Annotated in this window: 44 protein-coding genes and 1 tRNA gene (2 of these 45 running past the window's edge); 23 read left to right on the forward strand and 22 right to left on the reverse strand. The window is 63.7% G+C overall.

From position 1 onward, the window contains the following. The 3 genes in view from cobN to bluB are tightly spaced (at most 3 nt apart) and all read left to right on the forward strand, a layout consistent with a single transcriptional unit that may run on beyond the window. Nucleotides 1-2,651: the 3' portion of a cobaltochelatase subunit CobN gene (gene cobN / locus QYC26_RS04675; protein WP_317514233.1), read on the forward strand. The gene continues 1,081 nt to the left of window position 1, outside the view; the window shows 2,651 of its 3,732 coding nt (coding positions 1,082-3,732); its start codon lies beyond the left edge, outside the window; it ends in the stop codon at nt 2,649-2,651. Nucleotides 2,652-2,654: 3 nt separating this feature from the next. Further along, nucleotides 2,655-3,257 carry a cob(I)yrinic acid a,c-diamide adenosyltransferase gene (gene cobO, locus QYC26_RS04680; protein WP_317514234.1) on the forward strand — a complete coding sequence of 201 codons (603 nt, stop codon included), beginning with the start codon at nt 2,655-2,657 and terminating at the stop codon, nt 3,255-3,257. 2 nt (nt 3,258-3,259) lie between these two features. Further along, the gene (gene bluB, locus QYC26_RS04685) at nt 3,260-3,907 is read left to right on the forward strand and encodes a 5,6-dimethylbenzimidazole synthase (protein WP_317514235.1); all 648 of its coding nucleotides are present in this window, start codon (nt 3,260-3,262) and stop codon (nt 3,905-3,907) included. Here bluB and QYC26_RS04690 read toward each other — a convergent pair. Further along, nucleotides 3,894-4,751 (reverse strand): ABC transporter substrate-binding protein, encoded by an 858-nt coding sequence (locus tag QYC26_RS04690; protein WP_317514236.1) that lies wholly within the window; start codon nt 4,749-4,751, stop codon nt 3,894-3,896. The two genes, bluB and QYC26_RS04690, sit on opposite strands and share 14 nt — an antisense overlap. Before the next feature lie 72 nt (nt 4,752-4,823). Between QYC26_RS04690 and QYC26_RS04695 the strand changes: the two genes are divergently transcribed. The 5 genes from QYC26_RS04695 to QYC26_RS04715 all read left to right on the forward strand — a co-directional run bounded on the left by QYC26_RS04695 (nt 4,824) and on the right by QYC26_RS04715 (nt 12,335). Then, nucleotides 4,824-5,834 carry an iron ABC transporter permease gene (locus QYC26_RS04695; RefSeq protein WP_317514237.1) on the forward strand — a complete coding sequence of 337 codons (1,011 nt, stop codon included), beginning with the start codon at nt 4,824-4,826 and terminating at the stop codon, nt 5,832-5,834. Nucleotides 5,835-5,907: 73 nt separating this feature from the next. After that, nucleotides 5,908-6,327: an OsmC family protein gene (locus QYC26_RS04700; protein ID WP_317514238.1), complete on the forward strand. Its 420-nt coding sequence runs from the start codon at nt 5,908-5,910 to the stop codon at nt 6,325-6,327. A 297-nt stretch (nt 6,328-6,624) separates the two neighbouring features. Next, nucleotides 6,625-9,279 (forward strand): TonB-dependent receptor, encoded by a 2,655-nt coding sequence (locus QYC26_RS04705; protein ID WP_317514239.1) that lies wholly within the window; start codon nt 6,625-6,627, stop codon nt 9,277-9,279. Between the two features lie 86 nt (nt 9,280-9,365). Continuing rightward, nucleotides 9,366-10,907, forward strand: coding sequence for an alkaline phosphatase D family protein (locus tag QYC26_RS04710; protein WP_317514240.1), 1,542 nt, complete (start codon nt 9,366-9,368; stop codon nt 10,905-10,907). 111 nt (nt 10,908-11,018) lie between these two features. Continuing rightward, the gene (locus QYC26_RS04715; protein ID WP_317514241.1) at nt 11,019-12,335 is read left to right on the forward strand and encodes an MFS transporter; all 1,317 of its coding nucleotides are present in this window, start codon (nt 11,019-11,021) and stop codon (nt 12,333-12,335) included. Nucleotides 12,336-12,342: 7 nt separating this feature from the next. On the opposite strand, the gene QYC26_RS04720 is transcribed toward QYC26_RS04715, so the two are convergent. Beyond that, entirely contained in the window at nt 12,343-13,836 is a 1,494-nt protein-coding gene (locus QYC26_RS04720; protein WP_317514242.1) for a DUF4403 family protein, read from the reverse strand. Nucleotides 13,837-14,012: 176 nt separating this feature from the next. Between QYC26_RS04720 and QYC26_RS04725 the strand changes: the two genes are divergently transcribed. After that, nucleotides 14,013-15,038 carry an NAD(P)-dependent alcohol dehydrogenase gene (locus QYC26_RS04725; RefSeq protein ID WP_317514243.1) on the forward strand — a complete coding sequence of 342 codons (1,026 nt, stop codon included), beginning with the start codon at nt 14,013-14,015 and terminating at the stop codon, nt 15,036-15,038. A 51-nt stretch (nt 15,039-15,089) separates the two neighbouring features. Here QYC26_RS04725 and QYC26_RS04730 read toward each other — a convergent pair whose 3' ends face one another. From QYC26_RS04730 to QYC26_RS04755, 6 genes are all read right to left on the reverse strand, one after another. After that, nucleotides 15,090-15,299 (reverse strand): hypothetical protein, encoded by a 210-nt coding sequence (locus QYC26_RS04730; RefSeq protein WP_317514244.1) that lies wholly within the window; start codon nt 15,297-15,299, stop codon nt 15,090-15,092. A gap of 5 nt (nt 15,300-15,304) precedes the next feature. Further along, complete coding sequence (locus QYC26_RS04735; protein ID WP_317514245.1) at nt 15,305-19,537, reverse strand: translocation/assembly module TamB domain-containing protein; 4,233 nt, start codon at nt 19,535-19,537, stop codon at nt 15,305-15,307. Beyond that, nucleotides 19,537-21,747: an autotransporter assembly complex protein TamA gene (locus QYC26_RS04740; RefSeq protein WP_317514246.1), complete on the reverse strand. Its 2,211-nt coding sequence runs from the start codon at nt 21,745-21,747 to the stop codon at nt 19,537-19,539. The genes QYC26_RS04735 and QYC26_RS04740 overlap by 1 nt, the downstream gene beginning before the upstream one ends. A 203-nt stretch (nt 21,748-21,950) precedes the next feature. Then, nucleotides 21,951-23,741 (reverse strand): acyl-CoA dehydrogenase C-terminal domain-containing protein, encoded by a 1,791-nt coding sequence (locus tag QYC26_RS04745; protein WP_317514247.1) that lies wholly within the window; start codon nt 23,739-23,741, stop codon nt 21,951-21,953. A 50-nt stretch (nt 23,742-23,791) separates the two neighbouring features. After that, a complete protein-coding gene (locus QYC26_RS04750; RefSeq protein ID WP_317514248.1) occupies nt 23,792-26,116 on the reverse strand; it encodes a 3-hydroxyacyl-CoA dehydrogenase/enoyl-CoA hydratase family protein in 2,325 nt (774 codons plus the stop codon). Further along, complete coding sequence (locus QYC26_RS04755) at nt 26,113-27,249, reverse strand: thiolase family protein (RefSeq protein ID WP_317514249.1); 1,137 nt, start codon at nt 27,247-27,249, stop codon at nt 26,113-26,115. The genes QYC26_RS04750 and QYC26_RS04755 overlap by 4 nt, the downstream gene beginning before the upstream one ends. A 186-nt stretch (nt 27,250-27,435) precedes the next feature. Here QYC26_RS04755 and QYC26_RS04760 point away from each other — a divergent pair, with 186 nt between their 5' ends. The 5 genes from QYC26_RS04760 (at nt 27,436) to QYC26_RS04780 (ending at nt 32,494) form a co-directional block, all read left to right on the forward strand. Further along, entirely contained in the window at nt 27,436-27,840 is a 405-nt protein-coding gene (locus QYC26_RS04760) for a DUF2147 domain-containing protein (protein ID WP_411197643.1), read from the forward strand. A 39-nt stretch (nt 27,841-27,879) separates the two neighbouring features. Continuing rightward, the gene (locus QYC26_RS04765; protein WP_317514251.1) at nt 27,880-29,178 is read left to right on the forward strand and encodes an OmpP1/FadL family transporter; all 1,299 of its coding nucleotides are present in this window, start codon (nt 27,880-27,882) and stop codon (nt 29,176-29,178) included. Further along, nucleotides 29,178-30,860: a long-chain fatty acid--CoA ligase gene (locus tag QYC26_RS04770; RefSeq protein WP_317514252.1), complete on the forward strand. Its 1,683-nt coding sequence runs from the start codon at nt 29,178-29,180 to the stop codon at nt 30,858-30,860. The genes QYC26_RS04765 and QYC26_RS04770 overlap by 1 nt, the downstream gene beginning before the upstream one ends. A gap of 79 nt (nt 30,861-30,939) precedes the next feature. Further along, nucleotides 30,940-31,338: a MerR family DNA-binding transcriptional regulator gene (locus QYC26_RS04775; protein WP_317514253.1), complete on the forward strand. Its 399-nt coding sequence runs from the start codon at nt 30,940-30,942 to the stop codon at nt 31,336-31,338. An 88-nt stretch (nt 31,339-31,426) separates the two neighbouring features. Next, a complete protein-coding gene (locus QYC26_RS04780) occupies nt 31,427-32,494 on the forward strand; it encodes an AraC family transcriptional regulator (protein ID WP_317514254.1) in 1,068 nt (355 codons plus the stop codon). Here the strand turns inward: QYC26_RS04780 and QYC26_RS04785 are convergent. The 5 genes from QYC26_RS04785 to QYC26_RS04805 are packed head-to-tail and all read right to left on the reverse strand — an operon-like array spanning nt 32,491 to nt 37,387. Beyond that, complete coding sequence (locus QYC26_RS04785) at nt 32,491-33,588, reverse strand: alcohol dehydrogenase catalytic domain-containing protein (protein ID WP_411197644.1); 1,098 nt, start codon at nt 33,586-33,588, stop codon at nt 32,491-32,493. The genes QYC26_RS04780 and QYC26_RS04785 overlap by 4 nt on opposite strands. A 2-nt stretch (nt 33,589-33,590) precedes the next feature. Next, complete coding sequence (locus QYC26_RS04790) at nt 33,591-34,451, reverse strand: sugar phosphate isomerase/epimerase (protein WP_317514256.1); 861 nt, start codon at nt 34,449-34,451, stop codon at nt 33,591-33,593. Then, on the reverse strand, nt 34,438-34,815 hold the full coding sequence (locus tag QYC26_RS04795) for a nuclear transport factor 2 family protein (RefSeq protein WP_317514257.1): 378 nt from the start codon (nt 34,813-34,815) through the stop codon (nt 34,438-34,440). The genes QYC26_RS04790 and QYC26_RS04795 overlap by 14 nt, the downstream gene beginning before the upstream one ends. Beyond that, nucleotides 34,815-36,443 carry a choline dehydrogenase gene (locus QYC26_RS04800; protein ID WP_317514258.1) on the reverse strand — a complete coding sequence of 543 codons (1,629 nt, stop codon included), beginning with the start codon at nt 36,441-36,443 and terminating at the stop codon, nt 34,815-34,817. The genes QYC26_RS04795 and QYC26_RS04800 overlap by 1 nt, the downstream gene beginning before the upstream one ends. Beyond that, entirely contained in the window at nt 36,440-37,387 is a 948-nt protein-coding gene (locus QYC26_RS04805; RefSeq protein WP_317514259.1) for an aldo/keto reductase, read from the reverse strand. The genes QYC26_RS04800 and QYC26_RS04805 overlap by 4 nt, the downstream gene beginning before the upstream one ends. Before the next feature lie 248 nt (nt 37,388-37,635). On the opposite strand from QYC26_RS04805, the gene QYC26_RS04810 reads away from it, so the two are divergent. After that, nucleotides 37,636-38,445, forward strand: coding sequence for a class I SAM-dependent methyltransferase (locus tag QYC26_RS04810; protein WP_317514260.1), 810 nt, complete (start codon nt 37,636-37,638; stop codon nt 38,443-38,445). A gap of 81 nt (nt 38,446-38,526) precedes the next feature. Continuing rightward, entirely contained in the window at nt 38,527-39,357 is an 831-nt protein-coding gene (locus tag QYC26_RS04815) for a universal stress protein (RefSeq protein ID WP_317514261.1), read from the forward strand. Here the strand turns inward: QYC26_RS04815 and QYC26_RS04820 are convergent. Both QYC26_RS04820 and QYC26_RS04825 read right to left on the reverse strand, forming a co-directional pair. Further along, a complete protein-coding gene (locus QYC26_RS04820) occupies nt 39,354-41,864 on the reverse strand; it encodes an ABC transporter permease (RefSeq protein ID WP_317514262.1) in 2,511 nt (836 codons plus the stop codon). The two genes, QYC26_RS04815 and QYC26_RS04820, sit on opposite strands and share 4 nt — an antisense overlap. Then, complete coding sequence (locus QYC26_RS04825; protein ID WP_317514263.1) at nt 41,861-42,562, reverse strand: ABC transporter ATP-binding protein; 702 nt, start codon at nt 42,560-42,562, stop codon at nt 41,861-41,863. The genes QYC26_RS04820 and QYC26_RS04825 overlap by 4 nt, the downstream gene beginning before the upstream one ends. Between QYC26_RS04825 and QYC26_RS04830 the strand changes: the two genes are divergently transcribed. Beyond that, nucleotides 42,561-43,280, forward strand: a complete 720-nt coding sequence (locus QYC26_RS04830) for an arylesterase (RefSeq protein ID WP_317514264.1) — start codon at nt 42,561-42,563, stop codon at nt 43,278-43,280. The two genes, QYC26_RS04825 and QYC26_RS04830, sit on opposite strands and share 2 nt — an antisense overlap. A 21-nt stretch (nt 43,281-43,301) precedes the next feature. On the opposite strand, the gene QYC26_RS04835 is transcribed toward QYC26_RS04830, so the two are convergent. The 3 genes from QYC26_RS04835 to QYC26_RS04845 all read right to left on the reverse strand — a co-directional run bounded on the left by QYC26_RS04835 (nt 43,302) and on the right by QYC26_RS04845 (nt 46,604). Next, entirely contained in the window at nt 43,302-43,709 is a 408-nt protein-coding gene (locus QYC26_RS04835; RefSeq protein WP_317514265.1) for a VOC family protein, read from the reverse strand. A 131-nt stretch (nt 43,710-43,840) separates the two neighbouring features. Continuing rightward, a complete protein-coding gene (locus tag QYC26_RS04840) occupies nt 43,841-44,875 on the reverse strand; it encodes an SDR family oxidoreductase (protein ID WP_317514266.1) in 1,035 nt (344 codons plus the stop codon). 40 nt (nt 44,876-44,915) lie between these two features. Further along, nucleotides 44,916-46,604, reverse strand: coding sequence for an alginate export family protein (locus tag QYC26_RS04845; RefSeq protein WP_317514267.1), 1,689 nt, complete (start codon nt 46,602-46,604; stop codon nt 44,916-44,918). Between the two features lie 309 nt (nt 46,605-46,913). On the opposite strand from QYC26_RS04845, the gene QYC26_RS04850 reads away from it, so the two are divergent. Further along, complete coding sequence (locus tag QYC26_RS04850) at nt 46,914-47,231, forward strand: 2Fe-2S iron-sulfur cluster-binding protein (RefSeq protein WP_317514268.1); 318 nt, start codon at nt 46,914-46,916, stop codon at nt 47,229-47,231. An 83-nt stretch (nt 47,232-47,314) separates the two neighbouring features. Here the strand turns inward: QYC26_RS04850 and QYC26_RS04855 are convergent, their stop codons facing one another. Continuing rightward, on the reverse strand, nt 47,315-48,064 hold the full coding sequence (locus QYC26_RS04855) for a hypothetical protein (RefSeq protein ID WP_317514269.1): 750 nt from the start codon (nt 48,062-48,064) through the stop codon (nt 47,315-47,317). Nucleotides 48,065-48,080: 16 nt separating this feature from the next. Continuing rightward, the gene (gene rlmB, locus QYC26_RS04860; RefSeq protein WP_317514270.1) at nt 48,081-48,821 is read right to left on the reverse strand and encodes a 23S rRNA (guanosine(2251)-2'-O)-methyltransferase RlmB; all 741 of its coding nucleotides are present in this window, start codon (nt 48,819-48,821) and stop codon (nt 48,081-48,083) included. A 197-nt stretch (nt 48,822-49,018) separates the two neighbouring features. Here rlmB and QYC26_RS04865 point away from each other — a divergent pair. After that, nucleotides 49,019-49,104 (forward strand) — tRNA-Tyr (locus QYC26_RS04865). Between the two features lie 377 nt (nt 49,105-49,481). On the opposite strand, the gene QYC26_RS04870 is transcribed toward QYC26_RS04865, so the two are convergent. Next, on the reverse strand, nt 49,482-50,159 hold the full coding sequence (locus QYC26_RS04870) for a hypothetical protein (RefSeq protein ID WP_317514271.1): 678 nt from the start codon (nt 50,157-50,159) through the stop codon (nt 49,482-49,484). Nucleotides 50,160-50,229: 70 nt separating this feature from the next. Further along, the gene (locus tag QYC26_RS04875; RefSeq protein ID WP_317514272.1) at nt 50,230-51,471 is read right to left on the reverse strand and encodes a TetR/AcrR family transcriptional regulator; all 1,242 of its coding nucleotides are present in this window, start codon (nt 51,469-51,471) and stop codon (nt 50,230-50,232) included. A 186-nt stretch (nt 51,472-51,657) separates the two neighbouring features. On the opposite strand from QYC26_RS04875, the gene QYC26_RS04880 reads away from it, so the two are divergent. The 4 genes from QYC26_RS04880 to QYC26_RS04895 all read left to right on the forward strand — a co-directional run. Continuing rightward, on the forward strand, nt 51,658-53,967 hold the full coding sequence (locus QYC26_RS04880) for an arylsulfatase (protein ID WP_317514273.1): 2,310 nt from the start codon (nt 51,658-51,660) through the stop codon (nt 53,965-53,967). 12 nt (nt 53,968-53,979) lie between these two features. Continuing rightward, nucleotides 53,980-54,738, forward strand: coding sequence for a glucose 1-dehydrogenase (locus QYC26_RS04885; protein ID WP_317514274.1), 759 nt, complete (start codon nt 53,980-53,982; stop codon nt 54,736-54,738). 139 nt (nt 54,739-54,877) lie between these two features. Further along, nucleotides 54,878-57,121, forward strand: coding sequence for a TonB-dependent receptor (locus tag QYC26_RS04890; protein WP_317514275.1), 2,244 nt, complete (start codon nt 54,878-54,880; stop codon nt 57,119-57,121). Between the two features lie 89 nt (nt 57,122-57,210). After that, nucleotides 57,211-57,671 carry the start of an arylsulfatase gene (locus tag QYC26_RS04895; protein WP_317514276.1) on the forward strand. The gene runs 1,849 nt beyond the window's last position, so 461 of the gene's 2,310 nt are visible here — the first part of the coding sequence; it begins with the start codon at nt 57,211-57,213; its stop codon lies off the right edge, out of view.

Consider the following 57,671-nt stretch of genomic DNA (forward strand, 5'->3'; position numbering starts at 1 on the left):
TTACCGCCAAACTGACGGCGAACTGGGCAAGGCTGCGGCGGACAGCGCCCGCGGCACGGCGCGTGGCCTTGGTGCTGGCGAATTACCCCAATCGCGACGGGCGAATCGCCAATGGTGTGGGGCTCGACACGCCCGCGAGCACGGCGGCGATACTCGCGGCGCTTGGCGATGCCGGTTATGACGTGGACGGGCACCCCGCCGATGCGGCAGCGCTGATGCGGCTGATCACCGACAGCGTGACCAACGACCTTGCCTCCCCCGACCGCGCGGGCGGCGCCTTTCTGCCGCTGGACAGTTACCGCGCGGCATTTGCCGAATTGCCCGAGACGGCGCGCACCGCGATCACCGCGCGCTGGGGGACGCCCGAGGACGATCCGCATGTGCGCGGCGACGGCTTTCGCCTCGGCATCCACTGCTTTGGGAATATCGCGATCGGGGTGCAGCCGGCGCGCGGCTATCATATCGATCCCAAGCAAAGCTATCACGACCCAGCCTTGCCCCCGCCGCACGCCTATCTGGCGTTTCACATCTGGCTGGAACGCGTGTTCGCCGCGCAGGCGGTGGTGCATGTCGGCAAGCACGGCAACCTCGAATGGCTGCCGGGCAAGGCGGTTTCGCTGTCGGACAGCTGCTTTCCCGAAATCTGCGCCGGGCCGGTGCCGCAGCTTTACCCCTTCATCGTCAACGACCCCGGCGAGGGCACGCAGGCCAAGCGGCGGATCGGCGCGGTCATCATCGATCACCTGACCCCGCCGCTGACGCGCGCCGAAAGCTATGGCCCGCTGAAACAGCTCGAGGCGCTGGTCGACGAATATTATCTGGCGGCGGGGATGGACCCGCGCCGGCTGGAACGGCTGAAGCGCGAGATACTCGATCTGGCGCATGGACAGGGTCTGGCGAGCGATGCCGGGGCCGAAGGCGATGGCGACGACGCGCTGGCAGCAATCGACAATTATCTGTGCGAGCTGAAGGAAATGCAGATCCGCGACGGGCTGCATATCTTTACCCAGTCCCCCGAAGGGCGGTTGCGGCGCGATCTGCTGGTGGCGCTGGCGCGCACCCCGCGCGGCTATGCGCATGACGGCGAAAAATCGCTGCTCCGCGCGCTGGCCGACGATCTGGCGCTGGGGTTCGACCCGCTCGACTGCCGGATGGGCGATGCGTGGACGGGGCCCCGCCCCGCCCTGTTGGCGGCGCTGACCGACGACCTCTGGCGCAACCACGGCGACACGGTGGAGCGGCTGGAAATGCTGGCGGCAGCACTGGTGGACGGCGGCGACGCCCCCGGCCCGGCGAGCTGCGCCGTTATGGCCGATATGCGCGAACGGCTGATGCCCAAGGTGGACGAGTGCGGCGGCGCCGAACGGGCCGCGCTTATCGCCGGGCTCGACGGTCGGTTCGTGCTGCCCGGCCCGTCGGGCGCGCCGACGCGCGGGCGGCCCGATGTGCTGCCGACGGGGCGCAATTTCTATTCGGTCGACACCCGCGCCATCCCCACCGCCACGGCATGGGATCTGGGGTTTCGATCGGCGCAGCTGCTGGTGGAGGATTATCTGCAGCGCGAGGGCGAATATCCACGCGCGATGGCGGTTTCGGCCTGGGGCACCGCGAATATGCGCACCGGCGGCGACGATATCGCGCAGGCGCTGGCGCTGATGGGCGTGCGGCCGCGCTGGGACTGGTCGTCGGGCCGGGTGACAGGGTTCGAGATCATGACGCTGGCCGAGCTCGGCCGCCCGCGCGTGGACGTGACCTTTCGTGTTTCGGGCTTTTTCCGTGACGCCTTTCCCGAGCAGATCGACCTGATCGACAGCGCCGCGCGCATGGTGATGGAGCTGGACGAGCCCGAGGAAGACAATCCCGCCGCCGCGCGCCGTCGCGCCGAAGCCACCGACATGGTTGCTGATGGAGCAAGCGAAGCGGAGGCGCTTCGCCGCGCGGGCACCCGCGTCTTCGGATCGAAGCCCGGCGCCTATGGCGCGGGGCTGCAGGCGATGATCGACGAGAAGCTGTGGCACAACCGCGCCGATCTGGCCGAGATCTATCTGGACTGGGGCGGCTATGCCTATGGCGGCGGGATCGAGGGCGACGGCGCGCGCGCGCTGTTCGCCGAACGACTGACACGCACCGACGCGATCGTCCAGAACCAGGACAATCGCGAGCACGACCTGCTCGACAGCGACGATTATTATCAGTTCGAAGGTGGGATCGCCGCCGCTGTCGAGCATCTGTCGGGCCGCAAGCCGCGCGCCTATCACAACGACCATAGCCGCCCCGAACGCCCCGTGATCCGCACGCTCGAAGACGAGATCGGCCGGGTGGTACGCGCCCGCGTGACCAACCCCAAATGGATCGCAGGGGTAATGCGCCACGGCTATAAGGGCGCGTTCGAGATCGCCGCGAGCGTCGATTATCTGTTCGGCTTTGCCGCGACGACCCAGGCGGTGCGCGACCATCATTTCGACGCCGTCCACGCCGCCTTTATCGAGGATGAGACGGTGCGCGCCTTCATGGCCGAAGCCAACCCCGCCGCGCTGCGCGAAACCGCCGCGCGCCTGAACGAGGCGCTGGAGCGCGGCCTGTGGAAACCCCGATCGAACAGCGCGGCCATGATGCTGGCCGCCATTGCCCACCCCGCAAAAGGAGCCTGAACCATGGAACGGACCGACGAACAGCACGCCGCGAAGATGAAGAAGAAGCAGGCCGCGCACGACAAGATCATGGCCAGCAAGACGGTGGAGAAAGATCTGCTGATCGTCCACACCGGCAAGGGCAAGGGCAAGACCACGGCGGCGCTTGGCATGGTGGTCCGCGCGATCGGACACGGCAAGAAGGTGGGTGTCGTCCAGTTCGTGAAGGGCGCGATGGCGACCGGCGAGAAGGCGGTGTTCGATGCCTTTCCCGACGCCGTCGAATTCAAGCCAATGGGCGAAGGCTTCACCTGGGACACGCAGGACCGCGCGCGCGATATCGCGGTGGCGCGCACCGCCTGGGACGAGGTGAAGCGGATGATCGCCGACCCCGCCTATCAGATGGTGCTGGCGGACGAGCTGAACATCATCCTGCGCTATGACTATCTGCCGCTGGACGAGGTGCTCACGGTGCTGACCGAGCGCCCGGCGGGCAAGCATGTGATCGTCACCGGCCGCAACGCGCCCGAGGCGCTCATCGAAGCGGCCGATCTGGTGACCGAGATGACGCTGGTAAAGCACCCCTTCCGTTCGGGCGTGAAGGCGCAGCCGGGAATCGAATTCTGACGATGACGCCCGGTGCGCCCCGTTTCGACACAGCGTTTCAGGAACAGCTGGACGCGCTGTTCGCCTGGCGGCGCGACGTGCGCCATTTTCGGACCGATCCGCTGGACGAGGCGGAGATCGCCCATCTGCTGGAAACCGCGCACCGGGCACCGTCAGTGGGCAATTCGCAGCCGTGGCGCTTTGTGCGCATCCGCACGCCCGCGCTACGCGAAGCGCTGGCCGCGCATGTCGATGCCGAAAGCGCGCGCGCGGGTGCGCGTTATGTCGAGGACGCGCGCCGGGCGGCCTATCATGCGCTGAAGCTGCACGGCCTGCGCGAGGCGCCGGAAATCATCGCGGTGTTCAGCGACGACGCAACGCCCGCCGGCCATGGGCTGGGCGCCGCGACCATGCCCGAGATGCGTGCTTATTCGACCGTGCTGGCCATCCACACCTTGTGGCTGGCCGCACGGGCACGCGGGCTGGCGCTGGGCTGGGTATCGATCGTCGACCCCGATCACATCAAGGCGTTGCTGGAGGGGCCACCGGCATGGCGGCTGATCGCGCTCTTGTGCATCGGCTATCCCGAGGTGCCTTCCGACACGCCCGAACTCGAAACCCGCGGCTGGCAGGCGCGCGGGAACTGGCGCGCCAATGTCAGCGTGCGTTGAGCTGGTGCGCGAGGCTTTGCGCGGCGCGGACATAAGCGGGGCCGCCACAGACCGTCCATGCCTGAGGCAAGCTGATCCGGGGGACGCGGGCGAGCGCCGGGTGGTGCAGCATTTCCGTCCCCTGATCGCTGACCCGCGCGGTCGCGCTTTCGACGATCAGATAATCGGGGCGGGCGGCGACAAGTTCCTCGATCGACAGCTGGCTGACCGCCGGGCGCTGCATCCTTGCCGCGAGATTGATGAGCCCCGCGCGCGTCATCAGATCGTCGACGAGCGTGCCCGTGCCGGTCAGGAAACCGCGCCGCTGATAATAGGCGGCAACCGTGCCGGGTTTGGCCCTGGGCAGCGCCGCAAGCTCGCGGTTCATGGCCGCGATCAACGCCTCGCCGCGCCGGGGATGGCCGACAGCCGCCGCCACCTCGCGGATCTGCGCGACGATATCGTCGTACTTCTCGGCCGAGCGGAGGCGCAGCGTGGGATAATCATGCGGCGCGATCGCCGCCATCAGCCCGGCCCGGCGCGACGCACTGCCGATCACCAGATCGGGGCGGATGGCGATCACCTCTTCGGCGGACTCGCCCAGAATCCGCAGGCCGCGCGCCTTGTCCGCCGCAGCCGACATTTCGGGATTTCCAGCATTGTGGGTGAGCCCCGCAATCTGATCGCGATCGGCCAGCGCGAGCAGATACTGATCGGCGCACAGGTTGAGCGACACGATTTTCTGCGGCCGCGCAGAGACCGGGGACGGCGATGATGCGGATACCCCGACAACGGCCCCCGTCGCGGCGAGGCCCAGCAGGGCAGTCAGCGCGAGCGCGCAGGAACGGAAGGTCAAGGCGGCCATAGCGGCCAACCCCTAGCAGCAAGCACCCGGGACACAAGCGTGACGGGCAGATCGATCGAATACGAGGTTGCAATGCAGTTTTCACAACGGCCTGCGCGCCGGATTTCCCTCCTCGCCAGCGGGTTGCTGGTGTTACTTGCCGCCGCCGCGATGGCATCGTTGCTCTACGGCCCCGTCCCCATCGGGATCGAGCGGACGCTGGCGAGCCTTGCCGGACGCGGCGACGATATTGCCGAGTCGATCGTCGTGGACCTGCGCCTGCCCCGCACGATCCTGGGCCTGGCCGTGGGCGCGATGCTGGGTGCGGCGGGCGCCGCGCTGCAGGGCTATCTGCGCAACCCGCTGGCCGAGCCATCGGTGCTGGGCGCATCGAACGCGGCGGCGCTGGGGGCGGTGATCGCGCTCTATTTCGGGCTGGCCGAATGGCATCCGGCCGCGCTGCCGCTGATGGCGATCGCGACCGGGCTGGGATCGCTCATCCTGCTCTTCGCGTTGACCGGGCGGGCGGAAAGCCCGCTCAGCCTGATCCTTGGCGGCATCGCGGTATCGACGCTGGCGGGGGCGGCGATCAGCCTTGCGCTCAACCTGTCGCCCAATCCCTTTGCGGCGATGGAGATCATGACCTGGCTGCTCGGATCGCTTGAGAATCGTTCGATCACCCATCTGTGGATCGCGCTGCCCTGCATCGGCATCGGGCTGGCGCTGCTTTTTGTCGATGGCCGGGCGCTTGATGCGCTGACTTTGGGCGACGACAGTGCACGCGCGCTGGGCAACGACCTGAAACGCACGCGGATGCGGCTGATGCTGGGCATCGCGATCGGGGTGGGCGGCGCGGTGGCGGTATCGGGCGCGATCGGCTTTGTCGGGTTGATCGTTCCGCATCTGATCCGCCCCTTTACCGACCGGCGGCCATCATCGCTGATCCTGCCATCGGCACTGGGCGGCGCGGCGCTGCTGACGCTGGCGGATGTGGGGGTGCGGATGATCCCATCGACCAACGAGCTGAAGCTGGGCGTCGTCACCGCGTTTCTGGGCGTTCCCGTGTTCTTCGCGCAACTGATCCGCGAAAGGCGGGTCTGGTGACCGGTTGACCCCGCAGGCAAAGCGCGGAAAAATGGCCTTCCAGACTATCGATCAGCAATCAAGAGGACGAGCAATGGCTGACGGCATCGAGGCGCGGGTTTCCGAAAGCGGCGAAAGCCCCTTTGCGGTGCGCATCGCGGTATGCGGCCATGAGCTTGTCGGCGACGAACCCACCGCCGATGGCGGCGCCGATCTTGGCCCCTCCCCCTATCAGCTGCTGACCTCGGCTCTCGGCGAATGCACGGTGATGACGGTGCGCTGGTTCGCGCGGCAGAAGGACTGGCCCGTCGAGCATATCGCGGCGCATGTGACCCATACGAAGATGGAGGTCGAAGGACGCTCCGGCCAGACCGATGTGTTCCACAAGACCGTGTTCATCAAGGGTGACAAGCTGACCCCCGAACAGCGCACAAGGCTGATCGACGTCGCCGCCAAATGCCCCGTCCAGCGCACGCTGGAAAGCGGATCGGTGATCGAAACCCACGCGGGCTGATCCGCCCCGTTACAAAATATTGCCGACAGATGATTTTGTACGGACAGGTTACATTTAACTGTCACATAAATAGGCCAATAGCCGCTCAAACATAACGGGCGGGCCAATGAACAGAATCATCGGCGATATCTCGACGTGGAACGCAAGTTCTCACGGCGATGCGTCGCACCCATTCAAGACAGATGCGACCTATAACGCGGCAGGTTTTCCGACCTGAACCCGCCCATGCGTGCAGGGCGCGCAGATTTTCTTTCGATCACTTCACAATCAGAAAATTCTCAACAGGGATTCACTTCCATGAATGCATTTGCACGTCCTGCGTATTTCGGGCGCAAGCACGCCGTGTCGATGATGGCGCTGCTGATCGGGCTTTCCTGCGCGCCAAGCGCGCTGGCGGCGGACACCGCTGACGCGGCCGCCCCGGCGGCGGACGGCGAGATCATCGTCACCGGATCGGCATATAAGAATGAGGAAGAAATCGCGGCGCGGCGCAACTCGCTGGTCGTGGTCGACACGCTGGCGCAGGACGATACCGGCGACCTGGCCGATCAGGCGCTGTCCGAAGCGCTGTCGCGCGTCGTGGGCGTCAGCACCATGCAGGTGCTCTATGCCGAGCAGGAAAGCCAATATGTCGCGGTGCGCGGGATCACCCCCGATCTCAACCATGTATCGGTCGACGGGATCAGCATGGTTTCGGTGGCGAACGGCGGATCGGCACAGCGCCGCGTCGATCTGGCGCTGATCCCGAGCCAGGCCGCGCGCCAGACCGAGGTTTACAAGACCTTCACCGCGGACCAGGAATCGGGCGCGATCGGCGGCATCATCAACATCGTGCCGCACAGCGCCTTTGCCAGCCGCAAGGGCAAGTTCTTCATCGACGCCTATGCCAATTACACCCCCTATAACGACGTGCCCGGCGGCAACAGCCGCAAGCCGTACAGCGATTCCAAATGGAGCGGCGGGGTAAAGGGCCTGTGGACCAAACGTTTCGGCGCCGACGAGCAGTTCGGCATCGTGCTGAGCGGCACCTATCAGCAGAAATCGTACGACGAGACCAAGTACAACCCGAACGGCCGCACCTATTACACCGATACCGGTGCGAGCACGACGCCCGACAACCCGAACTGGAACGGGCTGTACCCCGCGCCGCAGGCGTTTGTGAGCTACGACTATACCAATTTCGTCCGCAATTTCGGCGGGTCGGCGATGCTGGAATATCAGCCGTCGGACGCCTGGTACAGTTCGCTGATGCTGTTCGATTACAAGCAGATCGAATATCAGACGATGAACGCCGCGACGCTGCGCGCGTTTCGCAACATCACCGACCAGACCGACACCAGCGGCACGCTGAACGTGCCCGATATTCGCACCGAATATCAGTATGACCGGTTCGAGACCGAAAATCGCGGCGCGATCTTCAAGACCCGTCATGATTTCGACGATGCCTCGAACCTGGAATTCCGCGCGGGCTATAACCGTTCGATCTTCGACAACGACATGGACGAGGCGATCTATCAGGCCCAGCCGACCGATCTTTTCGTCACCTATGACGCATCGAGCGGCACCGACCTGTTCACGCTGAACAAGCCCGAACGGCTGACCGATGCCAATGCCTATAACCTGCTCTCCGCCCGCAACATGGTGACGCGTTCGAAGGCGCAGACCTATGAGTTCAAGCTGGATTTCACCAAGAACCTCGATGCGGACAGCATCGGTTTCGGCTACAAGGCGGGGGTCGGCGTGCGCAACATGAAGATGTCGCGCGACCGGACCTATACGGTGTTCACGTCGAACAAATCGGTGCTGGGCGACAATGCCTATAACCCCGATTATGCGCCCTGGCTGTTCAACCACAATGTGCTGTGGATCGATTACGACGCCTTTGCGGGCAATGTGCTCCCCAATCTGGCGGTGAACGGAAAATCCTCTGCCTCCAGTTCGGAAAGCGAGGATTACAGCTATGGCGAGACGATCAGCTATGCCTATCTGACGGGCAGCTTCGCGACCGAGCGGACACGCCTGATCGCCGGGCTTCGTTTCGACACGGCGGATTACAACGCGCTCGTCCCCTACACGGTCAACGACGTCTATCAGGACAGTTTCAACCGCTATCATGGCGATTATCAGTTCCTGCTGCCGTCGCTGAACCTGATCCACAAGTTCACCGAGGATTTTCGCCTGAAGGGTTCGTACAGCCGCACCGTCGGCCGGCCGGCGCCCGAGGACATCGCGCAGCCTGAAACGCGCAACGACACGAGCTTCACGATCACGCGCGGCAACCCAGATCTGAAGCCGCGCCTGTCCGACAATATCGACGCGAACCTCGAATATTATTTCAACAAGGGGCAGGGTTTCGTCAGCCTCGGCGCGTTCGCCAAGTTCATCAAGGACGATATCTACGAACTGAAGAACGAAGAGATCATCGACGGCATCAGCTACACGATCAGCACGCCGATGAACGCCAGCAAATCAAAGATGCACGGCATCGAGTTCCAATATGTGAACAACCGCCTGCCCGGCATGCCCGGTTTCCTGAAGGACAGGCTGGGCGCATCGTTCAACGTGACGCGCACCTGGGGCGAGATGGACTATCTGGTGAACGGCCAGAAGCTGAAGATCGATCGCCTGATGTTCCAGCGTGAATGGATGGGCAATGCGGCGCTGTTCTACCAACTGCCCAATGACGGCGAAATCCGCGTCGCCTATAATTACCAGAGCGACTATCTGGACGGCATTGGCGAGACGCCCTGGCTGAACCGTGGGCCGCAGGAACGCGGCCGCCTCGACATGTCGGCCCGGCTGCGCGTGGCCGATGACTGGATCGTCAAGCTGCAGGCCAAGAACATCCTCAACGAGAAGATGTACCTTGGCTATACCGAGGATCTCGGCATCCGCCGCGGCGCGATCAAGACCGGTCCATCCTTCTTCCTGAACATCATCTACAAGCCATGAGCGCGACGGGGCGGGCACGGGGCACCTCCCCTGCCCGCCCCGTTTGCGCCTGCGCGCTCCCCAGATCCATCCTTGAGGACTTCATCATGAAGCTTGATCGCCGCACGCTTATCCAATCGGCCGGCAGCCTTGTTCTTGCCGCGGGCCTTGCCCCCAGGATCGGCTGGGCGAAGTCGCTTGGCGGCTACCCCTTCACGCTGGGCGTCGCATCGGGCGATCCCTGGCCCGATGGCTTCGTCATCTGGACGCGGCTGGCGCCCCGCCCGCTCGACGAACATGGCGGAATGCCGATGGTGGCGGTGCCCGTCGGTTATGAGATCGCCGAGGACGAAAATTTCCGGAAGATCGTGCGCACCGGTGCCGATATTGCGCGGCCCGAGCTTGGCCATTCGGTGCATGTCGAACTGAGCGGGCTGAACCCGGCACGGCGTTACTGGTACCGTTTTTCGGCGGGCGGCGAGATGAGCGCGGCGGGCACCGTGCGCACCGCACCAGTGGCGGGCGCGCTGGCCGATCGGGTGCGGATCGGCGTGGCCGGGTGCCAGCATTATGAGGCCGGGCTCTACACCGCCTATCGCCATCTGAGCGACGAGAGCGATCTGGACGCGATCTTCCATTATGGCGACTATATCTACGAAGGTTCGGGCAATCCCGGAAAGAAGGGCCGGGTTCGCGCGCATGTGGGCGACGAGATCTACAGCATCGACGATTATCGCCGCCGCTACGCGCTCTACAAATCGGACGCCGACCTGCAGGCCGCGCACGCCGCCGCCGCCTTCCTCGTCTCCTATGACGACCATGAGGTCGACAATAACTGGGCGGGCGAGATCGATCAGGACGGGACACCGGCCGACGCATTCCTGCTCCGCCGCGCCGCCGCGATGCAGGCCTGGTACGAAAACCTGCCCGTCCGGCGCGCGCAGCTCCCTACAAATGGGCGCGTCCGGATGTTTCGTCGGCTCGATTATGGCCAGCTGCTGCGCGTCCATGTGCTCGACACGCGCCAATATCGTTCGGACCAGCTGTGCGATGCTGATGCCACGACGCACTGCCGCACGCCGGAAGATAGTGCCGATGAAACGATACTCGGCGCCGAACAGGAAGCGTGGCTGGGCGACGGGCTCGACACTAAAGCGCGGTGGAATCTGCTCGCGCAGCAGGTGATGGTGATGCCGATGGCCTATCCCGCATCGCGCAAGGCCGGTACGCGCAACGCCGACAGCTGGAGCGGATATCCCGAAGCCCGCAAGCGCCTTGTCCGCCAGATCACCGAGCGCAAGCTGACCAATGTCGTCGTCGCCACCGGCGATGTCCACCGCCACCATGCCGGCAATGTGCCCGTGAACGATGCCGCCCCCATGGGCGCCGCCGCAGCGGCAGAATTCGTGACGACATCGATCAGTTCGGACGGCGACGGCGCGGCGACGCCCGCCGGCTGGGAGAATATGGCGGCAACCAATCCGCATTGTTCGCTGTTTGACGGGCGGCGCGGATATCAGCTGTTCGACATCACCCCAAAGCGCTGGGAGACGCAGGTCCGCGTGATCGACCAGGTGAGTCGGCCGGACGGCGCGGTTTCGACCGTCCGCCGCTACACCGTTGAACCGGGCAAGGCCGGGATTGCCTGAGTGATGTGAAGGGCGGCGTGCACGGGTGCGCCGTCCCTTACCCCCTTGCACAAGCTGCTTGGCGGCACGGACGGTTCCAATGCATAGACCTTCTTCGCAAAGGAGAAGACCATGGCATCGCGTGCACCGGCCCTTGCCGCCGCATCGCCCGAAGCGGCGCAACGACACCGGCTGAAATCGATCATCGGCGGATCGACCGGCAATCTGGTCGAATGGTTCGACTGGTATGTCTATGCCGCGTTCACGCTGTATTTCGCGCCGCATTTCTTTCCGTCCGACAACCAGACCGCCCAGCTTTTGAGCGCGGCGGCGGTGTTTGCCGTGGGCTTTCTGATGCGCCCGATCGGCGCCTGGGTGATGGGCATCTATGCCGACCGCAAAGGCCGCAAGGCGGGGCTTACGCTTTCGGTGACGCTGATGTGCCTCGGCTCGCTGATCATCGCCTGCACGCCCGGATACGAGACGATCGGCATCGCCGCACCCGCGATGCTGGTGATCGCGCGGCTGATGCAGGGGCTGAGCGTGGGCGGCGAATATGGCGCAAGCGCCACCTATTTGTCGGAGATGGCGGGCAAGAGCCGGCGTGGTTTCTATTCCTCCTTTCAATATGTGACGCTGATTTCCGGGCAATTGCTCGCGATCCTCGTGCTGCTGGTGCTGCAATCGACGATGAGCGAGGCGGCGCTAGACGACTGGGGCTGGCGCATTCCCTTTGTGCTGGGGGCGGCGCTTGCGGTTGTCGTCTTCTATCTGCGGCGCGGGCTGGCCGAGACCGAGAGCTTTCACAACGCCAAGGCCGAGGGCGCGCCGCAATCAGGCTTTTTCCAGCTGATCCGCCACCACCCGACCGAAACCGCGGTGGTGATGCTCCTGACGGCGGGCGGCACGCTCGCCTTCTACGCCTATTCGATCTACATGCAGAAATTCCTCGTGAACACGAGCGGGTTCAGCCGCGAGGCGGCGAGCCAGATCAATGCCGTGACGCTTTTCATCTTCATGCTGCTGCAACCCGTGGCGGGCGCGCTTTCCGACCGGATCGGGCGCAAGCCGCTGATGGTGGCGTTCGGCATTGCGGGCGTTTTGTTCACCTATCCGATCTTCAGCACGCTGGAGACGACGCGCGATCCGGTGATCGCGGGGCTGCTGGTGATGGCCGCGCTCGTCATCGTCACCGGCTATACCTCGATCAACGCGGTGGTGAAGGCCGAGCTGTTTCCCGCACATATCCGCGCGCTCGGCGTGGCGCTGCCCTATGCGCTGGCGAACACGCTGTTCGGCGGCACCGCCGAATATGTCGCGCTGTCGTTCAAGGATGCCGGCATGGAACAGGGTTTCTACTGGTATGTGACCGCGATGATCGGCATCTCGCTGATCGTCTATCTGTGCATGCGCGATACCGCGCGGCACAGCCGGATCATCGAGGACTGAGCCGCCATCAGCGCGGACGATAGACGATGTGCGCGGTGCCCGTTGCCCGCACCGGCAGATACAGCCCCTGCCCATAAGCCGCGATCTCGCCGGTTTCATAATCGGCGAGATCGGTGCGGATGACGAAATCGCCCTCGCGCTTCACATCGATCGCGCGGCGGATCTTGCCGACAAGTTCTTCGAGATCCTTGGAGAAATTCTGGGTAAGCGCCATCGCGATCTGGGGCGCGACCCCTGGGCTGTTGCCGAGCGCGATCAATAGATCGCCGCCCACGCCGTTGGTATCGCCGGCGACCGTCAACGCCTCGAACCGCACCTCGGCCGATCCCGGCGCGTTGACGGGGCGCGCGGTGAGCCAGATCACTCCGCGCGTTTCGCCGATCTGCCCCGAATCTGGCTTGGCCGCCAGCGTGATTCCGACGGCGATCCGACGCGCGGTGGAACCATAGACCTCGACCTTTTCGAACCGCGCCGTGACGGGGCCGAAGCCCGGCACATCGAAGGACCGCTGCGCGCGTTTTTGCAGCGCGCGCATGATCACGGGTTCGAGCGTGGAATAGGCGCCGATGACCGGAATGAAGAAGCGCAACCGGCCATCGGTCTGCGCCTTTTCGAGCGGCGGCAGCGCTGTTGGCGCGGCGGCGGCGGGGCGCATCCCAACAAAGGTGGCGGTCCGCGCCTCGACACCGAGATCGAAGCGCAGCCGGCCACCCGCGAGACGATAGCCGCCATAACGCACCCGGCTGGGGGTGACACGCATCCAGACCGGCGGGTTGCGTTCGTTGAGCACCAGGGTGGTGAAACTCTGCCGCCAGATATCGGCCACCTGCGCGCGCAGATCGAGCTTGGCCAGTTCGCGCGGCAAATCCCGCTCCAATTGGCGGACGACGGGTGCGAGCTTTTCATCGGCCTTGTCGGCAAAGGTGATCCGCTGCCCCAGAAAATCGATGCCGGGCGGGTTCGTCCAGTCATAACTGAGGCGGACCGTACCGCGCGGGCGCCAGTCGGGTGCAATGTCGAGCAGGATGCGCGCCTGGACCATTGCCGCGCCGGTTGCGGTTTCGCCCTTGAGCACGCCGCCCACATCCCGCGCGCTGATCCGCGCACGAATGGGGATATCGGCGATGATCTCGCGGCCCCGCCCGTGCAAGCGGATGGCCCCGCGCGTGACCGTGCCGACCACGGTGCAACCAATAGGGGGCGTGACCTTCACGTCCTTTCCGAAAATCTTCACCTTTTGCGGCTGGATGCAGCGATCGAAATGACGATCGATTGTCCAGAGCGTGCGCGGCACCGCCCGTTCGACCGCGCGGGCGATCACCGCCTGATCGATATCGATGGGGGCGGCGACAAAGGACGTATCCTCAGGCAGCGGGGCGGCCTCGTCCGAGCGCGGCGGTACAACATCGGCCTTCTGTTCGGTGCAGGCAGTGAGGAGGAAGCCTGTCAGAGCGCATATGGTGGCGGCGCGGCGCGTATTTCGGGACTGAATCGCGACCATGCCCTCCCCCTCATCCCCAAATCATTTTTATTCCTAATGCCTTGTGGCTCAAAAGGGTTCCAATATCCATAAAACCGCTCTTCCTGTTTGCGGGGCTTGCGATCTCGATGATTTTGGCGCCAAATTGGCATGATGCATTCCGCGTGGGAATCACAGTCAGGAAATAGCGAGAAATCATGAAAGCCTATCAAATCGGAACCCAAAAAGGACTGGATTCTCTATCAATTACTGAAAGACCAGATCCAATACCCGGTCCGGGAGAGGTTGTGGTGAAGGTGGGTTCGGTCTGCCTCAACCACCGCGACATGCTCATTGTGTCCGGACAATATGGGCCAGCAAGATCCGAAGAACGCGTGCCCTGTTCGGATGGCGTGGGTGCGGTTGCGGCGGTGGGCGAAGGCGTGACCGGTCTTGCCCCCGGCGACCGCGTCAGCTGCGGCCATTTCACCAGCTGGATCGACGGCGCGTTCACCCCGGCCATATTCGGCGCGGACCTTGGCGTATCGCGCGATGGCTGGCTGAGCGAGAAGATCGTCGTCCCCGCCGCCGCGCTGACCCGCCTGAGCGACACGATCACCGACGATCAGGCCGCGACACTGGCCGCCGCCGGGCTGACCGCATGGCACTCGGTGGTCGAATTCGGCCAGGTCAAGGCCGGTGATCTGGTGCTGGCGCTGGGCACGGGCGGGGTTTCGATCTTTGCGCTGCAATTCGCCAAGATGATGGGCGCACGCGTGGCGATCACCTCGTCGAGCGACGAGAAGCTGGCCGAAGCACGCGCCATGGGCGCCGACATCACGATCAATTACCGCACCACCCCCGACTGGGCGGCCGAACTGCTGCAGCAGACCGGTCAGCGCGGCGCGGACATCATCATCGAAACCGGTGGGCAGGCCACGCTGGGACAGTCGATCGCGGCGGCGGCGGTGAACGGCCGGATCGTCATCATCGGCGCGCTGGCGGGGGCTGGCGACAAGGCCATTCCCAATTTCCCGACGATCCTTGGCAAGAACCTTGTGCTGCGCGGGATCACCGCCGGCAGCCAGGCGATGTATCGCCGCATGCTACGCGCGGTGGAGGCCAATGGCCTTACCCCCTGTATCGACCGGCGCTTTGCCTTTGACGACGCGCCCGCCGCCTATGCCTATCTGCAGACGGGCGGGCATCTGGGCAAGGTGATGATCGAGGTCAGCCAGAACTGAACCGGCGGCCTTTCGCTGGCACCGAACCGTGCCAGCGAAAGGCGCCGTGCGCTACATCCGGTTGTCGGCGCTTGCCACCGCATCTTCGCCGACCGCTTGTTCGGCCTCGTCCGCGCCGGCAAGCTGGTTACCCAGTTCCGCCTCAATCGCATTCGCCTCTGCCGCAAGATTGTCCGACTGCTGACGGAAACGCTCGTCGAAATCGGGCTGATTGCCGCACCCGGCAAGCATGAGCAGGAACGGCAACAGCCAGCGCGGCATGACCCTCAATAATCCTTGCGGTAGCGCAGGTTGACGCTCGACCCGCCAAAGCTGCCCATCTGGCTGAGCACCGACAGGGCGCGCGACAGACTTATTTCAAGCTGGGTCGCGGTATAGCCGCGCGCATCGGTGACAATTTCAACATAGATATCGTTGCTGATATATTGCCCCACGGCGAGCGCGGTCGAGCGGCCGGTGGTCTTGTCCTCCCCCAGAATGCGCAGGCGATCGATGCCGGTGGACGACTGGAGCGTGCTGAGCGGATTGAGCCCGCCCTTTCCGCCGCGCAGCGAATTGAGCGATGCGGCCAACTGCACCGCCTGAATGGCCGAGAGTTCGCCCACCGAATTGCCGAACAATATCCGCGCCATCAGTTCATCCTGCGGCAGAGCAGGCGTTGAGGTGAAGGCGATTTGCGGATCCTGCGCGACGCCGGTGATCGAGATGTTGATCGTCACATCCTCCACCTCGCCCGAGGCGACAATGCGGATCTGCGGATTGGTCATGTCGCCGCCGTCGAGCCGGATGCGTCCTTCCTGCAGGTCGAACGACCGGCCTGCAAAGCCAAGCGTGCCGCGCACCACATCGATGCTGCCGGTAATCGCAGGCGCGCCGCTGGTGCCTTGCAGATCGAGATTGGCCTTCCATTCGGAATTGAGGCCCATGCCAGTGACATAGATCTTGTTATCGGCGACGACCTTGAGATCGAGCCGCCAGTTCGACGGCAGGCTGCTGCTGGCCGGTTCCGGATCGCCGCTGATCCGTTCGCGGCCGAGTGCGGGCTTACGACGGACACCGCTTAGCGTGGCGACCTTGGCGCTGCCCTCACGCACGATGCGGTAATGCGTTTCGGGCAGGCTCAGCCGACCGCTGATGAGCGGCTGTTGGCCCGGGGCGTTGACCACGCGGATCTGGCCGGTGGCCTGCGCCGCAAGATCCTCTCCGCTGGCGAGCTGGGCATGATCCATTTCGATACCGAGCTGGATCGGGAACCCCTGTGCCGAGCTGAGCGACACGAAGCCGCTGGCGCTGATCGTCCCCTCGCCCGCACGCGCGGTGAGCGTTTCGACCTGGAGCTGGTCATTGGTGAAGCGCCCCTCCACCTTCATGCGCGTGAGGCGCGTGCCATAGGTGGCGTTTTCATAGGTGAGGTTGCTGGCGCGGACCACGCCGGTAAGCTGCGGCGCCTGAGCGCGCCCGCCGAAATCGGCGGCGATACCCACCGCGCCCTTCAGATTCTGGTCGGGAAGCGCGGCGAGCGAGAAAATCGTATCGGCGGGGCCGTTATAGCGCAGCCCGCCCGAAAGCGGCGCGGCGAGCAGACGCGTCGTCCAGCTGCCCGCGCCCGGCGGCAGCGGGGTGAGATCGACATGCAACCGCCCAATGGCCGCCCCGCGCCTGCGGATGACGCTGCGCAGATTGCCCCCCTCGGGCAGCAAGCGCCCGACGATATGGAGGTCGACCGGTTGCGAGACCGAGGCCAGGCTGGTGCGGGTGAAGTTTTCGATCTGCAGACGCGCATCGGCATTGGGGAAAGCGCTTGTGCTGCTCTGCGCGAAATCGAGGCTGCCGGTTGCCACGCCGCCAAGACCAAGGCCCGGCATGAAGGGGTTGGCGAGCGCCAGATTGACCGCGTTCAGGCGGCTTTGCAGGGCGATACCCGGACCATAGCTGCCGGCAAGCTGGATATCGCCCTGCCCGGTGTCGATCGTGCCGGGTTGCAGCGTATAGCCGTTCTTGCCGGGGATGATGCGAAGCGGCGCGCGCGTTGCCAGATCGATGCCGTTGAGGCGACCTTTCAGCGCAACACGCCAGAGATCGGGTTGCAGCATCGCATTGGCTGCCATGCGGAACGGATAGCGGCTGCGCCCTTCGGCGAGCAATTGCGCCTGCCCCTGCCCACCGCGATAATTGACCTTGGCGCGCGCACCGGCAATCGCAAGCTCGCCCATCTGTGCGCCCGCAAGCTGGACATCGGCCACGATCTGCGGCTTTTCATAAAGGATGATGTCGGCATTCACGAGCGCACGATCGGCCGAGAAACCGACATTGCCCGGCAAGCTGACCGCGCGGCCATTAGCGGTGATCAGCGCCCGCTGCACCCCCGATTGCGCGCTGAGCGCGACATTGCCGACAAGTCCTGCGCCATTGGCGTCGATCCGCCCGACAAAGGGGCCCGCGGCACTTTGCACGATGGTGCCGACAAGCCCAACCCCACCAAACTGCGTGCCGGGCCGAAGCGCCACGCGCAGCGGACCATTCCCCATGGTGACCAGCGCATTGGCATCGAAGGGACCGTAATCGCTGTCTCCCCGCCCGGTGACGGTATAGACGCCGTTATTGCCGACCAGCGTGGCGGCGACGTTGGACAGGCCGATCCCCATTCCAGGTCGCGCCGCCGCGATCCGGGCGACGGGCCGTTCGAGCGTGCCGGTGACGTCGACGCCAAGGGGCCCATATTGGTTGGAACTGCCGCGCGCGGTGAAACGGATCTGGCCATTGGCGTTATACTGACCACGCCCCTCGGTCAGCCGGAATGCGGGGGCCGCGACGTTCAGCCGGTCAATCGTCGCAACGCCGTTGCTGTCATAACCGACATTGGCGACGATCAGCGCATTACCGCCCAGAAAACCCTGCAGCCCATCATTGAGCAACCGGGTGGAGCGCGCGGTGACGCGGCCGCCAAGCTTGAAATAGCCATTGGCGCCGGTCTTCAGATCCATATCGGTCTGCAGGTTGAAGATGCCGACGCTTTCGACGCGGTAGCCATCGACCCGCCCCTGCAGCGCGCCGGTGTAGAGCGCTTTATTGAGATCGGCGACGATAACCGCTCTTGCATCGATGCGGTCAGACACCAAGCGCAGATTGTCCGATATCAGTCGGGCATTGGCATAGGCGAAATCGCCATCCAGCCGGACATTGGCAAGGAGCGGCGCGATGCCCGGATTGAGCCCGGTGATCCGCCGCACGCGCCCTTCGACCGGGATGCGCCATTCATTCTTCTTGAGCGCGGCATTGCCGGATACGGAAACGCCCTCAAGCAACGTCGTTCCGAATCCGATCTGACGGGCACTGAGCGCATAGGCGATCTGCGGCGCGGCAAAGGCGCCGTTAAGGGTGGCGGTGCCGGCAACATCCGCGCCGCGCAGATTTTCAGCGATCGCGCCGGGCCGCAACAACCGGAAATCGAGCCGGAGATCGCGCAGGCTGTTCCGGCCGAGATCGACAAGCCCGTTGGCCGCGAAGGTGAAATTGTCGTTCGATACACCGCCCTGCACATCGACGCGGCGATTGGCGGCGTTCGCGGTAAGATCGATGGCCGTGGCCGGTTCGAACAGCGTGCGGGCGGGGCCGGTGAGGAAGAGACCGGGCCGTACAGGCCCGCGCAGCGTGAAGCGACCATCACGCGCCACCAGCGCGACATTAGCGAGTTGTTCGCCGCCCAGCCGCCCCTGCAGCCGGCCGTTCCATGCCGCCCAATCGCCCTTGCCGGTCAGCACGACATCCATTGGCGCAGCAGTGCCGGTGAACCCCGCCACCAGCCCATCGGCTGGCGCGGCAACGCGCACGTCCAACCCCAGCCGGTTGGCATCGGGCACGGCATCGAGCCGCAGCACCATCCGGTCGCCCCCCGCAATGCCCGGCCCGGTAAAGGCGCGCGCATTGGCATGCACCTGCGCGCGGCGATCGGCGATGTGAACCGTACCGTCCAGCCCGACGAGATGCGCCTTGCCGGTGACCGGCGGATCGATGCGCAGCCGCCCGATTTCGAGCCGGTTCACATCGATATCGAGATCGGGGAGCAAGGGCGCGTCGCTGGGCGGGGTGGGTTTGAATTCGGGCAGACGGCGCAGATGCGCGGTGGGAACGATCAGCGTGCGAATATCAAGATGATTGCGGGCATAGGCAAAGGGGCGCCAGTCCACCGAGGCGCTGTCGGCGGTAAGGAATACCCCCTTGGGATCGCCGAGCGAGAGACCGCGCAGTTGCATCGCTCCGAAAAGCGATCCGTCGATCCGCTCGACGCCGATCGTCATCCCGTTTTCGAACGCAAGCGCAGAGACCTGTCGCGCGACGAAGCTGCGCCCATTGTCGGTGCCGAGCCATAGCAAAGCGCCGCCGATGGCGAGGACCAGTAGCCCGAGCAGTCCGGCCACCCCGATGAGGATGCTACGCCCCAAGGGACGAGTTGTAGGCTGCGGCGGAGCGGCTTCGGCCATGGGCGTGTCCTCTGCCATCAGAATGCCTGCCCGATCGAGATATAGACCGACACGCGCGATTCACCGGGCTTGCGGTTGATGGGCGTCGCGATGTCGAGCCGCATCGGGCCGAAATTGGTGTAGAAACGCCCGCCTATGCCGACGCCAAAGCGCCAGTCGGAAAATTGCGGCATGGAATCGGTATAGACCTGCCCGCCATCGATGAACCCGACGACGCCGTAATTGCCGAAGCGGTAGCGGACCTCCGCTGCGGTTTCGACCAGGCTGCGGCCACCGATCGGCCGCGCTTCGGGGTCCTTCGGCCCCAGTTCCTGATAGCCGAAACCGCGCACCGAGCCGCCGCCGCCGCCGTAAAAGCGCCGCGAGGGTGCGATCTGGGCCCGCTCGGCGCCCATGATCGTGCCGACCCGCGCGCGCCCGGCCAGAACGATATTTTCGGCGACCGGATAATAGCCCGTCGCCTCGAACAGCCCGCGCCCATAGATTTGCCCGCCGCTGCCGAGCGACCCTTCGGGCGAAATCTTGGCCGAAAGGCGAAAACCGCGCGTGGGATCGAGCAGCGAATCCGACGTATCCCAGGTCGCCTGCCCCGGCAGCGCGAGAACATAATAGGTGCGGCGGCGCCGTTCACCGGCGGCGAAGTCGTAGTCCTGCTCGTTGGTGCCGAGCAGTTCAAAGCCATAGCTATAGGTAAAGCGTTTCTGCCAGATCGGCGTGCTATCGTAGGAAATGCGCCCGGCAAGACGGCCGGTGAACGCCTCATAAGCGTCGAAATCGCTGTGCAGCGCGTTGAGGCTGAGTTCGACCGTCCGGTCGCGGCGGCCGGCATTGGACCGGCGGAAAGTGGCGCCCAGCCCCTGTTCCTGCGTGCCGGCGATGACCGTGGCGATCAGCGCGCCTTCGGGCGGGAACAGGTTTCGGTGGGTCCAGCCGCCTTCCACCTTGATCCCCTGCCCCGTGCCATAACCCGCCTGTGCGCCGATCGTGCGCGGCGGCCCGGCTTCCTGACGGACGAGGAGATTGGCATATTCGCTGCCCTCCGCCGCGGGCGTGCCGGTGGCCTCGGGCTCGATCGAGACCACCGAGAGCAAGCCGGTCGCCACCAGCGCCTGGCGGAGATCGTCGACCTTGCGGCTGTCGTAGAGATCACCCTTTTTGAAACGCGCGAGCCGGGTGATGTGATCGGGTTCGAACACCGGTTTCGCGCCGCCCGCGATCATGTCGCCAAAGCTGCTGCGTGGGCCTGTCTCAATCGGAAGCGTATAATCCCCCGTCCGCGCCGCTTCATCGAGCAGGATGTCGCGCTGGCCGATCTTGGTGAAAGGATAGCCGTTTTCGGGGAGCACCACCGCGATATTCGCCTCAGCCGCCTGAATGCGTTCGGCGACGATCGGTTCGCCGGTCTTGGGAACGAACGCGCCGGTTATCAGATCGGGCGGGGTGACGGCGGGGGCGGTGAAATCGATGGTACCCAGCGCATAGCGCGGACCGGGCGTGACCTGCAGGATCACGGTGATGGGATCGCTGCTATTCTGTTCGGGCAATTGCAGGCTGCCCTGAACGCGCGCGTCGAAAAAACCCTGCCCCGACAGGATATCGGTGAGCAGTTGCTGATCCTCCGCCATTCGCGCGTTGATCATCGCGCCATTGGCGGCGCGGCCCTTGCCATCGTGAAGCGCGGACAGCTCCTTGAACATGGCCAGCACATCACCGCCGGTGATGGGGGCGACGCCGCCCTTTTCGGAAATCCCATCAAGCCCATCGACGCGGTAGGTGTAGCGCGCCTCGGCGGCGCTGCTGTCGTCACCCTCGGTAAAGCGGCTGTCGTCGAACGGCTCGACATCGAAGGCGCCAAGCGGGGTCAACGGCGCATCGATCTCGGGATCGTTGACGGGCGGATCGGCGAGCAGTTCGGTGGCGGTGCCGTCCCGCGTGGCGGGCGTGGTGGCGGCGCCGCTCTGCGCATCCTGACGGCGGGACTGTTCCTCAAGCCGTTTCTGCTCGGCCTCCCAATCGGCAACGGAGCCCATGGGAGCATCGGGATTATCGTCGATCGGCGGGATGCTGGCGTCGAACTCTTCATCGGGGATGATCGGTTCATTGTCGAGCAGCGGTGCCTGAGCGGCTGGAGCAGGCGGCACCGTTGGTTGCGCCAGCGCCGCACTTGAAAGGCTGGCCGCGATCGCGCCTGTCGACAACGCCGTGCGAAAGCTGACCAAAGACCGCAAGCATCCCCCTTTTGACACCACATATTCCGCAGTCCGCACAGGGAATACGAAATTTCCGTTTTTGTCAGGCCATTTGACGGAACGACCCAAGGACGATTCCGTTGCATCGACCTATCGGGGTCAGACGTGCGGGTGGCAAGCCAAGGGGCTGTGAAGAAGGGTAAAATGCAAGAAGGGGCGCCCGCAAGCGCCCCTTTCACCGATCAGAAAGCGGCGTCGTCGAGCGCCATCATCGATTTCTTGCCCGCCTTGATCGCGAGGAAACAGGCGGTTGCCTGCGGCAGGATGCGATCGAAGAAGAAGGCGGCGGTCGTCAGTTTCGCCTGATAGAAGCCCGCATCCTCGGTGCCCGAGGCAAGCTTTGCCGCCGAGATCCTGGCCGCACGGGCAAAGCAGTAGCCCATGGCGACCAGGCCGATCAGCCGGAGATAATCGGTGGCGGCCGCGCCCGCCTCATCGGGGTCCTTCAGCCCGCGTTCGGCAATCTTGGCGGTCGACAGCTGCAGTGCGCCGAACGCCTTTTCGAGTGCCTCGATCATCGGTTTCAGACCAGCATCTTCCTTGTTCGCCTCGATAAATTCGGAGACGGGATGGAAGAAGCTGCGCAGCAGGCGGCCCATATTCGCGGGCAGCTTGCGGCCGACAAGATCGAGCGCCTGCACGCCGTTGGTGCCTTCATAGAGCATGGTGATACGCGCATCGCGGACATATTGCTCCACCCCGCTTTCGCGGATGAACCCATGACCACCATAGATCTGGACGGCATGGTTCGCGGTTTCGAAGCCGAGATCGGTGAACAGCGCCTTCACCACCGGGGTCATCAACGCGATGAAATCGGTCGCCTTCTGGCGCACCTCGGGATCATCGGCATGCCGTTCCGCATCGATCGCACGCGAGACCCACTGGCCGATCGCCCGGCAGCCTTCGTTGTTCGCGCGCATGATCATGAGCATGCGGCGGACATCGGGATGGACGATGATCGGATCGGCCGCGAGATCGGGACGCTTGGGCCCGGTCAGCGCGCGGCCCTGAATACGTTCGCGTGCATAATAGACCGCCGACTGATAGGCCGCCTCGCCGACGCCGAGCCCCTGAACACCCACCGAAACGCGTTCGGTGTTCATCATGGTGAACATGGCCTCCATGCCCTTGTTCGCCGTGCCGATGAGCCAGCCGACCGAATCCTCGAAATTCATCTGGCAGGTGGCGGAGGCCTTCAGCCCCATCTTATGCTCGATCGCGGCGCACGACACGCCATTGGGGGCGCCGGGATTGCCATCGGCGCCGGGCACGAATTTGGGCACGAGGAAAAGGCTGATCCCCTTCACCCCCTTGGGCGCATCGGGCAGACGCGCGAGAACGAGGTGGATGATGTTTTCGGTGAGATCATGCTCGCCCGCCGAAATGAAGATCTTGGAGCCGGTGATCCGGTAGCTGCCGTCATCCTGCGGCACCGCCTTGGTGCGCAGCATGCCGAGATCGGTGCCGCACTGCGGTTCGGTCAGGCACATGGTGCCCGACCACTCGCCGCTGACCATCTTGGGCAGATAGGCCTGTTTCAGATCCTCAGAGCCATGCCCCTTGATCGCGGTGGTCGCGCCGTGGGTGAGACCCGGATAGAGGCCGAAGGAGAGGTTGGCCGAACTGATCATTTCCTCGACCAGCTTGTTCACCGTTTCGGGCAGTCCCTGCCCACCCCATTCGGGCGCGGAGGCAAGCGCGGTCCAGCCGCCATCGCGAAACTTGGCGTAAGCCTCGGCAAAACCCGCCGGCGTGCGGACCACGCCGTTTTCGATATGGCAGCCCTCTTCATCGCCCGAACGGTTGATCGGGAGCAGCACGTCGCGGGCGAAGCGGCCCGCTTCCTCGAGAACGGCATCGGTAAGGTCGGGCGTGAATTCGGCGAGCGCGGGGATGGCGCCGAACACATCGCCTTCGTGAAGCTCGTTGAGCACAAAGCGCATCTCGCGCAGCGGAGCGGTATAGACTTGCATCGTCGTCGTCTTTCCTGTGGCCGGCGCCGCCATGGACCCCGGCAGATCGATCAGTTGCGGAGCGGCTTGCCGGTTTCGAGCATATGGTCGACCCGCGCCTGGGTGCGCGGATCGCGCACGCGGCCCATGAACGCCTTGCGTTCAAGCGCGAGCAGATCGCCCTCGGCGACGGTATCGACCAGATCGGCATCGCCGCCGGTGAGCACCTCTGCCAGCACATCGGCGACCACCTTGTCATAATCGGTGGCCATACCGCGCTTGTGGAAACCCTCGACCGCCATGTTCATCCCCGCGCGACCGGCAGCACCGGGTAGGCGGAAGCTGGGAGGTGCCGGCGGCTGATAGCCATCGACCAACGCCAGTGCCTTGGCCTTGGCATCGGCGAGCAGGCGATCGCGGTTCATGGTGATCCCGTCCTGCAGGCGGAGGAAGCCATATTCCTTCGCCTCGGCCGCCGATTTCGAGACGGTGGCGGTCGAGATCAGTTCGAACACCTTCGCCGCGGCGGGCATCGGCCCCTTGGGCATCATCGGATTGCTCTGCCAGCGGTGGAGCATCTCGCCACACCCGCCCCAGCCGGGGATCAGACCGACGCCGCATTCGACGAGGCCCACATAGCTTTCGGCATGCGCCTGAACGGCATCGCTGTGGAGCAGGATTTCGCAGCCGCCGCCAAGGGCAAGCCCGGCGGGTGCGCTGACGACGGGGAACGGCGCGTATTTCAGCCCCTTATACGCCATCTGGCCGCCGCCGATGAGCTTTTCGATCTCCCCCCAAGCGGCGATGTTCACCGCGAACATCGCAAGGCCGAGATTGGCGCCGGCGGAGAAATTGCTGGCTTCGTTATACACGACCAGCGCCTTGAACCGTTGCTGGACGACCGCGATTGACTGGCCGATCAGCTTGAGGATTTCGCCATCGATCGCGTTCATCTTGCTGGTGAATTCGAGACAGGCGACGCCGTCGCCAATGTCCCAGAGCGCGGCCGAGCCGTTGCGCAGAACCGGTTCGGCATTGCGCTTCACATCCTCGAGCAACAGCACGCCTTCGGCCTGCGGCACATCGTGATAGGCGCCGTCGAGCCCCAGATATTGGCGGCGACCGGCCTCGACACGGTAAAAGCTGCGATCCCCGGCAAGCGTGAGGATGGCGGGCACCGGGCGCCCTTCGGCGGCGAGGCGTTCGGCCAAGGCCTTTGCCCCGATCCGGTCGATCAGCTCGAACGGGCCGTGTTTCCAGTTATAGCCGAGCCGCATCGCGACATCGACCGCGACAACATCGTCGGCGGCTTCGGGCACAAGGCTGGCAGCATAGGCGAGCGTTTCGCCGAGAATGGCCCAGGCATAGGCGCCCGTCTTGCCCGGCGCCGCGATCAGCGCGGAAAGATCGCCCTTGCCGGCCGCGCCCGAAGGCCCGCGCGCCGCTACCTGCGCGCGATATTCACCGGTCTGCAGGTCAATCGCCTCACGGCGCTTTCCGAGATCGCGGTTGACGCGGTAGAAACCACCCTTGCCCTTGCGGCCGGTATAGCCGTCGGCGATCATCTTTTCGATGAGCGGGAAGGACCGTGCGATCTCTTGATAGCGATCGCCCTTGGGCAGCGTTGCGGTAAGGCTGGCCTGAAGATGCGGCATCAGATCGATTCCGACGAGATCGACCAACCCGAAAATGCCGGTCTTGGGAACGCCCATCGGCTTGCCCGCAATGGCATCGGCTTCCTCGACCGTCATGCCGAGATCGAACGCCGCGTTGAGCGCGGCCTGGATCCAGAAGGTACCGACACGGTTGGCGATGAAACCCGGCGTATCCTTGGCACGCACGATCGTCTTGCCGAGCGCACGGTCTGCGAAATCGGCGATGCGATCGACGAGCGCAGTATCGCTTTCGGGGCCGGAGACGATTTCGAGCAGGCGCATATAGCGCGGCGGATTGAAGAAATGGGTGATCAGGAAATCGCGGCGAAAGGCATCCGAGCGCCCCTCGGTCAACTGGCCGAGCGGGATGGTCGAGGTGTTCGACGACACCGCCGTTCCGGGCGTGCGCACCGTTTCCAACCGCGCGTAAAGCTGCTGCTTCAGATCGAGACGCTCGATGATCGCCTCGACCACCCAGTCGCAGTCGGCGACCTTGGCGAGATCATCTTCGATATTGCCGACCTCGACCAGACGCGCGGCGGCCTTCGACATGAAGGGCGCGGGTTCGGTCTTGAGCATTTTGGCAACCGCGCCCGCCGCCACGGCGTTGCGATCAGCCGCATCGCGGACGATGTCGAGCAGCAGCACGGGGATGCCGGCATTGGCGATCTGTGCGGCGATGCCCGCGCCCATCACGCCCGCGCCGATCACGCAGACCTTGCGGATATTGGGCTGGCTCATTCCGCGGCCTCCAGCAGGGTGGCGATGCCCTGTCCGCCACCGATGCACTGGGTGGCGAGCGCATATTTTCCGCCGTCGCGCTTGAGCAGCGCCGCGGCCTTACCGACGATGCGCGCGCCGGTGGCGCCCAGCGGATGGCCGATGGCGATCGCGCCGCCATCGATATTCACCTTCGCCTGATCGAGGCCAAGATCCTTGATGCAGGCCAGCGCCTGCGAGGCGAAGGCTTCGTTCAGTTCGATCACATCGATCTGGCCGGCATCGACCCCGCCGCGCGCCAGCGCCTTGCGGGTGGCCTCGACCGGGCCGATGCCCATGATTTCAGGCGCGCAGCCCGAAATGGCAACCGAACGGATGCGCGCGAGGATCGGCAGATTGTTGGCGCGCGCATAATCCTCGCTGGTGACGAGGACCGCGCTTGCCCCGTCGGTGAGCGGCGAGGCGGTGCCGGCGGTGACTGTGCCGTTCTGGTCGAAGGCAGGCTTCAGCCCGGCCAGCGCCTCGGCGGTGGTTTCGGGGCGGAGCGTGCCGTCCTTGTCGACCGTGCCCGCCTTGGTCGGGATCGCGACGATTTCAGCGTCGAGCTTGCCGGCGGCCTGCGCGGCGGCGGCCTTTTGCTGGCTGGAGACCGCAAACGCTTCCTGTTCGGCGCGGGTGATCTGATAGCGGCTGGCGAGGTTTTCGGCGGTATCGCCCATGCCGATATAGGCCTGGCTGCGGGCCGCGAGTGCGGGGTTGGGCAGCGGGTTGAAACCCTGCATCGGCACGCGGCTCATCGATTCGACGCCGGCGCAGATAAACGCCTCACCCGCGCCGAGCTGAATCTGGCCTGCAGCGATGTGCACCGAGCTCATCGACGAACCGCAGAAACGGTTCACCGTCATGCCGCCCACAGACAGGGGAAGATCGGCCAGAAGCCCGATCAGACGCGCGACGTTCAGCCCCTGCTCCCCTTCGGGAAAGGCGCAACCAAGAACAATGTCTTCAATATCTTGCGGCTTGACGCCGGTGCGCTCGATCAGCCCGCGAATGACCTGCGCGGCAAGATCATCGGGCCGCACCCGGGCAAGCGCGCCCTTGGTCGCCAGGTGGAAGGGGGAGCGGGCGTAACCCGCGATTACCACGTTGCGCATCTATCGAGTCTCTCCGTTTGACGGACCATTAGAGTAAATTTCTTCCCTAAGGGTGCTCAGATTTACCTATACGTCAATCAATTTTTATCGCATGATGCCTGCATCCCGACGCTGCCAGAGAATGGCGCAAGGCAACAGAGACCCGGAAAAACGGGCGTAATTCAACGTAGAAGAGGTTGCTGAATGATGCTTTTCCTGCTGGCCGCAATGGCCGCATCGGGCGATTCGCCTGCCGACGCCGCTATCGGCCTGTGGCAGACAGAGGTGCGCCACGGCCTTGTCGAAATTTCGCGGTGCGGACAGTCGCTGTGCGGCAAGATCGTCGATTCCGACGGGCTGAAGGCGAACCCCGCCCTGCTCGACACGAAGAACAAAGACCCCAAGCTGCGTGCCCGCCCGCTCAAAGACATGGTGATCCTGAAGGGCTTTTCGTGGCGCGGCAATGCGTGGTCGGGCGGAACGATCTACAACGCCGAAGATGGCGGGACGTACAATGCGACGATCACCATCGCCGATACCAAGCATCTGAAGCTCAAGGGCTGCGTCGTCTGGCCGCTGTGCAAGACGCAGACCTGGACCCGCCTGCGCTGACCCTTCCCTCCCCAGAACCATAATCCGGAGTTGCGATACATGAAAGTTGCGTCGAAAGTTGCGTTGTTCACCACGATCGCGGGTGCCGCGATGCTGATCCCCGGCATCGCCCATGCGGGTGGTTTCTATCTTCAGGAACAATCGGTCCGCGGCGCGGGCCGTGCCTTTTCGGGCGAAGTCGCCGATCAGGGCGCAGCATCGCTGTGGTGGAACCCGGCGGCAATTGGCGGCCTTGAAGGCGGCGATGCGCATATCGGTTTCAGCGCGATCCTGCCTAACGGCGATGTCGACAATTCGAGCACGGTGATCGTCCGCCCCGGCCAGCCAGCGGCCCCGATCGGCGGCGGCCAGCGTTCGAGCAACCCGATCGAAAAGGGCTATCTGCCGACGGGTGCGGTTGCCTATGGGCTTACGCCCGAAATTGCCGTCGGCCTTGCCATCTCCGCCCCCTACAGCTTCACCACCGATTATGCAGCCGACAGCTGGGTGCGCTACACCGCCGACAAGACCAAGCTGCGCACTTATGACATCCAGCCTTCCGTTGCGTGGAAGGTGGCGCCGGGCCTCAGCCTGGGCGCCGCGCTCAACATCGAATATGCCGACGCCATTTTCGGCAATTATCTGCCCAACCTTTCGGCGCTGCAGCCCGATGGCCATCAGAAGCTTTCCGGGGACGGCTGGGATCTCGGCTGGTCGGTCGGCGCGCAATATATGACCGGACCGGTCAGCATCGGTGCCAGCTACAAATCGGCGATCGAGCACACGCTCTCGGGCTCGATGGAAACGACCGGCCTGCTCGGTGCGCTGGCAGGACTCAACGGCACGGTAGAAACATCGGCGAAGTTCAGCACGCCGTGGCAGGCGACGGTGGGCGCGCGCGTGAAGGCCAATGACGCGCTGACGATCAACGGCCAGATTTCGCGTTTCGGCTGGAGCGAGTTCGACTCGATCGATCTGGGCGCGCCGCTCAACGTTTCGATCCCCGAGGATTACCGCAACACCTGGAGCTTTGCGGGCGGCGTCGATTATCAGATCTCGCCGAAATGGACGGTGCGCGGCGGTATCCAGCACGATCAGACCCCGACGCGTAACGGCCACCGCGATGCGCGCGTGCCCGACAGCAACCGCTGGAACTATGCGCTGGGCGCCAGCTATGCCCTGTCGCCCAACTTCACGGTCGACGCGGCCGCGAACTATATCGACTTCAAGGACGCATCGATCGATCGCACCACCGCCGCCTATGCGGGCAGCGCGGTGCAGACGCCGATCCTCGTCAACGGACAGCTCAACAACGCCAGCGCGGTCGTGCTGTCGGTCGGCGGCCGGATGCGCTTCTGATGTCGTCGGCGCCCGCGACCAGCCAGCAGCAGACCGGCCAGGCGGACGGGGGCAGCCCCCTCATCCGCCCCCGGCTTCTCACCGAATTGCTCGACAAGGCGGTGGCCGAACATCCCAAGCGCCCCGCGCTCGACTTCATGGGTCGGCGCTGGCGCTATGAGGAAGTGGGCGCACTGGTCGACCGGGCGGCGCGCGGATTGCAGGATCTGGGGCTGAAGCCGGGCGACCGCTTCGGCCTCTGTCTGCCCAACACCCCCTATTTCGTCATCCTCTATTTCGCGGTGCTGCGCGCGGGCGGCATCGTCGTCAATTTCAACCCGCTTTATGTCGAACGCGAACTGGACCACCAGATCAGGGATTCGGGCACGCGGATGATGGCGGTGCCCGACCTCAAGATGATCCATGAGAAGGTGGCGGCCGTTGCCGATACTACGGGCCTTGAAAAGATCATCGTATGCCCGATGACGGACATATTGCCGCCGGTGCAGTCCTGGGGCTTTCGCCTGTTCAAGCGCGCCGATCATGCGGTGGTGCCGCGCGACACCCGCCATGTGAATTTCCGCAAGCTCGTGGCGCTGGATGCGGCGCCCCGCCCGGTCCCGCAAAACCCCGATGATATCGCGGTGCTGCAATATACTGGCGGGACGACCGGGGTGCCCAAGGGCGCGATGCTGAGCCATGCCAATCTGGCCGCCAATAGCGCGCAGATGCTGGCGCATGTCGGTTCGCTGCGGCCGGTGCAGGAACGGACACTGGGCATCCTGCCGATGTTCCATGTGTTCGCACTGACGACCGTGCTCAACTATTCGATCGAGATCGCGGCGGAAATCGTCCTTCTGCCGCGTTTCGAGATGGATCAGGTGCTCGCCACCATCAAACGCACCCGGCCCACCCAGTTTTTCGGCGTGCCGACCATCTATGTCGCGTTCAACGGGCTGGCCGACGACAGGCTGCCTGACATGACCTCGATCCGCACCTGCATATCGGGCGGCGCACCGCTGCCGCTGGAAGTGCGCGAACTGTTCGAGCAGCGCACGCATGTGCGCGTTGTCGAGGGATATGGCCTGTCCGAAGCCTCCCCGATCATCGCGTGCAACCCGCTGTTCGAAGGCGAGGTGAAGGAAAATAGCTGCGGACCCCAATTCCCCGGCACCATCCTTGAAATCCGCGACCCGGCAGCGCCCGAGCATGTTCTGCCGCAGGGCGAACGCGGCGAGGTGTGTGTGCGCGGGCCACAGGTGATGCACGGATATTGGCAGCGCCCCGAGGACAGCGCCGCGGTTTTCGTGGACGGCGCGCTGCGTACCGGGGACATCGGCTATCTCGACGAGGACGGCTATCTGTTCCTCGTCGACCGGATCAAGGATGTGATCCTGTGCGGCGGCTATAATGTCTATCCGCGCATGATCGAGGATGCCGCCTATCATCACCCCGCCGTGAAAGAGGCGATCGCGATCGGCATTCCGGACAAATATCGCGGCCAATCGCCCAAGCTGTTCGTCGCGCTTCATGACGGGCAATCGGTTTCGCCCGACGAACTGCGCGCCTTTCTGGGCGAGCGGCTGAGCAAGATCGAAATCCCGCGAGAGATCGAGATGCGCGCCGCCCTGCCCCGCACGCTGATCGGCAAGCTATCCAAAAAGGAACTGATCGAGGAAGAAGCCCTGAATCGGCAGGGCTGAATACGACATGCAGAATGCTGGCGAGACGACGCGCCGACCTATAGAGCGCAGCCAGAACGGGTTGAGGGGAGGCAAGATCATGGCTGAGACGGCGGAGGCCGATTTTCAGGGCATACAGGAAGTATCGGCGCTGCTGGGCATTACCCCCCGCACGCTGCGCTTTTATGAGGACAAGGGCCTGATCACGCCGCAGCGCGTGGGCAAGACGCGTATCTATACCCGCCGCGAGATTGGCCGGATGCAGTTGATCCTGCGTGGCAAGAAGCTGGGCTTTTCGATCCGCGAAATTCAGGAATTCCTCGATCTTTATGACGCGGACCCGACGCAGATCGAACAGATGCGGCGATTGCTCGAGCGCGTTCGCACACGCCTTGCCGATCTGGAACAACAGAAACTGGCGCTCGACGAGACAATCGACGAACTGCGCCTGATCGAAAATCAGGCGAGCGCGCAGATCAGCCGGGTTGCCGGGGGCTAAACACCTGGCCACCCCGGCGGCTTTGCGCTGGACAGCCCCTGCCCATATGGCAAGGAAGATCAGTCTTCATGGCTGATCGGCGCACCCTATGCCCAAACATGTTTCCCATCCCGTTCCCCGGCCACCCTCGGCAGGGGTCGCGCGCGAGCTGTTGCTGAAGGTGCGCGAACTGGGGGGTGATGCGGCGGCCACCGCGCACCGTGCCGGAATTGGCGCCGCGGCCGAGGAGATGCTCAAGCCCGCGTGGAACGGCACCGTTTCGCCTGCGCAGTTCACCCGCCTGTACCGCGAATGCGTTGCGATGTTCGAGGCGCATGACAGCCGCCGCCAAGGCTGGCCGCCGATGACCAAGCGCGAAGTCGACATGCTCTGCTATTGCATCATCACCTGCGCCACGCTGGATGAGGCGATCGCGCGGGCGACCGATTTCTGCACGATGCTGGGCGCGCGGGCGGCAGAGCTCTCGGTGCAGATCAACGGCGAACAGGCGGCGTTCCGAATGCGCACCTTCCGCCGCAAGCGCGATGCAGCGGCCTTTCTGTCGGACCTGACCGGGCTATCGAGCTATCACCGGCTGTTCAGCTGGCTGATCGGCGAGGATATCGAGCTGTTGTCGGTCGAGGTCAGCTATCCGGAGCTGATCGAGGAGGAGGTGACCGGGCTGCTGATGCCGCATCCGATCAGCTATGGCCGTGCCGACAATCTGCTGCTGTTTCCCGCGCACTATCTGCACCGGCCGGTGGTGCGTAGTTATGGCGAGTTGATCGACTTTCTGAAGGACTTTCCCTTCGATCTCGAGACCACCCATTCGAAACAGATGCCGCTTTCGGAAAAGGTGCGGATCGCGATCGGTGGCGCCTTGGCGCGGCGCGCACCGCTGCCGACGCTGGAGACGCTGGCGCGCCAGTTTGGCATCAGCGGGGCGACGCTGAAACGGCGATTGGCGCAGGAAGGCACATCGATGCAGTTATTGAAAGAACGCTGCCGCCACGATCTGGCGCGCAAGCTGCTCGCCGATCCCGCGCTGGCCTTCGGCGAGATCGCGCATCGGCTGAGCTTCAGTGACGCGACCACCTTCAGCCGCGCGTTCAAGGGCTGGTCGGGCCAGTCGCCCTCCGCCTATCGCGACGCGATGGCGCCCGCTGAGGCCGGTTAGAAGCTGACGACCGTCCGCAGCGTTTCACCACGTGCCATGAGATCGAAGCCCTCATTGATCCGCTCGATCGGCAACCGGTGCGTGACAAGATCGTCGAGGTTGATCCGCCCTTCGGCATAAAGATCGAGCAGGCCGGGCAATTCGCTGCGCGTCCGCACATTGCCGAGGAAAGAGCCCTTGAGCGTGCGGCCCAGTTGCAGGTCGAACGGCACCACGGGCAGCTTTTCACCATCCCCCGGCACGCCGAGCACGGTACACACGCCCCAGCCAACACGCGCCGCAGCAAAGGCCGTTTCCATCAGCCCGACATGGCCGACGCATTCAAAGGTGAAATCCGCCCCGCCGCCGGTGAGCGCGCGCAGATGATCGAGCAGATCGCCCGCAATAGCAGCGGGATTGACGAAATGGGTGGCGCCGAAGCGCAGCGCGCGCGCTTCGCACGCCGGATTGATATCGACGCCGATGATCGTCGTCGCCCCGGCCAGCCGCGCGCCCTGCACGACGTTCAGCCCGATGCCGCCAAGCCCGAAGACGATGACGCTTGCGCCCGGCTCGACCCGCGCGGTGTGCAGCGCCGCGCCGATCCCTGTCGCCACCGCGCATCCGATGGTGCAGGCAATGTCGAAGGGCACATCTGGCCGGATCTTCGCGACATTATGTTCGGGCATCACGATGAAGTTGGCGAAGGTGCCGTTGTTCGAATAGGCGGCGACCGGGGTGCCATCCTCGAGCGAAAAGCGCGCGGGCGGCGTGGCCATGCCGGCGAAGAATTCGTCGCACAAATTGGTACGGCCCGACCGGCAGCTTCCGCAGGTGCCGCATTCGCCGATCGACAGCGGAACGACATGATCCCCGACGCGCACGCTTTCCACATCCGCGCCGCATTCGACGACCACCCCCGCCCCTTCATGCCCCAATATCACTGGGAAGGGATAAGGCGTCGAGGCCCCGGTCATGTGATGATAATCGGAATGGCACAGCCCGCTGGCCTTGATCTCGACCAGCACCTCACCGGGGCCGGGCGGGCGGAGCCGGACGGTCTCTACGCTGAGCGGCTTGCCGATGCCGTGGCACACGGCGGCGCGGACCGACAGGCTCATGCCACGACGCAATCGAACTGGGCACGCGCCGTATCGAAGCTGCGCCGGGCGACATCCCCGAGCGTCATGGCGCGGACTAGGTCGGACAGGATTTCTACGCCATAAGGGCCCTGATACCCCGCCTCGGTCATCCGGGCGATGAAGAGCGGCACATCAAGTTCCCCCTCCCCGCAGAATTTCCGGTGGCGCATCGTGTCTTCGTAAAGCGTGCCGCGCACTGCCCGATCGGCATCGTTGATCTCGGCACCGAGGATGAAGCGCGCGGGGATCTGCAATATCTCGTCATAATGTGCGCCCGAGCGTGCGACATGCCAGATATCGATGAGCAGACCGCCATTATCGGCATTGGCCTCCATCACCGGCGCAAGCGTCGTCTGCAGATCGGGCCAATCCGAAAAGGGCACCATTTCAAGCGCGACGAGCAGGCCATGGCACGCGGCCTCGCGGCAGAGCTCGCCGAAGCTGTCGACGATCTGTGCGTTGCTCCAGCCACCCTTACCAAAGGGCGGCATCGCCTTGAGGTGCCGCGCGCCGAGTTCGGCGCCGGTTTCGAAAAGCCGCTGACGCACCTTGTTCGAACGGGCGCGCGCCTCGCCCGTCGCAAACCAGTCGGACAGGTTCTCAAGCTCGATATGGCGCAAGCCCGCCTCAACGAGCAGGCGGCGCAGTTCGGCATAGCTGCCGGTTTCGAGCCAGCGGCGGACATCGCCGTGCCACAGGCCGATGCCGGTATAGCCGGCCGCGCCCGCCGCGGCGATCCGGTCTTCAAGCGAAAAGGGGCTGATGTTCTGCGCGGTATCGGCGCGCACATCGCCCGCAATCGTCCAGCATGTCGCAAGCAGTTCAGGCGCAGCCATCAACGTCGTCCAATCCCCAATATCCCTTGAGTTCCGTGATACGCCCCTGATCGTCGAAAGTGCAGGTATCGAGCGAATGGATGCGCGTGACCTGCCCCTCCCAATCGGTTTGGACGATGAAGGCGATCGCGGCAGCATTGCCATGCGACCCGCGGATCGGGGCGACGGGCGTGAGATGCGCCTTCATCGCCACCGCCTGATGAAACCAGTCGACAATTTCCTGCCCACGCTTGGGCGGCGTGCCGACGGGATCCTCGATCACGGCATCGGGCGCGAACAGCGCGATCACCGCCGGAGCATCGCCCTTGTTGATATTGTCGACATAGGCCTGCAGCGCGGCCTTCATCACCATCTGATCGGGCATCAGGCGGCGACCTGCCGTTGGCATTCGGCGCGCGGCAGCGGTGCCAGCCCCAGGATCATGTCGGATGCCTTTTCGGCGACCATGATGACGGGAATGTTGGTGTTGCCGCTCGGGATGGTCGGCATGACGGAGGCGTCGACCACGCGCAGCCCCGCGATACCATGGACACGAAGCTGATCGTCCACGACCGCCATCGGATCAGCCCCCATGCGCGCCGTGCCCACGCTGTGGTAATCGGCCTCTGCCTTGGCGCGGATGAACGCGTCGATATCGGCATCGGCGATCACACCAGCGCCCGGTGCAAGTTCATCGTCGCGGTAAGGATCGAATGCGCGCTGGCCGAACACCTCGCGCGCGATCTGCACCCCGCGACGCATCACATGCCGATCGCGTGGGCTCGACAGATAATTCTGGTCGATGATCGGCGCGGCGGACGGGTCGGCGGATGCCAGACGCAGCGTGCCTGTGCTTTCGGGACGCACGACGTTGATATGCGCGGCAAAACCATGCTCGGGCGTCAGATCCCGGCCGTTATTGCTGTAGAGCGCCATGACGAAATGGAATTTGAGATCGGGATCGGACAAAGCTTGGTCCGACTTGACGAAGGCGATCGCCTCCATGCCCGGATCCGCCAGCGGCCCTTTGCGGAACAGCATATATTGGCCGAGCGCCGCCGCGCCGCGCACCGGGCTGAAATATTTGAACATCGAGATCGGTTGGCGCGACCGGTATTTGACCGAGATCGCCAGATGATCCTGCAGATTCTGGCCCACCCCCGAAAGATCTTGGACGACGGGAATGCCATGTTCGGCCAGATGATCGGCGGGGCCGATGCCCGAGAGCATGAGTAATTGCGGGGAATTGATCGCCCCCGCAGAGAGGATCACTTCCTTATCTGCATGGACCTGATGCTCACGGCCGCCCTTGGCATAGGCGATACCGGTGGCGCGCTTGCCCGCGAACAGCAGGCGGAGCACCTGCGCGTCCGAAATGACGGTGAGGTTCGTGCGACCGAGCACCGGGCGCAGATAGGCAGACGACGTGCTGACACGGCGCCCCCGGCTGACGGTGACGTCGGTGGGACCGAAGCCCTCGCGCACCGCGCCGTTGCTGTCGTCATTATAGGGATAGCCCGCCTGCTGCCCCGCCTCGACAAAGGCGCGCGCCAGCGGATGCTTTACCATCGGGCGGCTGACATGGACCGGGCCATCGCTGCCGTGCCACTCATCAACGCCCGGTTCATAGGTTTCGGCGCAACGGAAATAGGGGAGCACATCGGCATAGGACCAGCCGCGGTTTCCCGATTGCGCCCAGCCGTCATAATCGCTGGCCGTGCCCCGGCAATAGACCATGCCGTTGATCGACGATCCGCCGCCCAGCACGCGCCCGCGCGGCAGGAACAACACGCGGTCATCCAAGTGCCGCTGCGGCGCCGAGGCATAATGCCACTGATGCGCGCCCGACAGCATGATCGGCAGCAACCCGCCCGGCGCGCGGATGAGCGGGCTGCGATCGCGCCCGCCCGCTTCGAGCAACAGCACGCGATTGGCCGGATCGGTCGAGAGCCGGTTGGCGAGCACACAGCCTGCCGATCCGCCCCCGACGATCACATAGTCAAAACGGCTCACGCCACCTCGGCGCGCTGACCGGTGATCCGGTCCACCTCCGCAAGATCCGCCGCGCTCAGCTTCCAGCCGGCGGCCTTGGCGTTGCTTTCCACCTGTTCGACACGGCTGGCGCCCGCGATGACGCTGGCGACGCCGGGCTGGGCCGCAAGCCAGGAAAAGGCGAGTTCGAGCAGGCTGTGTCCACGCTCTGCGGCAAAGGCTTCAAGCTGCGCGGCGACTTCCCACTTTGCCTGATCCTTGTAACCATCGAAAAAGGCGGGCGCGGTAGCGAGGCGCGCATCGGCAGGCGCGGGCTGGCCGGGCTTGTACTTGCCGGTGAGCACGCCATTGGCGAGCGGGAAATAGGGCAACAGGCCAAGCCCCTGCTCGGCGATGACCGGCGCCAGATCCTTTTCGAGATCGCGGGCGAGCAGGCTATATTCGTTCTGCGTCGTGGCGAACGGCGTGATGCCCGCGCTGGCCGCTGCCGCCTGCGCTTCGCGCAGCTGATCGGCCGACAAGTTGGAACAGCCGATCGCGCGCACCTTGCCCTGCGCGATCAGATCCTGAAGCGCGCGCAGCGTTTCATCGATCGGCGTATCGGGATTGGGGAAATGCAGCTGATAAAGATCGATCCAGTCGGTCTTGAGCCGCTTCAGGCTCGCTTCGGCGGCCTGCATCACATAGGCGCGCGCGCCGCGATGATCGGCCTCGATCGGATCCTGCGCGCTGCCGAACTTGGTGGCGACGACGAAATCCTTGCGGCGCCCTTCAAGCGCTTCGCCCAGAAACTCTTCGGACGGGCCATAGCTGATCGCGGTATCGATGAAGTTGATGCCGACCTCGGCTGCCTTGTCGATGATCGCACGCGTGCCGGCTATATCGGCCTTCCAGCCAAAATTATTGCCGCCCAGACCGACGGCCGACACGCGCAGATCCGATTTACCCAGCTGACGCAGTTCCACGACATTCTCTCCCGAAACGATATGTGGGGCGGGCTAGGCGCCCGTCCCCGGATTCAGCGGCGATTTTCCGTGCGAAACGCGCCGAATTGAATTGCATAACGGATCAAAATTGATGGCTGAACAGATCACGCATGCAATGTCGTATCTGGCGGCGGCGGCCATGCGGAGAAACCCCTGTGACATCCCCCGGCTATTCGGCCCGCCCCGCCGGGAGTAGCCTTGCTCCCCGCGGCAAGAGGAGGTCGGCGATGAATGCCAACAAGGCGCTCTGGGAAAAGGGCGATTTCACCCGCCTTGCCGCAACGATGCGCGAAAGCGGCGAGGAAGTGGTCGACTCGCTCGACCTCAAAGCGGGCATGGATGTGCTCGATCTGGGCTGCGGCGATGGGACGACCGCCCTGCCCGCCGCCAAGCGCGGCGCGCGCGTACGCGGTGTCGACATTGCGAGCAATCTGGTGGCCGCGGGCAATGCCCGCGCCCGGGAGGCGGGCCTGTCCAACCTCAGCTTTCACGAAGGCGATGCAGCGGATCTGGGCGCCCTTGCCGACGCGCAATTCGACCTGACGCTCAGCATGTTCGGCGCGATGTTCGCCCCGCGGCCGGACGATGTCGCCCGTGAGATGGTGCGCGTGACGCGGCCGGGTGGACGCATCGTCATGGGCAACTGGATACCGGGCGATCCGACGCTGGTGGCCCAGATTCTCAAGACCAGCGCGGCCTATTCCCCGCCCCCGCCCGAAGGCTTTGTGAGCCCGATGACCTGGGGGAATGAGGAGTTGGTTCGCGACCGCTTTATCGGAGCGGGCATAGCGCCCGACAATATTCGGTGCGAACGCGCAACCTATGTTTTCCGGCACCCCGGCCCGCCATCCTCGTTCGTCGATATCTTCCGCGATTATTACGGCCCCACCATGAATGCCTATGACGCGGCGACCAAGGCGGGGCGGACGGCTGAACTGGATCAGGAGCTTCGCCAGTTGTTCGAAAGCCAAAATCGCGGCGGCCCTGATCGCGCCGAAATTCCGGCGACCTATCTGAAAGTTTCCGTGCGCCGATAAGCGTTCGCCCTTGTCCGTATGTTTACGGATCCGTGTTCGGGATATGCCATGCCAGAATATCTCCATAGCCGGAGATAGCTCATGACCTTGCGCGACATTTTTCTGCAGGCGACCTCCCACCCCGAACCGACGCCCGATTGGGCGATAGACCGCGTGGCCGAGATGGCAGTGCGGCACGGGGCACGGCTGTCACTCGGGATTTGTCAGGTGCAATTGCCGCCCCTGTCCAACTGGCTCGCCAACAAGCTTTTGAGCGTCGACAGCATCATTGCCGCCGAAAACCGCAAGAGCACGGCCAATGTCGAAGCGATCATCAGCCGCTTTACCAAGGCATTGCCGCCCGAATTGCTGGGCGAGATATCGGTGATCGACACCAACGGAATGGCCGGATCGCGCCAGCTGACAATCACCGCCCGGACGCATGACCTGATTATCGTGCCCGTGCACGAACACAGCCGCGCCGAACTGGTGGCAGAGGACCTTATCTTTGAAAGCGGACGCCCGGTCCTGCTGCTGCCCGAGACGCATCCGCCCGTGTTCGACAGCATCGCGATTGCCTGGGATGGCGGCCGCGCGGCCACGCGCGCGCTTGCCGATGCGCTACCACTATGCCGTCAGGCCAGTTCCGTCGCGGTCGTTCAGGTGACCGGCGAGAAGGATCTGTTCGATACCACGCCGGTATCGGCGGCCATCCGGCATCTGGCCGATCACGGGATCGACGCGGTGCCGATCGAAATCACGCTCGACGAAGAGGATGCCGCCAGAACGCTCCAATCCTTTGCGGTTCGCAATGGCCGCGATCTGCTGGTGATGGGCGGCTTTGGCCAGTCGCGGACGCGCGAGTTCATCCTTGGCGGGGTGACCCGTTCGGTGCTGGACAATCCAAAGCTGCCGACCCTCCTCTCGCACTAAAGCTGACGAAGCGCCTGCGCCGGGCGGACGGACATGAGCGGAAGCGATCCGGCAAGACCGATGCCGAGCGTGAGCAATGCCCCGCCCGCGAGCGTAGCCAAAACCGTTCCCCAATCGGGCGCCCAGCCGAACTCGAAGACCTTGACGACGACATACCATGCCGCGGCGCTGCCCAGCGCGAGCGAGACGAACGACAGGAGCGCCGCGAGCAGCCCATATTCGAGCGCCTGGGTTCCGAGCACCTGAAGCCGGGTGGCACCAAGCGTTTTCAGGATAACGCTGTCATAGCTGCGCGCCTGGCGTGAGGCCGCGATCGCACCGATAAGGACCGCAATACCGGCAAGGATGGCGACCGACGCCGCGGCGAGGATCGCGCTCGACATCTGTTCGAGCAGCCCGCCGACCTGCGCGATCACCTCACCCACCGCGATAACCGAAACACCCGGAAAGCCGCCGAGCAAAGCCTGCGTCACCTTTTCATCGCGCCCCTGATCCATGGTGATCGTGGCGGCCAGGCTGTGCGGTGCTGAAGTCAACGTGTTAGGCGAGAAAACGAGCACATAGTTGAAGCCCATCGTGTCCCAATTGACCTTGCGGAGCGAGGCGATCCGCGCCTCTATCTCGCGGCCCAGCACGCTTACCGTCAGCGTATCCCCCACGCCGATATTGAGTATCTTTGCGGCCTCTTCGTCGAGCGAGATGAGCGGCGGACCGGCATAGTCCTCGGGCCACCATGTGCCGGCGACGAGATCGCTCCCTTCGGGAAGTTCAGCGCTGTACGTCACCCCGCGTTCGCCGCGCAAGAACCAGGCGCCGGCGGGCAGTTCCTTCAGTTCGGCCACGCGCTTGCCGGCATAGGCGACGATCGTGCCGCGCAGCGCGGGCACGATGTTCACCTGCGGATCGCGTGTCTCGGCAGCAACCAGATCGCGGAACCGGCTTTCCTCGGTGGACGGAATATCGAGCACGAAAAGGTTGGGTGCGGTCTTGGGAACGGTTCGGCTGATTTCAGCCTGAAGACTTGTCTGGATTGCTGCCATCGCGACGAACAGCGTGAGCGCGAGCCCAAGCGCCACCACCAGCGCCGTCGTTTGCGCGCCGGGCCGGTAGAGGTTTGTGAGCGCCAGCCGCCAAAGCGGCCGACGCGGACGCGGCGCGCGTTGGGCAAGCTGCCGCACGAGCCAGCCGAGCACGAAGAGCAGGAAGAATATCGCGGCCACCGCGCCCAGAACGGCCGCCGAAAAAAATGGCTCATGCGCCGTCAGGATCGCCAGTGCGACCAGCGCGAAGCCGGCCAGACCGACCAGCGTGATGGTGCGACGATCGGAAAACCGGCGCGGATCGACCACTGAGCGGAATATCGCGGCGGCGGGCTGGGTACGCGCCCGCGCGAGCGGCGGCAGCGTGAAGATCAGCGCGATGAGCAAGCCATAAGCCGCGCTGGTGGCGAGCGGCAGCGGATGCAGACGGAACCCCGGGCGTACGGGCAGCATATCGCCGCCAAGCGCGACGATGGCGGGCTGCAGAACGGCCCCCATCACAAGGCCGGAGGCGATGGCGAGCGCGGCAACGCAACCGACCTGAAGCAGATAGATGCGCTCGATATCGGCGGCGGTTGCGCCTAGCACCTTGAAGGTGGCGATGCCGCCACGCTTGAGCGCGAGATAGGAAGAGACGCCATTGCTGACGCCGATCCCCGCAATCACCAGCGCCGCGAGCCCGATCAGCGAGAGGAACTGCCCCATCTGCACGAAAAAGCGGTTGGCGCCCGGCGCCGCGCGGTCACGATCCTTGAGTTCCCAGCCATCGGAAACATGCGTTTTTTCAAGGCTTTTGCGCAGCGCCTGCGCATCCGCGCCGGGGGCAAGGCGAATGCGATATTTGCTGGTGAACAGGCTTCCCGGCTGAATGAGGCCGGTGCGGCGCAATCCGTCGATCGAGACCAGTGCGACCGGCCCGAGCGTGAAGCCCTCCCCCACCCGATCCGGCTCATCGGCGATGATATCGGCGATGGTGAACGACGCGGCGCCGTAACGCACAGGATCGCCGCGCCCGACATTCAGCCGTTCGGCAAGCGCGCGTCCGATCAGGATCTGATCGGGCCGGAGCGACCGTGCATAGGTGGACGCATCGAGTGTCAGCGATCCATATAGCGGATAGGCGGTGTCGACGCCCTTCAACTCGGTGAGCACCGCCTGAGACGTACCTTCGCGCTGCGCCATGGCGCGCATCCGGATCGTCTCGCTCAATGTGCCCAAGCGGCGCAGTTCGGCCTTTTCGTCCGCGTTTGCCTCACGCTGGGTCATCGCCACTTCGATATCGCCGCCCAGGAGCGTCTGGCCGCGCGCGGCGATTTCATCGGTGATTGATGCCGTCAGACTGCCAATGGCAGCAAGCGTCGCCACGCCCAGGAACAGGCAGATGAACAGCAACCGCAGCCCGCGAAAGCCCGCATGAAGATCGCGGCGTGCGATCCGCCAGCTCGTACGCCAGCCAAGCGAACTCATGCGCGGCGCTCGGCTATGATCCGGCCGTCGCGCATCTCGACGATGCGATCGCATTTTTCGGCAAGCGAGGGATCGTGCGTGATGATGACAAGCGTCGCCCCGGTGGCCTCCTGCCGCGAAAAGAGTAGATCGATGATCGCCGAGCCGGTGGCGACATCGAGGTTGCCGGTCGGTTCATCGGCAAAGAGGATGGCGGGATTGGGCGCCATCGCGCGCGCGATCGCCACGCGCTGCTGTTCCCCGCCGGAAAGCTGGGCGGGATAATGCGCGATCCGGTGGCCAAGCCCGACGGCGATCAGTTCCTTTTCGGCGCGCGCAAAGGCATCCGCCTCCCCCGCCAGTTCGAGCGGAACGGCGACGTTTTCGAGCGCAGTCATCGTGCCGAGGAGATGGAAGGACTGAAGCACGATGCCGATGCGGCCGCGCCGCGCGCGCGCCAATGCATCCTCGTCAAGCGCCCCATAATCGACGCCGCCCACCGCGACGTGCCCGCCGCTCGCGCGTTCGAGCCCGGTAAGCACCGCCATGAGCGAGGATTTTCCCGAACCGGACGCGCCGAGGATCGCAAGGCTTTCGCCATAAGGAATTTCCAGATCCACGCCCCGCAATATTTCGACAGGCGCCGTGGGGGACCCAAGCGATAGAGTGACATTGCGCGCCTGGATTGCCATAGCTGCGTGATCAACGGGTGCATGCATGAAGAAAGGTCGCTCCTTGGGAGGCAGATATTTCCACTATGGGACAGCGTTGCTGATTGTCCAACTGCTTGCGGGCTGTTCGCAGGCGGCACCCGAGCAAAATGCCGTGACGAATAGCAGCGCCGCATCGGCGCCTGCGCCAAGCGCCGTCGCGCCCGATGCGAAGCTAATCGTTGCCTTTGGCGACAGCCTGTTCGCGGGCTATAATCTGGAACAGGATCAGGGCTTTGCCCCGGCGCTTGAGCGCGCTTTGAGCGCGCAGGGCATCAAGGCGCGCGTCTTCAACGCCGGCGTTTCGGGCGATACCAGCGCGGCGGGCCTTCAGCGGCTGGGCTTCATGCTCGACGGCCTCGATCGCAAGCCCGATCTCGTCATCGTCGGGCTGGGCGCCAACGACATGCTGCGCGGCCTGAGCCCCGAGGCAACCCGCGCCAATCTCGATGCCATTCTGGATGCACTCGATAAACGCGGTATCCCGGCGATGCTGACCGGCATGCTCGCCGCGCCCAATATGGGGGCGGATTATGCCAGCGCCTTCAACCCGATCTATCCCGATCTCGCGAAGAAGCACGGCGCGAGGCTCTATCCCTTTTTCCTCGACGGCGTGATCGGCGAGCCCAAGCTGCTGCTGCCCGATGGCATCCACCCCAATGACAAGGGCGTGGAACTGATCGTGGAGCGTGTCGTCCCCGCCGTGGTAGCCGATATCGCCAAGTGATGCCGAGCGCGTGGTTCTGGCTCAGCCGCGAAAGTTGAGCTCGATCAGGATGCCGTTGGGATCGCGCACGAAAAGCTGACGGAGACCGAGCGCCTCGACATCGTTGCGCTGCACGGTAAGGCCCGCAGCGGCGATGCGCCGATCCACATCGTTATAATCGACGCAGTCAAAGGCGATGTGGTGGATCCGGCCTGCGCCCGTTACATCCTGCGGCGGACGCGCTTCCCCCAGAAAATCGGTGGCTGAGGTTACCGCGTTCAGGTGGATCGCCGGGCGCCCTTCCGCCGAATAAAGCCAAGCCCCTTCGACCAAAGACACCATGCCCGGCACCGGCTCCACCGTCATGCCCAGCACATCGCGGTAAAAGGCGATTGATGCATCCATGACAACCGTCTGGATATTGGCGTGATTGAGCGCTTGTACCGCCATGGCATCCTCTCCCGCAGCGCATCGAGCGTGCGCCTTGTGGTGGACCTTTCACTAAACACCGTGTCTAGTCAATTGCAATCGGGGCGCGGCATCGGTGCCGCGCCCCTGATGATGTTCCTCAATCGACCCGATCAGTAAGTGGTGTAACCGCCATCGGTTGCATAGACCGCGCCGGTCAGGTTCGATGCCTCGTCCGAAAGCAGGAACAGCATGACCGCCACCTGCTCGGCGGGCGTGGCGTCGCGCTTGCGCGAATCCGCCGCCTGCAAAAGGCTGTCGGTCTTCATCATGCTCATGCTCGGCCCGCCGCCCGATTCCTTGCGCTTGGCCATGATAAGCTGCATCGCCCGCTCCACCATCGGGGTCGCGGTATTGGCCATGTTCACCGAATTGATGCGGATACCGTAATAGGCATAATCGATGGCGGCCGAGCGGGTGAGCCCCGTCACTGCATGCTTGCTGGCAACATAGGCGGGGGTGCCGCCAAAGCCGGTCAGACCGGTGACCGATCCGACATTGACGATCGAGCCACCGGTATTCTGCTTCACCATGTGGCGCAGTTCGGCGCGCAGCGATTTGAACACGCCGGTCGCGTTGGTGCGGATGACATTGTCCCAATATTCGTCGCTGGCTTCGTGCACCTGGTTGAATACGAGATGCTTCTGCTTGGCATAATCGATCGGCGCGCCCGAATAGACGCCGTCCATCACCCCGGCATTGTTGAGTGCATGGTGGAGCCCGCCAAATTTTGTGACAGCAACCTGCACCATCTTGTCGCAGGTTTCGTTCTGGGCGACATCGCCGAATACGAAATCCGCCTTGCCACCTTCGCGCACGATCGCGCCGATGGTTTCGGCGCCCAACTTCTCGATCCAGTCGACACCAACGACATTGGCGCCTTCGCGCGCCAGCCGACGCGCGGCCTGCGCCCCCATGCCGCGTGCACAGCCGGTGACGATCACGGTGCGGCCCTTGAAACGATCCGGAACGAAATAATCGGGGCTGAGCGGGGGAATATCATGGACGCCGATGCCCTTGCGCGCAGGCGCCGCGCCGCCGCCCTGCGCCGCATCAGCCGCCTCGGCATGCGCAACCGACAACAGGCCGGTCGTTGCCGACGCCGAAGCCGCCATAGCGATACCCTTCAACAATTCCCTGCGCTCCATGGCTCGTTCCTTTCCTGTTGGTAGAACCGTCCAGAAAGGGTCAGTACGCGACCCTCACAAACAACATGGTACTCAGCCAGCTATGCTGGGGCCCGGCGATTGCCGCCTTGGCACCATCACCGGGAAAGGTGACCGCGACATGCCCCTGGACATAGATATTGCGCGATACGAACACCTTGCCCGTCAGATTGACCTCCGTGCCGAGATCGCGGGAGGGGAGGAAAGATAGCGCCGGATTGCCGCCAAGGTTGGTCAGGCTGTCGGCACGAAAGATCCAGAATTGCGGTACCAGTTCCAGCTTGGGGCTGGGCCGCGCGCGTAACTGGAACCGATGCGCGATCATGTTGGAATTCTGGAATATCTTGAAATGGTTGATGCCCTGCACCCATTGCTCGCCATTGCCGCCCGAAAGCAGCGGATCCCAGCGTTCGAAGGTTGGCGTGTCTATGTCGTCGCCGGTGAAGCGCGCATAGCGATAGCTGATCGTCGGAGACCATGGCGCCTTGGCAAAGGCATAGCCGGCCTCGGCCGCCATCGCAGAGGCGCGCATCCGGAAATTGGAATTGCGCTGGATGCCATATTCGCCGGAGAAAAACGGCCCGGCGAGCCCGGCGGGATTGGGCTGCCAGCGAAAGCGCGCGTCATAAACACTGAGCCCTTCGCGCGTGAAACTTTGCGTCGGCGTGTAATAGCCGAATGTCGATTTGGGGACGTGCAGATAGGTCAGCCCGATATCCAGCCCGGGGGCGACGCGCGCATCGAAATTGACGCCGTTGATCTTCGTTCGTGAATCCACGACCGGCAGTTCGTCGGGATCGAGGTGAAACACCTCCAGTTGCATATTATTGTAACGAAGCTGCGCTAGCGCGAGCATATCCACCGCCCAGCGCGGATTGCTCTGAAGCGCCGCACGGTCGCCGCCATTGGCCGATGTGTTGATGATGAGAAAGCCATCGCCGATCTTGTAGCGCTGCCGCCCGATCGATGCGTTGAAGACGATGCGGTTACCCTTCCCCGTCGTCGTTCCCGTCACAAATCCGGCATAGGCATCCTCAACCGCTACATGGGCGCGCGTGCGATCGGTAAACAGTTCGCGCCCCGCCGATGCGCTCGCGAGAACGCTCACCCCGCCATAAAGATGGAATGTATCGGTCACCGGTGTGATGCCGTAGATGCCCGCCTGAACGAACCCTTCAACCCATTGTTTATAGCCTTTGCCCGATGGCTTTCCGTCGACCAACGGATTGCCCGCCAGCATCACATCCGGCCGGCCATACCAGGCATCGGCATTGCCGTAATGAATGCCCAGCGCCTCCGCCTTCAATTTGATGTAGGTGCCGTTGGAATCATAGAGCACCGGAAAATCCGCGGCTTTCCCGCCGGGCGCGAGCATTCCGCGCGGCGTCGCAACGGCGCCCACCTCGCCCAGCGTGACCGATACGGTGAGCACGACGCCGCCAGTGGAGCCGAAGGACGTTTCATAATCGAGACTGGCGACATTTGGCGTGCGCCGCGCCTTGGCCAGCACCAGTTCGAAGCTGGCAGGGACAAAGGTGCTTGAGGGGAAAACCCCCAGCGCGCGGCGCACCGCATCCTCCACGCGTGCGTTGCGCTGCGCATCGGGGCCCGGGTTGACAACGGTGATGCGCACCGCCTCGATTCTCGCATTTTCGATCGGATCGACGCTCTGCGCCACGGCGGCATCGATCCAGAGCAGGCCAAGCAGCATAGCCGCGACCGCCCAGCCACATGATCGTCGATTCTGCGTTCGTCTGCGCTGCATGAGAGTCACGAGCGACCTCCGGGCGAAAACCTACGGCCGGGCCACTATCCACCCATAAATATGCTAGTTGAATGCGTAATATTTCCAGCGATGCGCCAGAGGCGGGGTCGCGGCATCGGTTTGAACCGCGGCGCTGATCAGACTGTACAGCCCCTTTTCGAGAAGAGATCATCGCGCCCGAATGCAGCGCCCCGCTTGATTTTGGCGTCCCAATCGGCATAGCGGCTGGCAAACCCATATCCGGAAGGTGAGAAGATGCCGAAGCTGATTGTCGTGACCCGCGACGGAAATGAACATGAGATCGAAGGCGAAGCGGGCCTGTCCGTCATGGAAGTGATCCGCGACGCCGGCTTCGACGAACTGCTCGCGCTGTGCGGTGGCTGCTGCTCATGCGCTACCTGCCATATCCATGTCGCGCCCGAATTCGCCGACAAGGTCGCACCGATGAGCGAAGACGAGAACGACCTGCTCGACAGCTCGGATCATCGCAACGAATTCTCGCGCCTGTCGTGCCAGGTTCCGTTCGACGACAGCATGGACGGTCTGCGCGTGATGATCGCTCAGGAAGACTGAGCCTCAACCACTGCCTGTTCAGGCATTAAAAAAGGCGGGGCCCATGGGCTCCGCCTTTTTTGTATTCGCGGTCTGGTCAGCGCTCAGCGAAAGCGGAGCACCGCCATCGGCGCCGATTTGCTGAGCGGCGTCGCCGTCCAGCGGATCACGCGCCGCGCGCCGTTCTCGGTGGCGCCATCCTCATTATTCTGGCTGACGATCTCGGCATCGGTATCGAGCGTGAAGCTGCCGTCCAGCTGGCTTGCCGCCTCACTGCGGCCGGGAACAGCATCATCGCTCGATTCTTTGCCGAACGCGGGCGCCTTCACCCGAACCGTGTTGTTGTTGCGCACTTCGATCGCGATGAAGGGGAAGATGATCTCGGCATCGATATTATACGGATAGACGAAGCTGCGATCGAGCCGCCCGCTAATCGCATAGTCGATCAGGAACTTGCCCTGGCCGACATATTCGACCGAGCGATACCCCTGCTCGCGCGAAAGCGCCTCGGCCATTGCGCGATATTTGCGCTCATCGTCTTCGCTCTCCGCAGGTGCGGCGGGTTGCTTGTCCACGTTCTTGGCGTGATCAGCAGCCCAGGCGATGGGTGTTTCCACCGCCGCGCCCTGTTCACCGTCACCATCCGCCCCGTCTTCATCGGCGCCTTCGGTCATACCCTGCTTCAGATCCTTGCCCGGATCCATCGCGATCACCTCGCCCTTATAGGCAAAGTCGAAGCTGCGGTCGGCGTTGATCCGCAGCGTCGAGGCGAACTTTCCAGGGGTCAGCAGGCACCCCGTCAGCAGCAACGGGGCGGCCAGGGCCAGAAGCGCGCGCGCGCCGAACATCAGCATATGGGCCTCCTTCCCTTTAGCGGGCCGCTGCCGCGTACAGCGCAATGGCCGCGGCATTGGACACGTTGAGGCTCTCCACCTGACCGCTGATCGGCAGCTTGGCGAGTTCGTCGCAATGCGCCTCGGTATTCTGGCGCATGCCCTCGCCCTCGGCGCCCAGCACCAGCGCAACGCGCGCGGTGCCCATCACATCAGCAAGCGTCCGGTCGGCCGCCCCCGTCATTCCGATACGCCAGAACCCCGCTTCGGCGATTTCATCAAGCGCGCGCGCTAGGTTGACGACGCGGACCCAGGGAACAACTTCGAGCGCGCCCGAAGCCGCACGCGCAATCACGCCGGATTCAGGCGGCGCGTGCCGATCCTGCGTCACCAGCCCCAAGGCGTTGAACGCCGCCGCCGACCGCAGCACTGCACCCACATTATGCGGATCGGTGACCTGATCGAGCACGATCAGCGGCCGGTTGTCGTCACGCCCCTGATCCAAGAGGTCGCCCAGCCAGATATTGTCGAGCGGATCGACCTCGGCGACGATGCCCTGGTGCGGCGCATCGGACGGCACCAGCCGGCCAAGATCAGCGGGATCGCAAAAAGTCACCGGGATCGACGTCGGAATGTCGATGCGGGAGAGCGTTTCGCGCGTGCCCCAGATCTTGCGGACGGTGCGCTCCGGATTGTCGAGCGCGGCGAAAACGGCATGGCGGCCCCAGAAACGGGGTTTGCCAGCGGCGGATTGCGAGGGGCGATGGCCTTTTTTCATGATGTCGCTGCTTTCCCACCCCCTGCCCCGCGCGGCAAGTGCGCAAACGCCCTAATTCACCCGCCTCCCCCCATGGATTGACGCTTTTTTGCGGGTTTCACGAAAAAATTTTCATTTTAGGCACCTATCGGCGCTCTCCCCCGTTGACAGCCCCGTCGCCATTCGCCATTGGGGCGCCTCCTGATAACAGGCACCCTGGACAGGTGGCCGAGTGGTTAAAGGCAGCAGACTGTAAATCTGCCCGCGTGAGCGTACGCTGGTTCGAATCCAGCCCTGTCCACCATCTCCCTCGATGAGGTTGAGATACGCAGAAATCCTTAGATTTCCTCTGATGTTGCTACACAAAGGGAATGTCTGAGGTGTTCAAACTCTCCCGCCGAAATGCGTCCGCGAAATGACAAGCCCGTAAGCGCTGCGCGAGCGGACGGGCTGCTGCCGAAACCGATCTCACCGGGAGACGCAAGCGCAACCTGTCCCGGACTACGGGGCATCCGGAGCTGGCTGATGGCGGCAGGATCGCTACGGAATGCGGGTCTCGAAATCACGACCTGAACTTGCATCCAAATGCGTCGTTGAATCGTGTCGCCAAAGTGAATTTGAGAGAGCCGTGTTCTGACGACGAACACGGACCCTAACCTGAAAAAGATGCTTCAAAACGCGTTAATACAATAGGATAGGGAACAGGACTTCAGCTCCCTCAATGTTGAAAAACTCCCCGGTCGGTTTTGCTTCTGCCGAGCACAGAGTGAAAACATCACCCTGGCTTTCAATGGAAAGAGCAACACCAAGACGACGTAGTCTCAAAGGGTGTGTGGCACCTGTGTCAGGCGTAAGAATCAGATCATCTGCGTTTTGAATGACACTGCCATCGATTTTACAAAAAACCCGTTTGCTGTCTTTGTCCCTACCCATGCTAACAAGCCTTGCTCGAACGGGAGTGTCAGATGTTTTTTCAGCGAGATCTATGAGGATTTCCGTAAATCCGTTGCTCCACCCTCCTCTTATCCGGAGAGGGGCTTTCGCCTGAATATCTGAAATAAAACCAATCCGCTGATGGCTCCACTCCCCGCGTATTTTATCGGCTTTTGCCGGGGTTATACTTTTATCCGCCAGCAAAGCAGACAGTTGCTCTTCCAAATGCTGCCGTTTCTCAATCCATAATTTCTGGTTGTTTTCAAGAACCTGCCACGAAACCACATCAAGCCTTGCCTTGGCTTGATCCAATGCAGCCTCATAACTCTGCAGCCGTTCTGCTTGATCACCCTCACCATTGGCAAGAGCCGGCGTCGCGAGAAGCAAAGCTGTCGCCAAAATCCCGCTTCTGAATATGCACTTCATCGGTACGCCCCTACTTCCTCTAGCTCCCGGAAGAGCTTCAGCGCCGTAAAAACTTTGCGGCCACAAACGATTACGCCTTAGCGACACCGCGCGTAAACACGGTCATCGCCTCGCAAATGATCGCGGTTCTAACTTCCGCCGCAGGGGCGGGAAGTGTCATCAGGAAGCGCGAGCCGAAGGTGACGAGCACATAGAATAAGCGCACAAAAATCTCTGTGGGCTCGCGTTTTCCATAGTGCCTGCACAACTGCGTCAGCGCATGCTTCGCATTGCCAAGCTGCGTATCGTAAAAGGCGCAGGCAAGTTGTGGGAAGATCGATGCTTCCTCCACCAACATGCGCTGAAGAGCCAGCATTTCAGGCCTGACATGCGCTTCCAGCATCGCATGCATGAGAGCCTTGAGGTCTTGCTCAAAGGCTTCGCCTGAAGGTGTATGATCGCGCCAAGCCACCTGCTGCAACGCGATGATCGCATCGGACGCGAGATAGGAAAACACGCCCTCCTTGTTGACGAACTGGCGGTAGACGGTCGCCTTGCTGACCCCGGCCGAAGCTGCAGCCCTACCCATATTGGCGCGCGGATAGCCATTGGTCAGAAACTCGTTCCACAATGCCTCGCGCAGCGCAGTGAACCGCTCGGCTGGCATCCGCATTGTCGGCAACGGCATGATTTCGTCGGGCAAATCGACGGCCACCGGCAGCCGAAGCTCGGGCGCGATACTATCCTGTCCGAGCGCCTTTTGCGCACTTTCCCAACCGTTGAAAAACAAATGGACCACCGCATGGGCATATTGCCTGCGTGCTGGCGCGGATGGAGGTGAAGAGCCGAACAGGAACCGGGCGCCTTCCACCGCAAGGCTGCCGAACCGAAGCGCCATTTTCGCAGCATCGGGCGCATCGATTATCCCAGCGGCGCCAAGCTGTTCGAAGCAGGCGCCATAGCCCGCCCAGGCGGTTGTACGCCGTTGATGCATTTCAGAGATGAGATCGGGAAAGTGACGCGTGGCTGCAATGCTGGTGCGGAAGAAGCTGCGATTACGATCAGCGACGAAGATGTCGAGCAGTTGCAGGGCCAGTTGCTCAAGCATCGGCTCAGCATTCGCCCCGCCGTCAAGCGCGATCGGCGCGACCTCGATTTCCGGAAAGGTGCGCAGCGCCACTGCGGCGAAGAGATCGCTCTTGCTGGGCCAATCACGGTAGATCTCGCGCTTGCTCACGCGTGCGTCGGCAGCGATGGCATCGACGCTGGAACGCTCGAACCCGTCGACGAGAAAGCGTTGTTCGGCCGCATCAAGAATGCGGTTGCGCCGCATTTCCTCACTCATCGACAATCCTCTCACATCGCTTGCAAATTCCGCCCAGGCACCGGTTCGGCGGCGTGCAGCCTTCGCATATGCCCGCTCCCCGAAGCAAAGTCTCCCCCTTGACTGGTACGAAACCAATCCGTACCGAACGAGTCAACGGCAGATAGCCGATTCAGAAAAAGGGGAGAGACGCGGGTGAAATCCATTTCCAGACTATTGGCATCCGCGAGCCTGTTGGCCGCGCTGGGACACCCGGTTGCGCGCGCGCAGGTGATGGAGCAGGTCAGCAGCGCAGACGCCCGCATCGCAGTTTCCGGCAGCAAGGAAAACTGGGTCAAGGCGCCGGTCGCGCCGAAGGGGGCGCCCAACGTCGTCGTCATCCTGCTCGACGATGTCGGCTTTGCCGCTGGCAGCACCTTTGGCGGCGCGGTGCCGACACCGGGGATGGACCGGGTGGCGGCTGACGGGCTGCGCTACAACAACTTCCACGTCACCGCGCTCTGCTCACCCACCCGCGCCGCGCTTTTGACGGGACGCAATGATCACCGTGTCGGCTTTGGCACCGTCACCGAATCGTCGAGCCCCTACCCCGGCTATGACGGCGTCCTGCGCGATAATGCCGCGACCTTCGCGCGCGTGCTCAAGGGCAATGGCTACAGCACCGCCGCGATCGGCAAATGGCACAACACCCCCTATTTCGAGGTGAACCCAGCGGGGCCCTTCGATCGCTGGCCGACCGGTGTGGGCTTTGATTATTTCTACGGCTTCATGGCAGGCGCCATGGACCATTTCAGCCCCTATCTCTTCCGTAACACCACTGCGGTAGAGCAACCGCGCTCTGCCGAGCAGGGCTTTAATCTCGCCGCGGACCTCACCGATGATGCGATCCGCTGGGTCGATACGCACAATGCGCTGTCGCCGGAAAAACCCTATCTCCTCTATTATGCGACCGGCGCCACGCATGAGCCGCATCAGCCGCCGCGCGATTGGATCGCACGTTTCAAGGGCAGGTTCGACCAGGGCTGGGACAAGTTCCGTAGCGAAACCTTCGCGCGCCAGAAGAAACTGGGTTTCATTCCCGCCCATGCCAAGCTGACGCCGCGCCCTGCCGAGCTCCCAGCCTGGGACACGCTCTCGGCCGATCAAAAGCGCGTCTATGCGCGCCAGATGGAAGTGTTCGCGGCCTTCCTCGCCTATACCGATCATGAGGTCGATCGTTTGCTGCGCCATGTGCGGGCACAGCCCGGCGGCGACAACACGCTGGTCGTCTATGTCGTCAGCGATAACGGTGCGAGCGCCGAAGGCGGGCCTGACGGCCGCGACATTTCCGGGGCCGATGGCCGTGCGGCGCCGATCGCGGAGCGTGTCGCGCGCCTCGACGAACTGGGACAGCCGCAGCATCCCGCGCAATATTCGGCGGGTTGGGCCTGGGCCACATCCTCGCCTTTCCAATGGACAAAGCAAGTCGCCTCGCATCTCGGCGGGGCGACGAGCCCGCTCATCATCAGTTGGCCCGAACGGATCAAGGACAAGGGTGGCCTGCGGGAACAATTCACGCATGTGAACAGTATTGCGGCGACCTTGTACGAGGTGATCGGCATCACGCCGCCCACAGAAGTGAACGGCGTGAAGCAATTGCCGCTCGACGGCGTCAGCTTCGCCTATAGCTTCACCCAGCCCAAGGCCCCCTCGCGCCACGGTGTCCAGATCTTCGAGCAGATGGGCAATCGGGCGATCTACAAGGATGGCTGGTGGGCAGGCGCGCTGCATTCGGTGCCATGGAATTATCAGCGCAGCGAGGATTTCTCGGCCGACCGATGGGAATTGTACAACCTCTCCAAGGATTACAGCCAGGCGACCGATCTTGCCATGAAACACCCCGAAAAGCTGCGCGAGATGCAGGCGCTTTTCGATCGCGAGGCCAAGGCGAACAACGTCTATCCGCTCAACAATTCATTCGGGAAAAATGGCTTTGGCGGCGAACAGCCCCGTCTGCTCGATGGCAGGAAGGATTTCGTTTTCCGTCCCGGCTTCCCCGGCATGCCAGCCGCGCAAGCCCCCGATTTCAGCCTGTCGCACCGCATTGCGGCGCGGATCATGGTTGAGGATCGCTCCCCCGAAGGCGTGCTCCTTGCCAATGGTGGCAATCAGGGCGGCTTCCTCCTCTACGTGCAGGATGGCCATGTCGTGTTTGAAAACAATTATCGCGGCGGCGCGCACCGCCAGAAGCTGATTTCGACCCGCGCGCTTCCCAAGGGCATGGTGGACGTCGTCTATGAATATGACGCCGATCCCAAGGCGCGTGAACAGGGCGAAGCACGTATCCTGATCAATGGCGAACTCGCCGGAAATGCGCGGATCACCCATTTCTCGCCGCCGACCTTCACCAGCGAATATGACACGCTGACGATCGGCCGCGCGCCGAACGCAAAAATTGGCGAAACCATTGCCGGACCTTCGGAATTTAGCGGGACGCTGGAATCCGTTCGGGTCTCGCTGAAATAAGGAGCCTTTGGGATGTCTGATTTCATCGATAAGGTCGTTCTCGTTACCGGCGCATCGACCGGTATTGGCCGCCGCGCTGCCCTTGATTTCGCGCGCGCCGGCGCCCGGGTTGCGGTGGCGGATATCGCCGCTGATGCTGGGGAGGAACTCACCCATGAAATTGCAAAGGCCGGCGGCCAGGCGATTTTCGTGCGCACCGATGTGTCGCAGCCCGACGAGGTTGCCCGGCTGGTCGAACAGACCGTTGCTCATTTCGGTCGTCTGGACTGCGCGTTCAACAATGCCGGCGTCGCGCCGCGCGGTGCGGCGGTGGCGGAGATGACCGAAGAGGATTGGGATCGTACGATCGCGATCAACCTGAAGGGCGTCTGGGCCTGCCTGAAATATGAATGCGCGCAGATGCTCGCGCAGGGCACGGGTGGCGCGATCGTCAACACATCGTCGATCATGGGCGTGGTCAGCGGCCCCGGCCTTGCGGCCTATTCCGCATCCAAATTCGGCGTGGTCGGCCTCACCAAGGCGGTGGCGCTCGATTATGCGCGCAGCGGAATCCGGGTAAACGCCATCTGTCCCGGAGGGATCGGCAACACCGCGATCACCAGCGCGCCCGAAAACCATCAGGATATGGATCAGCTCGCGCAGATGACCCCGGCCGGCCATCTGGGCGAACCGCGCGACATTGCCGAAGCGGCTTTGTGGCTGTGTTCGCCGCGCTCAGGCTTCATCACGGGCCAGGCGCTGTCGGTCGATGGCGGTTTTACCAGTTGGTAGGGTGAGCGGTTGAGGGCCCTGAGCCCTCACCGCCGCCAGAATTTTCATTTCGTCACGCCCGGCGCGCGTCCGGGGAGGGCCCGCCTGTCCGTCGGACACGCGGTTCCGGGCGCGTGCCGGTTTTCCAGGAGAGAAGTTTATGAAGACCCGGTTTTGGATTTCGGCGAGCGTGCTCGCCTTAGTCGCCGCACCGCCCGCGACCGCGCAGGACCAAGCGGCACCGGCCGAACACGCAGCGGCCAGTGAAGCTACGGTAATCGACGATATCGTCGTTACCGCCCGCCGGCGTGAGGAATCGCTGCAGAGCGTTCCGGTCTCGATTACCGCAGTCTCTGCAGCCGCGCTCGAGCAGATGGGCGTGCGCTCCACAGACGATCTTCAGCGTGCGCTTCCCGGCGTCAACGTCTCGGGTCAGCGGCGCGACGACGCCAGCTTCTATGTCCGTGGCCAGGGGCCGGGCATCTTCAGCTTCGGGCAGCGCAACTTCACCAGCGTCGCGACCTATTTCGCCGAAGTGCCGGCGCTCGTCAGCGGCCCGGGCGTGTTCTTCGATCTCGGCAATGTGCAGATCCTGAAAGGACCGCAAGGCACATTGTTCGGCCGCAACACAACGGGCGGCGCGGTGCTGTTCGAGCCGCAGCGTCCGACGCAGGAAATCGGCGGCTATGCCAAGGTCTCGGCCGGCAATTACGACTACCGTGAATTGGAGGCAGTGCTCAACCTGCCGGTAGTGCCTGATATCCTCTCGATCCGCTTGGCCGGCAATGTTGCCCGGCGCGATGGCTTCACGACCAGCGTGATCAGTGGCCAGAAGCTCGATGGCCGCGACTATCAGGCGTACCGGGCCTCGGTGCTGTTCACCCCGGCACCGGGCTTTGAGAATCTGACGATCGTCGATGGCCGCACCAAGGAACAGAGCGGCACCTCGGCCGTGCTACGCCAGATCAACCCCGATGTACCGCTCGGCGCCGCCTTCGCACCCTATCTGGCGCAGCAACAGGCGCTTGGCATCCGCAAGACGCTGCTGCCGATCCCCCTCCATGATCACCAATCGGGTTTCGGCATCACCAACAAGACCAGTTGGGACGTGTCGGATGCAATCACGCTCAAGAATATCGTCTCCTTCCGCCGCAATCGCGTCGATCAAGCGAGCGATTTCGACGGGACACCGATCAACACCTTCCTGATTCAGAACGTCCCCGCCGGTCGCCGCTGGCAGATCGGGCAGGATCAGTTCACCGAGGAATTCCAGGTTCAGGGCAAGGCGGAATCGATCGGCCTCAACTATATTCTCGGCTTCTATCATGAGACCACGAAGCCCGGCTTCCCGCAGGAAGTGCGCCAGAGCCTGTTCGGCAATGTCTCCGTCCGCGACCTCGGTTATCGCGACGAAAGCAACGCCCTGTTCGCGCACGCGGAAATCGAGCTGAACGATCAGTTCCAGTTGAGCGGCGGCTTCCGCTATACATGGGACAAGCGCGAAGCGAGCATCGGCGTGTTCAATCTGGCCGGCCAGTGCACGCAGCAGGTGCCTCAGGGCAGCGGTAACATTCTGTGCCCCTTTGCCGCCAGCGGTAAATTCAAGGCGCCGTCCTACAATGTGACGCTCCAATATACGCCGACTGACCGGGTCCTTGTGTTCGGATCCTATCGGCGTGGCTATAAGAGCGGTGGCCTCAACCTGCCCTCGCCCGCACCCGAATTTACGAGCTTCGATCCCGAATATGTCGACAGCTTCGAACTCGGCCTGAAGGCAGACTGGAACATCGGCATGCCGCTGCGCACCAACATGTCAGTCTTCCTCGACAAATATGAGGACATCCAGATTTCGCAGCCGGTGGTGATCCCCGGCGTCGCGATCACCTCGCTGGTCCAGAATGTCGGCAAGGCAACCAACAAGGGCTTCGAATTCGAAGCGACGGCCAAGCCGGCCGAATGGCTCTCCCTCGGCGGCTTCGTTTCCTATCTCGATGCGCATAGCGATGTCACTGTTCCCGGCACCGCTGCCGTCAAGGGACGCCAGACCGCGTTCCAGCCGCGCTGGAAATACGGGTTGAACGGTCGTGTCGAACTGCCTGCCAGCGATACGCTTGGCACGCTCAGCCTCAGCGCCGATTATAGCTGGCAGTCGGTGGTGAACACCAATGAGACCGATGATCGCTTCGTCACCACCTATCCGAGCTATGGGCTGCTCGGCGCGCGGATCGAGCTGGCGGATGTCGCGTCTTCGGGCATCGATCTCGCGCTGTTCGGCAGCAACCTGACCAACAAGAAATATATTCTTGGCGGTTTCCCGCTCACCAGCTCGCTCGGTTTCGAGGCCGCCTATTATGGCGAGCCGCGCATGTACGGCGTCTCGGCGCGCGTTCGGTTCGGCAACTGATGCCGGGCAGCACCGGCCCCCAATCCTTCCCGGGGGGCCGGTGCCATCGGCCTGTGCCGCCTTGTTCTTTGCTGATCAGGAGTTCCTCTATGCCCATCGTGCCCGCATCCGTACGTCCCCTCGCAATCGGCGTCCGCTTGGCGACCATGTTGTTCGCGGCGAGCGCGCTTACTGCGCCGGCCATGGCACCGGCGGCTTCGGTGCCATCAACCGCTCCTGCCCGCGCGGATCGGCAGGCCGAACGCCGCCCGAACATCGTGATCGTCCTGCTCGACGATGTCGGCTTCGGTGCCAGCTCGGCCTTTGGCGGAGCGGTGCACACTCCCGCGCTCGAAAAGCTCGCGGGGTCTGGGCTCACCTATAACCGCTTCCACACCACCTCGGTCTGCTCGCCGACGCGCGCGGCGCTCCTCACCGGCCGCAATGCGCACCGGGTGGCGGCTGGCGGGGTGATCGAATTTCCGCACCGTGGCTATGACTGGTCCTGGCCGGATAATTCGGCCACCGTCGCGCAGGTGCTTCGGAAGGAAGGCTATGCCACCGCCGCCTT

This window comes from Sphingomonas sp. C3-2 (genome assembly GCF_033025475.1).
GTDB lineage: Bacteria > Pseudomonadota > Alphaproteobacteria > Sphingomonadales > Sphingomonadaceae > Sphingobium_A.

Excerpts from the sequence above, each read along its gene's own strand:
- QYC26_RS04780 (WP_317514254.1), top strand. The coding sequence starts at position 31,427 with ATGCCCAAACATGTTTCCCATCCCGTTCCCCGGCCACCCTCGGCAGGG.
- QYC26_RS04765 (WP_317514251.1), top strand. The coding sequence starts at position 27,880 with ATGAAAGTTGCGTCGAAAGTTGCGTTGTTCACCACGATCGCGGGTGCC.
- QYC26_RS04730 (WP_317514244.1), bottom strand. The coding sequence starts at position 15,299 with ATGCCGCGCTGGCTGTTGCCGTTCCTGCTCATGCTTGCCGGGTGCGGC.
- QYC26_RS04885 (WP_317514274.1), top strand. The coding sequence starts at position 53,980 with ATGTCTGATTTCATCGATAAGGTCGTTCTCGTTACCGGCGCATCGACC.
- QYC26_RS04795 (WP_317514257.1), bottom strand. The coding sequence starts at position 34,815 with ATGCCCGATCAGATGGTGATGAAGGCCGCGCTGCAGGCCTATGTCGAC.
- QYC26_RS04840 (WP_317514266.1), bottom strand. The coding sequence starts at position 44,875 with ATGGAGCGCAGGGAATTGTTGAAGGGTATCGCTATGGCGGCTTCGGCG.
- QYC26_RS04750 (WP_317514248.1), bottom strand. The coding sequence starts at position 26,116 with ATGAGCCAGCCCAATATCCGCAAGGTCTGCGTGATCGGCGCGGGCGTG.
- QYC26_RS04810 (WP_317514260.1), top strand. The coding sequence starts at position 37,636 with ATGAATGCCAACAAGGCGCTCTGGGAAAAGGGCGATTTCACCCGCCTT.
- QYC26_RS04705 (WP_317514239.1), top strand. The coding sequence starts at position 6,625 with ATGAATGCATTTGCACGTCCTGCGTATTTCGGGCGCAAGCACGCCGTG.
- QYC26_RS04770 (WP_317514252.1), top strand. The coding sequence starts at position 29,178 with ATGTCGTCGGCGCCCGCGACCAGCCAGCAGCAGACCGGCCAGGCGGAC.
- QYC26_RS04825 (WP_317514263.1), bottom strand. The coding sequence starts at position 42,562 with ATGCATGCACCCGTTGATCACGCAGCTATGGCAATCCAGGCGCGCAAT.
- QYC26_RS04850 (WP_317514268.1), top strand. The coding sequence starts at position 46,914 with ATGCCGAAGCTGATTGTCGTGACCCGCGACGGAAATGAACATGAGATC.
- QYC26_RS04870 (WP_317514271.1), bottom strand. The coding sequence starts at position 50,159 with ATGAAGTGCATATTCAGAAGCGGGATTTTGGCGACAGCTTTGCTTCTC.
- QYC26_RS04745 (WP_317514247.1), bottom strand. The coding sequence starts at position 23,741 with ATGCAAGTCTATACCGCTCCGCTGCGCGAGATGCGCTTTGTGCTCAAC.
- QYC26_RS04760 (WP_411197643.1), top strand. The coding sequence starts at position 27,436 with ATGCTTTTCCTGCTGGCCGCAATGGCCGCATCGGGCGATTCGCCTGCC.
- QYC26_RS04695 (WP_317514237.1), top strand. The coding sequence starts at position 4,824 with ATGCAGTTTTCACAACGGCCTGCGCGCCGGATTTCCCTCCTCGCCAGC.
- QYC26_RS04875 (WP_317514272.1), bottom strand. The coding sequence starts at position 51,471 with ATGCGGCGCAACCGCATTCTTGATGCGGCCGAACAACGCTTTCTCGTC.
- QYC26_RS04720 (WP_317514242.1), bottom strand. The coding sequence starts at position 13,836 with ATGGTCGCGATTCAGTCCCGAAATACGCGCCGCGCCGCCACCATATGC.
- QYC26_RS04755 (WP_317514249.1), bottom strand. The coding sequence starts at position 27,249 with ATGCGCAACGTGGTAATCGCGGGTTACGCCCGCTCCCCCTTCCACCTG.
- cobO (WP_317514234.1), top strand. The coding sequence starts at position 2,655 with ATGGAACGGACCGACGAACAGCACGCCGCGAAGATGAAGAAGAAGCAG.
- QYC26_RS04835 (WP_317514265.1), bottom strand. The coding sequence starts at position 43,709 with ATGGCGGTACAAGCGCTCAATCACGCCAATATCCAGACGGTTGTCATG.
- QYC26_RS04815 (WP_317514261.1), top strand. The coding sequence starts at position 38,527 with ATGACCTTGCGCGACATTTTTCTGCAGGCGACCTCCCACCCCGAACCG.
- QYC26_RS04690 (WP_317514236.1), bottom strand. The coding sequence starts at position 4,751 with ATGGCCGCCTTGACCTTCCGTTCCTGCGCGCTCGCGCTGACTGCCCTG.
- QYC26_RS04710 (WP_317514240.1), top strand. The coding sequence starts at position 9,366 with ATGAAGCTTGATCGCCGCACGCTTATCCAATCGGCCGGCAGCCTTGTT.
- QYC26_RS04715 (WP_317514241.1), top strand. The coding sequence starts at position 11,019 with ATGGCATCGCGTGCACCGGCCCTTGCCGCCGCATCGCCCGAAGCGGCG.
- QYC26_RS04890 (WP_317514275.1), top strand. The coding sequence starts at position 54,878 with ATGAAGACCCGGTTTTGGATTTCGGCGAGCGTGCTCGCCTTAGTCGCC.
- bluB (WP_317514235.1), top strand. The coding sequence starts at position 3,260 with ATGACGCCCGGTGCGCCCCGTTTCGACACAGCGTTTCAGGAACAGCTG.
- QYC26_RS04845 (WP_317514267.1), bottom strand. The coding sequence starts at position 46,604 with ATGCTGCTTGGCCTGCTCTGGATCGATGCCGCCGTGGCGCAGAGCGTC.
- QYC26_RS04855 (WP_317514269.1), bottom strand. The coding sequence starts at position 48,064 with ATGCTGATGTTCGGCGCGCGCGCGCTTCTGGCCCTGGCCGCCCCGTTG.
- QYC26_RS04820 (WP_317514262.1), bottom strand. The coding sequence starts at position 41,864 with ATGAGTTCGCTTGGCTGGCGTACGAGCTGGCGGATCGCACGCCGCGAT.
- QYC26_RS04725 (WP_317514243.1), top strand. The coding sequence starts at position 14,013 with ATGAAAGCCTATCAAATCGGAACCCAAAAAGGACTGGATTCTCTATCA.
- rlmB (WP_317514270.1), bottom strand. The coding sequence starts at position 48,821 with ATGAAAAAAGGCCATCGCCCCTCGCAATCCGCCGCTGGCAAACCCCGT.
- QYC26_RS04735 (WP_317514245.1), bottom strand. The coding sequence starts at position 19,537 with ATGGCAGAGGACACGCCCATGGCCGAAGCCGCTCCGCCGCAGCCTACA.
- QYC26_RS04775 (WP_317514253.1), top strand. The coding sequence starts at position 30,940 with ATGGCTGAGACGGCGGAGGCCGATTTTCAGGGCATACAGGAAGTATCG.
- QYC26_RS04790 (WP_317514256.1), bottom strand. The coding sequence starts at position 34,451 with ATGGCTGCGCCTGAACTGCTTGCGACATGCTGGACGATTGCGGGCGAT.
- QYC26_RS04700 (WP_317514238.1), top strand. The coding sequence starts at position 5,908 with ATGGCTGACGGCATCGAGGCGCGGGTTTCCGAAAGCGGCGAAAGCCCC.
- QYC26_RS04830 (WP_317514264.1), top strand. The coding sequence starts at position 42,561 with ATGAAGAAAGGTCGCTCCTTGGGAGGCAGATATTTCCACTATGGGACA.